Annotated in this window: 47 protein-coding genes (2 of these 47 only partly in view); 23 read left to right on the forward strand and 24 right to left on the reverse strand. The window is 47.4% G+C overall.

Going from position 1 to position 57671, the window contains the following annotated elements; translation table 11 throughout:
* The 11 genes from AAC052_RS12190 to AAC052_RS12240 form a co-directional block, all read right to left on the reverse strand.
* A protein-coding gene (locus tag AAC052_RS12190) for a M14 family zinc carboxypeptidase (protein WP_339813591.1) crosses the window boundary here: on the reverse strand, positions 1-593 show its 5' end (the start). Its footprint begins 1924 nt before the window's first position; 593 of the gene's 2517 nt are visible here — the first part of the coding sequence; its start codon is at positions 591-593; its stop codon lies off the left edge, out of view.
* Positions 594-680: 87 nt separating this feature from the next.
* Positions 681-1508 carry a ThuA domain-containing protein gene (locus AAC052_RS12195; RefSeq protein WP_339813593.1) on the reverse strand — a complete coding sequence of 276 codons (828 nt, stop codon included), beginning with the start codon at positions 1506-1508 and terminating at the stop codon, positions 681-683.
* A gap of 114 nt (positions 1509-1622) precedes the next feature.
* Positions 1623-3047 (reverse strand): DASH family cryptochrome, encoded by a 1425-nt coding sequence (locus AAC052_RS12200; RefSeq protein WP_317488920.1) that lies wholly within the window; start codon positions 3045-3047, stop codon positions 1623-1625.
* Between the two features lie 63 nt (positions 3048-3110).
* Complete coding sequence (locus tag AAC052_RS12205; RefSeq protein ID WP_339813596.1) at positions 3111-4544, reverse strand: amidohydrolase; 1434 nt, start codon at positions 4542-4544, stop codon at positions 3111-3113.
* A gap of 65 nt (positions 4545-4609) precedes the next feature.
* Positions 4610-6751 (reverse strand): chitobiase/beta-hexosaminidase C-terminal domain-containing protein, encoded by a 2142-nt coding sequence (locus AAC052_RS12210; protein ID WP_339813598.1) that lies wholly within the window; start codon positions 6749-6751, stop codon positions 4610-4612.
* Positions 6748-7785: a 6-bladed beta-propeller gene (locus AAC052_RS12215; protein WP_339813600.1), complete on the reverse strand. Its 1038-nt coding sequence runs from the start codon at positions 7783-7785 to the stop codon at positions 6748-6750. Before AAC052_RS12215 ends, AAC052_RS12210 begins: the two co-directional genes overlap by 4 nt.
* Before the next feature lie 16 nt (positions 7786-7801).
* Positions 7802-9256 (reverse strand): DUF1501 domain-containing protein, encoded by a 1455-nt coding sequence (locus tag AAC052_RS12220; protein WP_317488916.1) that lies wholly within the window; start codon positions 9254-9256, stop codon positions 7802-7804.
* A gap of 3 nt (positions 9257-9259) precedes the next feature.
* Positions 9260-11578, reverse strand: a complete 2319-nt coding sequence (locus AAC052_RS12225) for a PSD1 and planctomycete cytochrome C domain-containing protein (protein ID WP_317488915.1) — start codon at positions 11576-11578, stop codon at positions 9260-9262.
* A gap of 161 nt (positions 11579-11739) precedes the next feature.
* On the reverse strand, positions 11740-13296 hold the full coding sequence (locus AAC052_RS12230) for a SusD/RagB family nutrient-binding outer membrane lipoprotein (RefSeq protein ID WP_339813603.1): 1557 nt from the start codon (positions 13294-13296) through the stop codon (positions 11740-11742).
* Positions 13297-13315: 19 nt separating this feature from the next.
* Entirely contained in the window at positions 13316-16411 is a 3096-nt protein-coding gene (locus tag AAC052_RS12235; protein ID WP_317488913.1) for a SusC/RagA family TonB-linked outer membrane protein, read from the reverse strand.
* A 549-nt stretch (positions 16412-16960) separates the two neighbouring features.
* Positions 16961-19150 (reverse strand): S9 family peptidase, encoded by a 2190-nt coding sequence (locus tag AAC052_RS12240; protein WP_339813604.1) that lies wholly within the window; start codon positions 19148-19150, stop codon positions 16961-16963.
* A 139-nt stretch (positions 19151-19289) separates the two neighbouring features.
* Between AAC052_RS12240 and AAC052_RS12245 the strand changes: the two genes are divergently transcribed.
* Positions 19290-19694, forward strand: a complete 405-nt coding sequence (locus AAC052_RS12245; RefSeq protein WP_339813606.1) for a MaoC family dehydratase — start codon at positions 19290-19292, stop codon at positions 19692-19694.
* A gap of 3 nt (positions 19695-19697) precedes the next feature.
* On the opposite strand, the gene AAC052_RS12250 is transcribed toward AAC052_RS12245, so the two are convergent.
* Entirely contained in the window at positions 19698-20054 is a 357-nt protein-coding gene (locus tag AAC052_RS12250; protein ID WP_339813608.1) for a hypothetical protein, read from the reverse strand.
* A gap of 20 nt (positions 20055-20074) precedes the next feature.
* Complete coding sequence (locus AAC052_RS12255) at positions 20075-20530, reverse strand: TerB family tellurite resistance protein (protein WP_152001444.1); 456 nt, start codon at positions 20528-20530, stop codon at positions 20075-20077.
* Between the two features lie 198 nt (positions 20531-20728).
* Between AAC052_RS12255 and AAC052_RS12260 the strand changes: the two genes are divergently transcribed.
* The 5 genes from AAC052_RS12260 (at position 20729) to AAC052_RS12280 (ending at position 27851) form a co-directional block, all read left to right on the forward strand.
* Positions 20729-22276: a DUF4301 family protein gene (locus AAC052_RS12260; protein ID WP_339813610.1), complete on the forward strand. Its 1548-nt coding sequence runs from the start codon at positions 20729-20731 to the stop codon at positions 22274-22276.
* A 233-nt stretch (positions 22277-22509) separates the two neighbouring features.
* A complete protein-coding gene (locus tag AAC052_RS12265) occupies positions 22510-23058 on the forward strand; it encodes an RNA polymerase sigma factor (RefSeq protein WP_317488908.1) in 549 nt (182 codons plus the stop codon).
* The gene (locus AAC052_RS12270) at positions 23055-23771 is read left to right on the forward strand and encodes a TonB family protein (protein ID WP_339813613.1); all 717 of its coding nucleotides are present in this window, start codon (positions 23055-23057) and stop codon (positions 23769-23771) included. Before AAC052_RS12265 ends, AAC052_RS12270 begins: the two co-directional genes overlap by 4 nt.
* An 11-nt stretch (positions 23772-23782) precedes the next feature.
* Positions 23783-26302, forward strand: coding sequence for a gliding motility-associated C-terminal domain-containing protein (locus AAC052_RS12275; protein WP_339813615.1), 2520 nt, complete (start codon positions 23783-23785; stop codon positions 26300-26302).
* A 13-nt stretch (positions 26303-26315) separates the two neighbouring features.
* Positions 26316-27851 (forward strand): PorP/SprF family type IX secretion system membrane protein, encoded by a 1536-nt coding sequence (locus AAC052_RS12280; protein ID WP_339813680.1) that lies wholly within the window; start codon positions 26316-26318, stop codon positions 27849-27851.
* Between the two features lie 63 nt (positions 27852-27914).
* Here AAC052_RS12280 and AAC052_RS12285 read toward each other — a convergent pair whose 3' ends face one another.
* Positions 27915-30407, reverse strand: a complete 2493-nt coding sequence (locus AAC052_RS12285) for a zinc-dependent metalloprotease (protein ID WP_339813617.1) — start codon at positions 30405-30407, stop codon at positions 27915-27917.
* 69 nt (positions 30408-30476) lie between these two features.
* Between AAC052_RS12285 and AAC052_RS12290 the strand changes: the two genes are divergently transcribed.
* Positions 30477-31088: a 2'-5' RNA ligase family protein gene (locus tag AAC052_RS12290; RefSeq protein ID WP_339813619.1), complete on the forward strand. Its 612-nt coding sequence runs from the start codon at positions 30477-30479 to the stop codon at positions 31086-31088.
* On the opposite strand, the gene AAC052_RS12295 is transcribed toward AAC052_RS12290, so the two are convergent.
* Together AAC052_RS12295 and AAC052_RS12300 are read right to left on the reverse strand one after the other, a co-directional pair.
* Positions 31042-31860, reverse strand: a complete 819-nt coding sequence (locus AAC052_RS12295; protein WP_339813621.1) for a mechanosensitive ion channel domain-containing protein — start codon at positions 31858-31860, stop codon at positions 31042-31044. The two genes, AAC052_RS12290 and AAC052_RS12295, sit on opposite strands and share 47 nt — an antisense overlap.
* 41 nt (positions 31861-31901) lie before the next feature.
* Positions 31902-32390 (reverse strand): DUF6702 family protein, encoded by a 489-nt coding sequence (locus tag AAC052_RS12300; RefSeq protein WP_339813622.1) that lies wholly within the window; start codon positions 32388-32390, stop codon positions 31902-31904.
* A gap of 78 nt (positions 32391-32468) precedes the next feature.
* On the opposite strand from AAC052_RS12300, the gene AAC052_RS12305 reads away from it, so the two are divergent.
* The 3 genes from AAC052_RS12305 to AAC052_RS12315 all read left to right on the forward strand — a co-directional run bounded on the left by AAC052_RS12305 (position 32469) and on the right by AAC052_RS12315 (position 37636).
* A complete protein-coding gene (locus AAC052_RS12305) occupies positions 32469-33053 on the forward strand; it encodes a HupE/UreJ family protein (RefSeq protein ID WP_317488900.1) in 585 nt (194 codons plus the stop codon).
* Between the two features lie 14 nt (positions 33054-33067).
* Entirely contained in the window at positions 33068-35287 is a 2220-nt protein-coding gene (locus AAC052_RS12310) for a M1 family metallopeptidase (protein WP_339813623.1), read from the forward strand.
* A 117-nt stretch (positions 35288-35404) separates the two neighbouring features.
* Positions 35405-37636: a M1 family metallopeptidase gene (locus AAC052_RS12315; RefSeq protein ID WP_339813624.1), complete on the forward strand. Its 2232-nt coding sequence runs from the start codon at positions 35405-35407 to the stop codon at positions 37634-37636.
* A 188-nt stretch (positions 37637-37824) separates the two neighbouring features.
* On the opposite strand, the gene AAC052_RS12320 is transcribed toward AAC052_RS12315, so the two are convergent.
* On the reverse strand, positions 37825-38958 hold the full coding sequence (locus AAC052_RS12320) for a hypothetical protein (RefSeq protein WP_339813626.1): 1134 nt from the start codon (positions 38956-38958) through the stop codon (positions 37825-37827).
* Between the two features lie 160 nt (positions 38959-39118).
* Between AAC052_RS12320 and AAC052_RS12325 the strand changes: the two genes are divergently transcribed.
* The 3 genes from AAC052_RS12325 to AAC052_RS12335 all read left to right on the forward strand — a co-directional run bounded on the left by AAC052_RS12325 (position 39119) and on the right by AAC052_RS12335 (position 41499).
* Entirely contained in the window at positions 39119-40042 is a 924-nt protein-coding gene (locus tag AAC052_RS12325) for a M28 family peptidase (RefSeq protein WP_339813628.1), read from the forward strand.
* Positions 40039-40608: a DNA-3-methyladenine glycosylase I gene (locus AAC052_RS12330; protein WP_339813630.1), complete on the forward strand. Its 570-nt coding sequence runs from the start codon at positions 40039-40041 to the stop codon at positions 40606-40608. The genes AAC052_RS12325 and AAC052_RS12330 overlap by 4 nt, the downstream gene beginning before the upstream one ends.
* A gap of 174 nt (positions 40609-40782) precedes the next feature.
* Positions 40783-41499: a hypothetical protein gene (locus AAC052_RS12335; protein WP_339813632.1), complete on the forward strand. Its 717-nt coding sequence runs from the start codon at positions 40783-40785 to the stop codon at positions 41497-41499.
* Positions 41500-41534: 35 nt separating this feature from the next.
* Here the strand turns inward: AAC052_RS12335 and AAC052_RS12340 are convergent, their stop codons facing one another.
* The 5 genes from AAC052_RS12340 to AAC052_RS12360 form a co-directional block, all read right to left on the reverse strand.
* Entirely contained in the window at positions 41535-42839 is a 1305-nt protein-coding gene (locus AAC052_RS12340) for a M20/M25/M40 family metallo-hydrolase (RefSeq protein WP_339813635.1), read from the reverse strand.
* Between the two features lie 306 nt (positions 42840-43145).
* Complete coding sequence (locus AAC052_RS12345; RefSeq protein WP_339813638.1) at positions 43146-44111, reverse strand: Fic family protein; 966 nt, start codon at positions 44109-44111, stop codon at positions 43146-43148.
* Between the two features lie 170 nt (positions 44112-44281).
* A complete protein-coding gene (locus tag AAC052_RS12350) occupies positions 44282-45313 on the reverse strand; it encodes a macro domain-containing protein (RefSeq protein WP_339813641.1) in 1032 nt (343 codons plus the stop codon).
* An 8-nt stretch (positions 45314-45321) separates the two neighbouring features.
* Positions 45322-45975, reverse strand: a complete 654-nt coding sequence (locus tag AAC052_RS12355; RefSeq protein WP_339813644.1) for a DUF4433 domain-containing protein — start codon at positions 45973-45975, stop codon at positions 45322-45324.
* A 137-nt stretch (positions 45976-46112) separates the two neighbouring features.
* Positions 46113-46769 (reverse strand): DUF3365 domain-containing protein, encoded by a 657-nt coding sequence (locus AAC052_RS12360; protein WP_339813647.1) that lies wholly within the window; start codon positions 46767-46769, stop codon positions 46113-46115.
* Between the two features lie 90 nt (positions 46770-46859).
* Here AAC052_RS12360 and prfA point away from each other — a divergent pair, with 90 nt between their 5' ends.
* From prfA to AAC052_RS12405, 9 genes are all read left to right on the forward strand, one after another.
* On the forward strand, positions 46860-47927 hold the full coding sequence (prfA, locus tag AAC052_RS12365; protein ID WP_317488891.1) for a peptide chain release factor 1: 1068 nt from the start codon (positions 46860-46862) through the stop codon (positions 47925-47927).
* Positions 47928-47957: 30 nt separating this feature from the next.
* A complete protein-coding gene (locus tag AAC052_RS12370) occupies positions 47958-49355 on the forward strand; it encodes a right-handed parallel beta-helix repeat-containing protein (RefSeq protein ID WP_339813649.1) in 1398 nt (465 codons plus the stop codon).
* 127 nt (positions 49356-49482) lie between these two features.
* Positions 49483-49851, forward strand: a complete 369-nt coding sequence (locus tag AAC052_RS12375) for a secondary thiamine-phosphate synthase enzyme YjbQ (RefSeq protein WP_339813682.1) — start codon at positions 49483-49485, stop codon at positions 49849-49851.
* A 76-nt stretch (positions 49852-49927) separates the two neighbouring features.
* Positions 49928-50710 carry a thioredoxin gene (gene trxA, locus AAC052_RS12380; protein ID WP_339813651.1) on the forward strand — a complete coding sequence of 261 codons (783 nt, stop codon included), beginning with the start codon at positions 49928-49930 and terminating at the stop codon, positions 50708-50710.
* A gap of 109 nt (positions 50711-50819) precedes the next feature.
* Positions 50820-51497: a DUF4956 domain-containing protein gene (locus AAC052_RS12385; RefSeq protein WP_317488888.1), complete on the forward strand. Its 678-nt coding sequence runs from the start codon at positions 50820-50822 to the stop codon at positions 51495-51497.
* Entirely contained in the window at positions 51498-52490 is a 993-nt protein-coding gene (locus tag AAC052_RS12390) for a hypothetical protein (RefSeq protein WP_339813654.1), read from the forward strand. It abuts the gene before it with no gap.
* Positions 52487-53722, forward strand: a complete 1236-nt coding sequence (locus AAC052_RS12395) for a hypothetical protein (RefSeq protein WP_339813656.1) — start codon at positions 52487-52489, stop codon at positions 53720-53722. Before AAC052_RS12390 ends, AAC052_RS12395 begins: the two co-directional genes overlap by 4 nt.
* 14 nt (positions 53723-53736) lie before the next feature.
* Positions 53737-55404, forward strand: a complete 1668-nt coding sequence (locus tag AAC052_RS12400; RefSeq protein WP_339813658.1) for a CotH kinase family protein — start codon at positions 53737-53739, stop codon at positions 55402-55404.
* 254 nt (positions 55405-55658) lie between these two features.
* A complete protein-coding gene (locus tag AAC052_RS12405) occupies positions 55659-56420 on the forward strand; it encodes an SDR family oxidoreductase (RefSeq protein WP_339813661.1) in 762 nt (253 codons plus the stop codon).
* Here AAC052_RS12405 and AAC052_RS12410 read toward each other — a convergent pair.
* On the reverse strand, positions 56417-56905 hold the full coding sequence (locus AAC052_RS12410) for a DinB family protein (protein WP_339813663.1): 489 nt from the start codon (positions 56903-56905) through the stop codon (positions 56417-56419). The genes AAC052_RS12405 and AAC052_RS12410 overlap by 4 nt on opposite strands.
* Positions 56906-56908: 3 nt before the next feature.
* Positions 56909-57322, reverse strand: coding sequence for a VOC family protein (locus tag AAC052_RS12415; RefSeq protein ID WP_317488882.1), 414 nt, complete (start codon positions 57320-57322; stop codon positions 56909-56911).
* A gap of 68 nt (positions 57323-57390) precedes the next feature.
* On the opposite strand from AAC052_RS12415, the gene AAC052_RS12420 reads away from it, so the two are divergent.
* A protein-coding gene (locus tag AAC052_RS12420; RefSeq protein ID WP_339813666.1) for a patatin-like phospholipase family protein crosses the window boundary here: on the forward strand, positions 57391-57671 show its 5' portion. 613 nt of this gene lie beyond the right edge of the window; 281 of the gene's 894 nt are visible here — the first part of the coding sequence; the start codon lies at positions 57391-57393; the stop codon falls past the right edge of the window.

The following is a 57671-nucleotide window of genomic DNA, read 5'->3' on the forward strand; positions in this document are numbered from 1 at the left end:
CGGTTCAGGTCGAACAGGTAGTGGTTGGCTCTGCCGCCGGGCCACACTTCGTTGTGCTCTTTGCTTTGAGGGTCGGGATTGTAATCCTTGTTGCCATACTGATTGTAATAGTTGGCATAGCGATCTCTTCCGTCTGGGTTGATGCATGGATCCATGATCACTACACCCTCTTCGAGCCAGGAAGCTTTGTTGGTGACCAGCTCGTAAATAGTGGCCATGCTGGCTTCCATGGAAACGGACTCGTTGCCATGCACGTTGTAGCTGAGCCAGATGATAGGAATATTGGTAGATGGGCTACCACTTTGCAAACCGGCCCGTTTCAGGTTGTCGGTTCGGATAGTTTCAATGTTTTGATGGTTGGCCTCGCTGGTAGCGATGGCATAAACCAGTGGGCGATCTTCGAAGGTGCGCCCGTATTCCTTGAGGACAACCTTAGAAGAATTGGCTGCCACGTGCTGGTAATATTCCACCACCCGGTGGTGGCGGGTAAATCTTTCGCCAAGTTCGTAGCCGAGAAATTCTTTCGGGCTTTGCACTTGTGCCCATGTTTGGGTAAATGCCAGACAAAGTAGAAGTAGTAACAATTTTCTCATATCGATGCAATGCAGAGTTTGGGTTTTCAATTGGAGCCCAAGATAAGAGAAACTCGGCAATGCCAAATTGGGAATTACGCAGGTGGCTTACTTCCTATTACCCAGCCAAAGCAGGGCGTTGATCACAAGCTGATCCTGGAGCGGATTATGAAAAGTAGCCGAAAGTGTCTTGTTGGTGCCGCCCTCATAATCGATATCGTTGTGGCCAAAATTGAAATAGATCATGCGGTACCTGGTGTTGGTCCACACGATGGGGTAGTAGCCACTGTGCCAAATCTCGTGCTGCTTGGGTCCTGTGCCGAGCGGAAAGCTTGATGAGTCGACAGATAGCAAAATATCGATGTCAGGGTTTTTAGTCAGGTCATTTTCCCACCGGTACCATTCGCTTGGTGACGTTTTGAAAGTATCCGGCAAGTTTTTCAGAGCGGGATGGTCGGGTGCTTCGCTGCGAAGAACGGCCGAGGTTGGTCGCCAGGTATTGCTTCTGTATTGACCGGCACCCAAAAACTCTTCGTGGTACCAATCCCAGTCCTGATTAAAATCGGAAGGAGTAAGAGCAAACCCAGCAAAATGAAACCCCATCCATGCCCCGCCGTTTTTCATGTACTTTTCTAGCGCTGCCCTTTGCTCAGGCGCTTCCGGCCGGGTATCGAGGAAAATCACGAGGTCGTAGTTGGCCAGGAAGTCGTTGTTAAGATTGCTCCAGTTGCTGGTGGAGTCGTAAGAGAAACGGTGCTTAGCTGCCTGTTCTTTGAACCACGGATGGGCCTCACCCACAAAGCTGATATGGGCCTGGTCGTTTTTGGCGGTGAAGAAGGAGATGACTTTGAAAGAATCGTTTTGAGCACAGCCAGTAGCAGAGCTCAGAGACAAGATTGTTAAGACCAATTTGCCTGCCAAATACAGATGCTTCATTTTAGACGCCATGATAATTAGTGGACATACTGTTCTTTTTATTTGCAACTAAGATAACACCTGTACACATTGACGCAATAACTTCCTTTCCTCAGTTATGCTTCCAAATTCATATTATATCCACTTGCTGCTGTCGACTATAGGCAAAGGGTAGCTCTCAGGCAGTTGCACACCAGCTTCAAAAAGATCAGCTTTTCGAAGGGCGTCTGGCCGGTGTACTTTCCCACCCGGGATGCCGGATAGTTCGGGCAACCAGTGCCGTACATAGTCACCCTTTCCATCATACTTCATGGCTTGTGAGAGGATATTAAAGTACCTGTTCTCCCGGGGGTCGTTGCCGACTCCTGCAACATAATTCCAGTTACCCCAGTTACTGGAAACGTCATAGTCGATCAGTTGCGATTCAAACCATTGCGCTCCCCAAACCCAATCCACCTGAAGGTCTTTGATCAGAAAAGAGGCTACATTTTGTCTGCCCCGATTGGACATGAAGCCTGTTTGAAGGAGCTCTCTCATGTTGGCGTCAATGAAAGGCACACCAGTTTTTCCGGTTCGCCAAAGCTCGAAGATTACCATATCCTGAACGAAATAAATAGGCTGGCCACGGATACCCTTGGTTCGAAACATAGAAGACCCATACTTTTTCATCACAAACCTAAAGTAGTCTCGCCAGTACAGTTCAAAAATTAACCAGTAGGTGGAGTCGTTCTTCAGGACTTCTTGTTCAAATTTTTTCACCTCATAGTAAACATATCTTGGTGAAATGGTGCCCAGCGACAACCAGGCCGACAGCTTTGTTGAATAGTTTGATCCCAGCAATCCATTTCGGGTATTTTTATATTGTGTAATAGCCTTGGTATCCCAAAGGTAGGCCCTAAGCCGTTCTAGTGCAGCGTTCTCTCCGCCCGAAAAATGAATGGCTGCCCTTTCGTCGAGGCCGGGATGTTGAAGCCCAAAATCTCGTAAGTCTGGAAGCTGGCCTGCGTCCACTTTACCGAAGGCGGGAAGCTTAGCAGGGGCATCCTTTGCTGGTCGGATTGGTGTGGCATTCTCATTCTCTTTCCTAAATTGCGTAAACACTTCTGGCAGATTTTGAATAGGCCAGGGAATATCATCTTCGTGCCAAAGTGTACTCTGCCAAAATAGCTTTAGTAGAATTTTTTTTCGAAATAGTGTTGACTCAAGCGACTTCTCTATAGCCACTTCCTCCGTAGCCACCTCCTTGGATGCAAAAACCGCAGTTGCCTCCAGTTGTGTCGCCAATTCAGGAATGATATTTTCAGGCAGCCCAAACCTGACAATTAGATTGCTGCCTTTTTTCTGAAGGTTTGCTTTCAGATCAGTCAGCGACTCCAGAAGAAAATTTGTTCGAAGAGGCCCGCATCTAGGGAATCCAAGCGACTGTTCCTCGAACTGTCTCGGATCAAAAACAAAAACCGGATACAGATACTGACACTGCTTCATCGCACTTAGCAGAACCTCGTTGTCAAGTAAACGAAGGTCATTTCTAAACCAAATGATATGAATTCCTTTCTCCATTCAATATCAACAAACCGTGAACAGAAGTTGTTGACAAGAATTTGAAGGCATTCGTGATAGCGCCTATTTCACAGGCGGAGGCCCTTCAGGCAAAATGGCCTTGTAAACGTAGTCACCTTTTTTCTGAACAAACTCATCCCGCATCGCTTTTCTGATGGCCTCGTTTTCAAAAAGGTCAACCATTGTCAGCGCCAGACTTTTGGCGGCGAATACCATTCCCTTGTGTCCAATGGACATGCCGCCGCAGGCGACGACCGCCCACGAGTGCCAGGGTGTTCCGATGGGTGCGGTGGTAGCCACAAGCGAAATTTCCGGTGTGATCCAGCTGATGTCGGCCACGTCAGTCGAGCCGCCTGTGGGAAATTCAGCTGTGGGGTCAATGCCTCCAATGGTTCCATCCAGGCCTTTTTCCTCCATCTTAACTGATCGCTGAATGCCTTTCGCAAACGCTATTTCATCCGCTGTGTAGCTAATCGGCCCGACTAGTTGCATGTTTTTGTAAAGCACGTTGGCTCCGGCAATATTTGGCAATTGCTCGTGATAGCCAGAGGTGATCGTTAGCTTTGGTGTAACTCCAGCGATCAAGGCTGCCCCCTCTCCAATTTCCTGCACCCTTTTATACACTTCCATCATGCCATCTCTGGTGGCATCCCTTACATACAAGCCCACCCGGGCGTAGTCGGGCACAATGTTGGGAGCTTCACCGCCCTTTTCGATGATATAATGGATGCGAACGGATGGTTTTATGTGTTCCCGGAGCATGTTGAGGCCATTAACAAATGCCTCTACGGCATCCAGCGCACTCCGGCCATTCCAGGGATCAAACGCAGCATGGGCAGCTTGTCCGGTAAATTCAACTGTTACCTCAATCATTGCCTGACTACTTTGGGTGCTTGCTTTGTTTTCGGCGTCGGGGTGCCAGTCGAGGCAGGCATCCAGGTCGTTAAACAAACCAGCTCTGGCCATATAGATTTTCCCACCAATGGCTTCTTCGGCTGGTGTTCCATAGAACCGAACCGTTCCCTTCAGCTTACCCTGCTCGATCAGCTCCTTGATGGCCACGGCTGCTCCCAGGCTGCCAGGGCCAAATAGATTATGTCCACAGCCATGCCCGCCGGCACCGTCTATTAGGGGAGATTTTTCCGGTACTGCTTTCTGTGACAATCCGGGCAAAGCATCGTATTCACCCATGATGCCAATAATTGGCTTGCCGCTGCCATAGCTTGCGATAAAAGCCGTTGGCATTTCGGCAACGCCCCTTTCAACAGTGAAGCCCTGAGCTTCGGCGTAGTCGGCCAGGGCTTTGGCGGAAACATTTTCTTTTAAGGCGATTTCTGCTGCCTCCCAGATTTTGTCGCTGAGATCAACAAGCTCAGAAGTGTGCCTGTCCACCGACTCAAGAACGGTTTTTTTGTTGCCGGAGATTTTTTGAGCCTTCTGGCCAAAAGAGACAAAAGCGTTTACCAAAACAAGCAATAGGAGAAGACTCTTTTTCATGATAGGTCGGTTTTGAAACGAATATATGAAAAAGTACCCATCAACAGTGCTTCCTTGTTTTGTGTCTAGTTGAGTAGAACCTCATCGACAAATACCCATCCAGGGTTTCCCTTGGCATCGTGCCAGGCTGGGAGTTTGGTAACGGGCATGATATGAATCTTAAGCATCTTGTATTTTTCTTTAGGCAAATCGAAAGTGTAGAAAGCGGGGCCAACCGGCAAGTTTTTGGTTGGCTGATCCACTTTGTTTTTCTTCCAAAGCTTCAGATTTTTTTCATCGTCACCGTACCAGATGTCGATACTGGCGGGAGGCATGATCCAACCTCCTGTGTTATTGAGGCAGCTCACGGTGATTGACTTTTGAGGAATCTCTTCACCTAATATTATTTGCACATCCATGGGTTCGCCCTGGTAGCCCAGCCAGTTGCCATCGGTATGAATATTGGTGCCTTTGATGTGGTCAAAAAGCGTTTGTTCAAGCTTCCCTTTGTATTTCGGGTTCGGTTGAGTCAACAGACTAACATTGCCTGGTGTAATCGAACTTCTCAGAAATGATTTCGACACCATTTCGCTGCTGTACCATCCGTCTTTGAATGCTTTGACGTTAATGGTTGCATTGCCATCCAAAGGAATTCCATCTTCGTAGATTGGGGAACTGATACTGTCGGGTGCTGATCCATCCAGCGTATAACGCAACGTAACACCGTTGAGGTAATGCTTCAGCTTTACTGAAATAGGGTCGGTAAAGAAAGCTTCGTTGCCAACAATTACCGGAGCCGATAGCTGAATAACGGCGCCTTTGTCATCGAAGCCCGACTCAAAGGAGACATTGGGAAAAACTTCCTTTAACTCAGCAACCTGCCCTGCATCAATCCCTGTATTCCAGATAAATATTTTTTGAAGAGTGGAGAGAGGCCTCAGCTCAGAGACGCCCGCAGCAGTAACGGCCGTTCCCGATAGTGATAGTTCTCGCAGGTTCGAAAGTTTCGCCAATGAAGACAGTCCTTTGTCCGAAACATTAGTGAAGTTCAGATGAAGTTTTTCCAGGTTTTCAAAAGCCGCCAACAAAGCCAGGTCTTCATCTTTGACCGGAATTTTGTTGAGGCTCAGTTCTACAACCTGCGTGCGGATTTTGTCGAGTTCTTTTAGTTGCGCTGGTTCGAACGCTTCGCTCGAAAAAAAGCTGACAGTGAGTGCTGGTGAGTTGAGAGCAATAGGACTGATGATCCGGTAGTTGGAGTTCAGCGATTCAACCAGTGCGGGGTCGGCGGCCTCAAAATCATAGCTTTTGGTGGCGTTGAATTTTGCCTGTGCTATTTGGTAAAGGGGCTGATTCGGAGCAGTTTCGGCTGCCAAAGCCTCGAAAGGCGCACCAGCGGCAATCCAGGCTTCAAGTACTTCCTTCTCTTCATCTGTGAGCTGGTTTTTACCCTCGGGCGGCATATGTTCTTCTACCGATTCGGGCAAGTGAATGCGTTTGAGCAGTAGACTGGCTTCATAATTCAGAGAGTCCCATAGCAGTCCGTTTTTACCACCAGCCAAAATAGTTTCCGGACTTTCCATCACCAACTCACCTTTGGCTTTGCGGCTATTGTGGCAGCCCATGCACTTTTCCTTCAGAATAGGCTGTACCATATGATCGTAAATTACGGCCTCAGCGAAAGGAACATCTTCGAAACTTGCGTCAGGGGTGATGGGTGCCAGCACAAAATTTTCTCCGTGTGTAATGTTGGCTCCCTGGTGACCTGCAAAAGTGATCAGCACTAACATCCCTACCGGAACAACTTTCGAGAGCATAGGCTGAAGATTCCATGACTTTCTGAAAACGTACCATCCGTAAGAGCAAAAAGCGATTAACGCCCCACCCCACTTATGCCAGGTCAGGCTTCCCTCAGCATAGCCGCCCTCTTTTGAGAGCAATAATCCCATAAGGGCTGAAAGGGCCGCTGTAAAACTGCCGACGAGCAGCAGGTCGTCAGCCGTCAGTGACTCATCGGTTGCTGACTCATCCGGTTTTTTGTTGAAAAAAACTAATAGAGCATAAACTGCCAGCAAGGCTATGGGAAAATGCAGGAGTAAAGGGTGCATCCGCCCCAGCACCTGAAGCCAGGCGGGTGTAGTAAAACTGTTTTCGAATACGAAAAGAAACGCCAGCAAGCAGCAAACAAAGAAGTTGCCATTGGCGATCAAGCCCCGAAGCTTGCTCATGAAACAGGCATTAGTTTATATGGGTATACCTGGCCGGAATTCCACTGAGCTACGTAAAGATTTTCCTCGTCGTCGATACACACATCGTGGGGGTAAGCAAAAACGGCATCGGTTTGGAACAACTCCTTTAGCTGACCAGCCTCATATTCCGGGGCATTCGCAGCGATGTTGGAAACGACTTTGTCTTTCTTGTCGAGAATCGTTACAAACCCAGATTGCTTCCATGGTTGACTGGCGCTCATAAGCACGGCAGCATACAAATAGTCGCCCTTAATAACCGGCCTGCAAACCCAGGCGCCGGGTAGAGAAATGGTCGACAAGTATTTTCCTTCGAGCGTATAGCGCTTGAAAGCCATTTGCTGGCGGGAGCTAACCACAAGTGATGGATTGGCTGGATCACGGAAATCCATACAAACGCCGTGGGCATTCAGAAGGTGAGCATCGGTTTCTCCCCGGCCGCCAAAGTGGCGGATGTAGTTGCCCTTGCTGTCGTACTGCATAATGAAGTCTTTGCCATACCCATCCGCCACAAATATATCTCCATTGGGAGCAATGGCGGTTTCAGTAGGGACGTACTCCTCTGCTTTTGTGTATTCGCCCGTTTCTTTTGGATAGTCGAGCGTCAAAAGTACACGACCGTTCATGTCTGTTTTGATCACCTGATGCCGGTTGTTGTCGCAAATGAAGAGCACTTCGGTGCCATTTTCGTCAAATAAAGTCAACCCATGAGCCCCGGGGTACTCCGATCCCCACGTTGAAAGCAGCTTCCCTTTTTTGTCGTAGATAATGACATTGTTTTTGGTCTCGTTGGTGAGGAGCAGGATGCGGCCTTTGCTGTCCTGCACCATTTCGTGGCAGTCTTTCACCGGGTATTTGGTGATGTCGGCCTGGCTCCATTTGGTGTCGAGCTTGTAGCGCTTTTTTCCGTGGCCGAGGATGATGTCTTGCTTCGGATTTCTGGCTAACAGAGAAGGCCCAGCCATAACAGCCGAAGCGGCAAGGGCACTGTTTTTTACAAAAGTTCTTCTTTTCATTTTTCGGGTGTTCTTGCTAAGCAATAATTCCTTTCACTACCTTTCCGGCTACATCAGTCAACCGGTACCTTCTTCCCAAATGCTTGTAGATCAGCTTCTCATGATCAAGCCCCATTTGGTTGAGCACGGTCGCATGAAAATCGTTGACATGCACGGGGTTTTCGGTGATATTATAGCCAAACTCGTCAGTTTCCCCGTAGACCATTCCAGGCTTGATGCCCCCACCTGCCATCCATATAGTGAAGCACCGGGGATGGTGGTCACGGCCGTAGTTGTCGCCAGTGAGCTTGCCCTGGCAATAGTTGGTTCTGCCAAACTCACCGCCCCAAATTACGAGGGTTTCGTCGAGGAGGCCTCTTTGCTTCAAATCCATTACGAGTGCTGCCGACGATTGATCCACATCTTTGCACTGGCCAACAATTTGGCCAGGCAGGTTATCGTGGGCATCCCACCCCTGATGGTAGAGTTGCACAAACCGAACGCCACCTTCGCTGAGCTTGCGGGCCAGCAGGCAGTTGGCGGCATAGGTACCGGGCACCATGCATTCGGGGCCGTACATTTTCACAATTGACTCCGGCTCATTTTTTAAATTTGTAAGCTCTGGCACCGAAGTCTGCATTCGGTAAGCCAACTCGTATTGTTGAATTTTGGCAGCAATCTCAGGATCCCCGAACTCTTCGTAGTTTTCCTGATTCAACGCTGCCAGGTGATCGAGCATTTTTCTTCTTTCCGCCCTGTCCATTCCCTCGGGGTTGTTGAGGTAGAGCACAGGGTCGTCGCCACTGGAGAACTGGACACCCTGATGAACGGAGTCGAGGAAGCCGTTGGTCCAAAGCTTTGAGTAAACTCCCTGGCCATTACCTTTTCCTTTTGAAAGCAAAACGCAGAAAGCGGGGAGGTTTTTGTTTTCACTTCCCAGCCCGTAACTCAGCCATGCCCCCATGCTTGGGCGGTTGCCTACCTGGGCACCGGTCTGGAAAAAGGTGAGTGCCGGGTCGTGGTTGATGGCCTCGGTATAAATGCTTTTTACGAAGCAGAGTTCGTCAGCTATGCTGGCGGTGTGGGGCAGCAAGTCGCTGATCCAGGCACGAGACTGGCCGTATTGTTTAAAGTCGAAAATTGTTCCGGCCAGTGGAAATTTGGACTGCCCGGACGTCATGCCTGTCAATCGCTGACCCTGACGAATCGACTCTGGCAAGTCTTCCCCGTGCATTTTTTGCAGCATGGGTTTGTAGTCGAAAAGGTCAAGCTGAGAGGGGGCACCATTTTGGAAGAGGTAAATGATCCGTTTGGCCTTTGGCGCAAAATGGGGGAGCTGTGCAAAAAGCTCTTCTTCCGGACTAGAGCCTCCCTTGAATAAATCAGGAATCAGCAGCGAACCCAGTGCCGCACTACCAATGCCGAGACTTAACTTCGAAAGAAATTTTCGCCTGTTTTGGTTTAAGCCGTTTTCCAGTTGTTCTTTTTCCATGGCTTATGTCTTTGTAATGGATTCCTCCATGTTATAGATCAGTTGAATCACGTTGGCAAGCGCTGCCGCCTCACTTTTCTCTACTTCCAAATGAGGAAATTCACCCACATTTAGCACCTCCGAAGGGTCAATAGCCTGGCTTTGGTAAATGCCCAGTTGTTCTGAAAAATAACTGTTCAGCAAATCTTTCTCAGACTCCTTCGGCACCCGGCACACAATCAGCCTGAAGGCTTTTGTTATTTTGTCTTCTGTGCCCGTCTGCTCCTTGACCAGCTTTTCGGCCAGCACCCGTGAAGCTTCTAACATGGTTGGATCGTTCATCATGACAAGTGCTTGGAGAGGCGTGTTGGTCTGAGGTCGTTTTACCTCACATTGGTCTCTGTTGCTGCCATCGAAAATCATCAGAGAGGGAGGAGGCAGTGTGAGTTTGATGAAAGTGTACATACCCCGGCGGTACAAATCTTCCCCATGGTCTTGCTGGTAAGTTGCTAAAACACCTCTGCCCGAAGTGGCAGCCTCCCAAAGGCCGTCGGGTTGATAAGCCTTCACACTGGGGCCACCGATTTTGTTCACCAAAAGTCCACTGCTAGCCAGAATGAGGTCTTTTACGAACTCAGCCGGTAACCGGAAGCGAGGCCCATGGCTGAGGTAAATATTGTCGGGGTCGATGGCCAGCTTTTCTTTCGAAACGCTGCTGGATTGCCTGTACGTAGCCGATGTCACGATTTGCTTGACCAGGTATTTGATGTCCCAGTCATTTTCCATAAAGTCGACCGCCAGCCAGTCGAGCAGCTCAGGGTGTGAAGGTAGGTCGCCCTGCATACCAAAGTCGCCGGCGGTTTTTACAATTCCCTGGCCGAAGATCATTTGCCATACCTGATTCACAAATACCCTGGCTGTCAAAGGATTGTTTTTGTCGACGGTCCATTTGGCCAAGCCTAAGCGGTTTCTTGGGTAGGCAGTGGTATCAAAAACCATGACTTCTGACAGAGGTTGTGGTTTCACTTCATCTGTTGGCGAATCGTACTGCCCCCGGTTGAGCACGTAAGTTTTGCGCAGGGTGTCAAGCTCGTCCATCACTGACACCATCATGGTGTCTTTTTCCAGCTGTCTGATAAATGAAAGTACTCCATCAAGATCGGCCGTTGTAATTTCAAGCCTTGGTGCTTTAGCTGGTTTCGAAACGGATATGTCGCCCTCGTACCCGACTTCAGGTGTATTGTTAAAGAAGGCCAACATTTTATAGTAGTCCTTTTGCGAAATCGGATCGTATTTGTGATCGTGGCACTGGGCACATTCTACCGTAAGACCAATAATTCCTTTACTATATGTCTTGGTTTTGTCGAGGAGGTACTCGATTCTATACTCCTCTTCTATCACACCACCTTCCTCTGTGTATTTATGGTTTCTCAAAAAGCCGGTAGCAAGGATTTTCTCTTTATCGGCGTCGGGAAGCATGTCTCCAGCCAACTGCCAGGTGAGAAATTTGTCGTAAGGAAGGTTGTCGTTGAAGGCATGGATCACCCAATCCCGCCAGGGCCATTGCGTGCGGATATTATCGTCCTGATAGCCGTAGGAATCGGAATAGCGGCCGACGTCCAGCCAGTGAACGGCCATTCTTTCTCCATAAGCAGGGCTGTTCATCAATTCGTCCACAACCTTTTCATAAGCCTCATCGCTTTTGTCGGCCATAAAGCGATCCATGAGATCAAGCGACGGAGGCAGCCCGGTCAGATCGAGAGAAACCCTTTTCAGCAAGCGTTCTTTGTCCGCCTCTTCGTTGGGTTTCAGTCCTTTTTCCTCCATTTTTTTCACGACGAAAAGGTCAAGGTCGGTTTTAGGCCAGTCTTCGCCCTTCACTTTTGGAAGGACCGCTTTTTTGGGAGACGTGAAGGACCAAAGCTTTTCAAATTTTGCGCCCTGCCTGATCCATTTTTTAACAAGCGCTATTTCATTTTCAGTCAAAAGAGGCAGGTGCGACTCAGGCGACGGCATTTGGTAGGTAGGGTCGGTAGAAGAAATGCGCTTCACCAACTCCGACTCCTCTGGCTTTCCAGGGACGATGGCAAATTTCCCTTTATTCTCTTTCAATTCACCGAGAGCCAGCTCAGGAATATCAAGCCTTAGGCCGGCTTTCACTTTGTTTTTATCGGGACCATGGCAAGCGAAGCACCTGTCGCTCATCAAAGGGCGGATATGAAAATTGTAGCTGACGGTTTCGGGCAGGTCTCCTGAAGATGTTGAGTCTTTGCATCCAGGCAGGGAAATAATTAATCCCGCAAAGGCAATGGACAGAAGCCCGGTGATGAGCCTGGTATACATGTTCAAGTAGGGTTATGTAAAATCAAAATTTAAGAAGGTTTGGCAAGGATAACAATGCATAGTCCATTAATAAGTTGTGGCTGGGAAGAGTGGAAAAATAAAGGCACCCGAAGGTGCCCTTATCAATAGATGAGTATTTGAAATATCAATGGAAAGAGAATTTATTCAACATCCCACCACATTCTTGTGGTAAGAAGGTCTGGCCCCTGGGCCTGAACGGCGCTTTGGTAGTTGTCAGGGTTGCTGCCAGCTTCTGACTCATAGTACCTCAACCTTCTTGGCACAGTTCCGCCAGTGATGTTGTTCGGGTCGCTTGTAGGAGTGAAGGCAGGAAATCCTGTTCTTCTCCAGTTGTTCCATGCCTCAACGTGGTTCAGGTAAGTGGCGGCCCAGTATTGCTCGCCAATCAATTCCAGTTTAGCAGCGTCTGATGCTCCCGCAAAGTCAAGCCCGGCGATGTATGTGCTGATTTCCGAAGCACTTGCTGCATTTGAGATGCCAAATGCCTCCCATGACTGGATGGCTGCTGTAACTCCAGCCACAAAATGTGCTTCAGGATCAGATGACAACCAACCCTTCACCGCTGCCTCAGCTTTCATCAGTTCTACTTCAGCGTAGCTAAGGAATGGATAAGGATCATCCAGATCTAAAATCTCACGATTGATGAAAGAGTACTCATTTACGCTTTCAAAATCAGGATTGATGGCCGTTATGGTTTGCGAAGTGTAACCATTGGGCAAGCCTTGTTGACTATCGGGATCGGTGTTCCAGGTAGTGCTATTATACGGGTCACCGGTACCACCTACAATGATCATTGTACGTGGGTCATTGTTGTCCGTTAGCCAATTTACAAGGAATTCACTGACACGGCCATTGCTGGCATCGCCACCGCCACCGCCGGCATTGGAAAGCACAAGTGAAGTGCCGTTCTGGTTGGTATCACCAGCAGGACCGTTTTGTTGAGCCAAAAATGCGTTGTCATCATTTGATGTCATTGCACCGCCAGCTGCTTCAACAAACACAGCTTGCGCTTCTGTAGGATTCACTTTGCTCATACGAAGCGCTATTCTCATTAGTAATGAATTCGCAAACTTCACCCACTTCTCAGTATCTCCCTTAAACAGGATGTCCTGAGAGCCCAAATTGTTAATGCTTGGGTCAAATCCGTCTCTTGCTGCTTTAATATCGCTTATCAGGGCCGCATAGATTTCAGATTGAGCATCGTACTTTGGGAACCAGTTTTCGGCTCCGTCGAGCCCCCTTCCAGCCTGGAAGAAAGGAACGTTTCCATAAAGATCAGTCATTTTGTGAAGATCGAAAGAACGCATGATAGTGGCCGCACCATGCAGGTTAACCAACTCTGGCACGTCCGCTGTTTGATCCACTACATGAGTCAGTGTTTTGATGGCGTCGGTATAGTGACTTTCCATAAAAGCACCGCTGTATTGTGCGTTGTAGTAGTATTTATCGCCACTCCAGTAACCTTGCAACGAGGCGTTGTGTTGGATCATAGTAGAGCAATAAATCAAGTTCGTTCTCCAGTTTTCGTAGCGGGCACCAGCTACCCTCAACTGTCCATATGCCAGCAGATACGAAAGGTCTATTTCTTCGGAGGCATTTTTGTTTATGTTGAGCTCAATCAGGTTGTCTTCGTTACATGAACTCATGATGAAGACGAGCACCAATGCGGCGCTTAAATATTTCTTTATATTCTTCATATTTCTCTTCATTTAAAGTTTAGAATGACGCCGACAGGTTGAAACCAAAGTTTCTTGTTGTCGGCATGGCGAAGAAGTCAAGCCCCTGCGCATTTCCGCTATTGTTGTAAGCAGACTCAGGGTCAATATTTGGAACACTTGACCAAAGCAAAGCCAGGTTTCTACCAACTATTGAGAACCGAAGCGACTCAATTGGGGTCTTCGCCAATAGCGTAGAAGGCAGGCTATAACCCAAAGACAGCGACCTGAGTTTACCGAAAGACGCATTGTACACGAAATTGTCAGTGATTTGAGAATAGCGGCTGTAGTAGTTGTCTACATTTTCAGGAGCAATGTTCCAGGTCTGGGCTTGTCCTTCTTCATCCACTCCGGAAATGCTCAGCCCGTTTTCACGACCTGGGAGGGTTTCTTTGTGCAGGCCAAGGTTGTAGGCTACTACGTTTGTACTTGATGCCAGATAACCACCACTGCGGATATCGATCAGGAAGTCGAGCGTAAAGTTTTTATAGGTGAATGTATTGCTAATGCCGGCGCTGACAGGGTGACGTCCCGGTGCGATAAGGTCAAAGTCTCCTCTCACTGGATATCCGTCGGCGTCATATACTTTTTGGCCGTCGATTTCCATTTGCTTGTAACCTGCAATGGCTCCCAAAGGCTGGCCTACATAGTGACGAATTCTCTCCTGTTGTGTTCTCGCTTCGTCAAGGTTAAGGAACTCGATGGGCTCACCCAGTGCGTTCGTGCCAAGATTGATCACGTTGCTTATGTTGTGAGCGTAGTTGAAGGAAACATCCCACCTGAAGCCATTGGCAACTATTGGCGTTCCTTTTAACAGCAGTTCCACACCCTTGTTGCTCAGCTCACCGACGTTGATCGTAGTGGAGCCAAAGCCAGATGTCCCCGAAATAGTTGTATTCAAGATGTCGTCTGTTGTGGTCCTGTCATAGTAGGCAAGGTCAATACCAATCCTGTTGTCCAGCAATCTTACATCAAACCCAACTTCAATTTCGCTGGAAATATATGGTTGAAGGGCAGCGTTAGGAATGGAACCGTTGCTGATGGATCCTAAAACTGCTCCCTGGTGGCCTTGCCCTACAAGTCCGTAGGTCAGGTTAAGTGAATAGGGATCTGGTGCACCACCGCCCACCTGGGCCCACGACGCTCTCACCTTTCCAAAGGTGAAGAACTCAGGCATCGTAAACACGTCCGAGAAAACGAAGCTCAAACCGGCAGAAGGATAGAAAAGAGAGTTGTTTTCGTCCGCAAGGGTCGAAAACTTGTCCTGACGACCAGTCACGTTTAGGAACAGGTAATTTCTGAATCCGATGTTTGCTGATCCGAAGATGGAGTTGATACCGTATTCAGAAAAACTGTAGCTGTAAGCCTGATTTGTAACGTTGGTTACGCTGTGGAAAAAGGGAATGTTCAAGCCAGAGCCACCAGCGTTTAGCTGCTCAGCTGTTTTTCTCATTCGGTTTCCACCAACCAGACCGTCTACCGAAATGTCACCGAAAGTTTTGTTAACGCCAATGAACATATCGGCATTGTCTTCTCTAATGGTTCTCATGTTCTGGTTGAAGCTTCCGGTAGTAGCGTAGGCTGTGCCATAAGGCTCGTAGTTGTCAGAAGCTACGGACACAAAGTCGGTGCCGACACGGCCTTGCACATACAGCCACTCAAAGAAGTTGTACTTCAATGCGATGTTGCCCAGAACACGGTCCTTATTATCCTCTCTATTGAACTGATAAGCTGCCCAGTAAGGGTTCTGTATATAATTGCTTCCCTGATAACGGAATTCTGTTCCATCCTCTTTTGCTCCTAATTTATCAGGATCACCCTTCAACGTCTCGTAAGAAAGAGAAGCAGGCTTTGTAAGGATGGCATAGTTGGCGTTACCCGGAGAGTCCGACAATCTTGGTCGGTTGATGGCCTTTTCCTTAGAGTACTGGCCTGTCAGTTTTAGCTCAAGGTTTCCAAAAGCGCCATTCAAGCCTGTTGTGAAAAGCTTTCTGTCGAAGCTTGCATTCGGCATGATATCGTCATTATTCAAATCAGAAGCCGAAAAACGGAAGTTGCCTTTTTCGTTTCCACCGGAAAGAGCCAATGTATTAGTCCATGTTTTGCCAGTGCGATAGAAGTCCTTGATGGTTTCTCCCGTATCGGAGTAAGGTCTTGATACACCGTCAAACTGAACAACGCTTGATCCGTCAAGTTTGCCTCCCCAGGAGGAGTTGCCGTAATCGAGGGCAGCGGTTTCGTTGGCAGGCTTTTCGCCATCCACACCTATTCCATACTCTTTCTGAAAGTCGGTAAGATCAATCACGTTGTCCATGGTAAAGTTGGAGTTAAAGCTAACGCCGACACCTTTTCTTGACTTACCTGACTTTGTTGTAATCAAAATGACGCCATTGGCGGCACGGGCACCATATAGTGCTGCGGCCGTGTTTCCTTTCAATACCGAAAGGCTCTCGATGTCATCAGGGTTGATAGAAGAAAGACCATCTCCACCGTCATTTCCACCCCACATACCCGCAGAGCCAAGTGTAGAATTGTCCATTGGCACACCGTTTACCACATAAAGTGGCTGGTCCGATCCACCCAGGGAAGATCCCCCTCTGATAATCACACGGCTTGATCCCGCTGCTCCTGAAGCAGGCGTACTTACATTCACACCGGCTATTTTACCTGTCAGTGCATTTCCCAAGTTGGTAGTACGGGAGTCGGTAAACTGGTCACCACTTACCTGAGTAACGGAGTAACCAAGAGACTTTTTGTCTTTTTCCAAACCAAAGGAAGTAACTACTACCTCATCCAATTGGGTAAAGTCAGCTGTCATCGAAATGTCAATCACTGACCTTGAACCCACTTCTACCTCTTGTGTGGTGAAGCCAATAAAAGAGAAAACGAGGGTTGTACCGTCGGCAGACATAGTGATTTTATAATCACCTTCCACATCGGTAACTGTGCCGACGCTCGTGCCCTTGACAGAAATGTTAACACCAGGGAGTCCACCGCCTTCCTCGTCGGTGACCTTACCTGAAATCACTCGGTTTTGCGCATGGGCATAGAAGCCCAATAAGCAAAACACCAATAAATGGGTAAGCTTTTTCTTCATAGAAAATGTTTTAATAGATAATTGATTCGAACTAAAGGGTATAATCAACAGGGGGTGTTGAGGGGATAAATATATAAAATTTTTTATATACCAACGAAGAAACACCTGGCTTTATAGAGTAACGAAACGATAATGCTCTCATGAGCTGCTAGAAAGTGTGTCCGCACAAATTTTAAACTAGGGCATACGAACTTATACAGCGCATTGTATTTTCTACCCTCAGCAATCGTTTGCATCGATTAATTGCACACTTTTTATGAGACATAAAATATGAATATTCTTATATTTACAGCTGACCATTGAGAGACAGCAGGAAAAATATATGGCACATAACGGTCTATTTTATAGAGCGTTAACAAAATGTGCTTTTTGAGGAGAGCAACTGGTTGATTATAAACGTTGGTGACATTGCCGAATATTTGGGAAGAGTATCAATGCACAGAAAAAAAATAGCGCCGTAAGGCGCTATTAAAAGGTAGAAGATAGGTTCTCACCCCATAAGACTTTGACTTTAAGCACAAAATCAGGCCGAGGAAAATAGGTCTAGCTTTATTCTTCTCCCACAGTAGCTGCAGGAGCCTCCGGGTGCTTTACATACCTTTCAAAAAACTCGATAAATCTTCCCAATCTATCCATCATGCGCAGCGGATTGCCGCTTCTGCTTAGCTCATGCCCTTCGCCCGGATAGCGCACATATTCCACAGGCCTATCAAGTGCTTTCAGGCTCTTGTACATCATTTCCGACTGGATGGTGCCCGTTCTCAGGTCCTGATCGGAGTGCATGATGAGTAGAGGGGTCGTAATTTGGTCGATGAAGGTAATAGGTGAGTTGGCATCAAGGATTTCCTGCACGCCCTCTTCCCAAGGGTAGCCAAAATGCGTTGGTACCAGCCGCCAGGCATTTCCTTCTCCCATAAAGGTAGTGAGATCGTATACACCTCTTTGCGCATTGGCTGCTTTGAAGCGTTGGTCTTGTGTCACTAGCCAGGCCACCATGTAACCGGCATAGCTACCTCCTGTTACAAATAGCTGGTCGGTATCCACCCAGCTGTTTTTGGAAGTAGCATCATCCAAAGCTGCCAGAATGTCGTTGGCAGGCCCGTGGCCCCAGTCTCTATAATTACCTTTTTTGAACGCATCGCCGTAGCCGCCACTACCCCGTGGGTTACTGAAAACCACCCCATAACCCCAGCTGGAAAGCAACTGAAATTCATGCCACATACTGAGTCCCGACGGCCCCCACATGGCAGAAGGCCCACCATGGATTTCCAGTATGGTCGGATATTTGGTTCCTTGTTTGAAGCCAACGGGTTGCATCACCCAGTACTGTACTTTTACGCCGTCGGGTCGGGTGACCCAGTATTCCGAAACGGGAGTGACGATTTTGTCTTTCAGCCAATCCGAGTTGAAATGTGTTAACGCTGTCAAAGCCCCGCTCTTCACGTCCATGCTGTATACTTCCAGAGGGTTGTTGAAGTCGGTAATGGTCATGATGATTTTTTTGCCTGCAAGCGCAAAGTCATTGATGCCTTTGTCTCCTTCCAAAAGGGTAACGATTTCGCCTTTCTTCAGGTCGTAGCTGTACAAAGGAATGTCCCCTTCGGACGACGCAGTAAAATAGATTTTTTTGTTATCAGGAGAAAAGACCGGCCCACCAGCGTCTCTGTCAAACTCCGCTGTAATCATTTTTGCGCCGCTGCCCTCGGTGTTGACAAGCCCCAGGTCATTTTGCGTAGCATGCCTGTTTACATCATCTCGCATGTAAAACAGTATGGACTTTCCGTCGGGCGAGAACTGTGGATTGCCTAAGGAAAAACCCTCCATATGAAGGAAGGAGGTAGCAGAACCTGACGTGACGTCAATTTTCCAAAGGTCAGAGTAGCTTTGCTTGTCGGGCTCCACTTTGTAAGCCACAGAGGAGCAAACAATGGTTTTTCCATCCGGCGACCAATCGCCACCGGCAAAATCCTGGAACCCTTTGGTGAGTTGTCGGGCTTTCCCGCCATCAAGCGACTGAATGAATAAATGCCGATACTTCATCTCGGGGTTGAGTCCCTGTTCCGCCTGGAAATCCTGATTCACAAACACCCGTGGGTTTTTGTCGACAGCATTTTTGGCCAGCCATGCCCGAAGCTCTTCAAGGTCGCCATCGGGGGTAGATTTAATGTCTTTTTTCTCTTCTTCTTTCAGCGCTTTCCAGTTGGGCTCGTCTTTGAATGCTCTTCCTGGTCTTTCATAAGCCCAGGTTGGGGTGCCTTCAGTGTCCCAATCGGGGATGGACGACGAAAAGAGAATAGATTTTCCGTCAGGAGCCCAGCGGGGGCCAGAAGCACCGTGCTTGGCAGAAGTAAGTGGGTAGGCCTCGCCGCCGGTTAACGGCAGAATCCATATTTGCGACTTTCCGTCGTCGGATCGAACAAAGGCAATTTTTTCACCCTTAGGAGCCCAGGTAGGCTGTGAGTCGCTCTTTTTTCCGAACGTAAGCTGAATAGGTTCTCCACCTTTTTCAAGATCGAGCATGAAAAGGTTATGGCTATAAAAATAGTCATCCCCTTTTTGATCTCTTTTGGTGACGACCATCACCGCTTTCCTGGTATCGGGCGATACCTCCAGTTGTGAGGAGGTAACAATTTTCATTAGGTCAGAAGTGACGATGGGCTTTTTTCCGCTTTGCGCTTCTGCCCAATGAATGAGCATGATGAAGCCCAGCAGCAACAAGTAGTAGAGTCTTTTTTGCATGACTGATTGGTTTTCGGGTTAATGCGGGAAGAACAACATAAATGGTTTTTGATTCAAGCAATAATCCGTTGGTGGTGAAAATTTGTTGTGCGGAAGTAGTTGTAAAAAAGCCCTTATATTTAAGGCAAACAAAGCCACTATGCTGAAAGTCGGAGATACTTACGAAATGCCTTTTTCACTTACCCAGGAGCAGGTCAATGCCTTTGCCGAGCTAAGCGGAGACAAAAACCCGGTGCACATCGATGCGGCGTTTGCTGCCAACACCTCTTTTAAGAAACCAATCGTTCACGGAATTTTCAGCGCAGCCATATTCTCCAAGATATTGGGCACCATTTTTCCTGGCGATGGCACCATCTATCTTGGTCAGACGCTTCAATTCAAAAGGCCGGTGTACCCTGGGGAGGACTACCTGGCTAGAGTGGAGGTGGTAAGTCTTGACGGGAGAAATTCGGCCACCATTGCCACGGTGCTTACGCACGTTGCCACGGGAAAGGCCGTCATAGAAGGCGAAGCCAAGGTGATGCACAAAGAACTTATTCCTTAGAGTTCACTTAGGTTTTATTATTTCCCAGGTGATGGAGTAACGAGCGATTTGTTTCGGATCAGCTAACTGCATATCGGTGGTGTATGGCCCACCTGGCTTGTCGATGAGCATGGTGATTTTGCCCATATAGTCGTTGGGGCTGAGGTAGTCGTAGTCCCACACCTCCAAATCAACCTTTTCGTTCACTTTGAAGCCATCAATTACATGGTCAACTTCCAATGATTCGGCCTTCATGCGGTACCACTTTTCATCCACAGGCCACACTTTCTTTTTGTTAATCACCAGAAATACCTCATCACCGTCGTTTTCTTCATAGAAATAGCAATGGATGTTCAGGATTCTGACTGATAGCGTTTCCATAGGTTAGCTGGCTATTAAGTTTAAAGAATAGTTTGTCGGAGTTTGTCGGCCGCCCGTTCCATTTCAACAAGAGCCTCCATGGCCATTACTGTCTCCTTGTTCACTTTAAGAATTCGGGCACATTCATCTACGCTCTCACGTTCTTTGTCAGAAAAATCCCCATCGGCGTAAGACATCCTGATGGCGTCGTAGAGCATAAGCTTGCTGTAGTTTGCTATTTGATTGGGGTTCAGTCGTTGAAAAATTTCGCCAAGGTCAGCATTTTCCCAGTCGAACTCTTCCCAGGCAGCAATGAGGTCGGTACCTACTTTCAAAGACTGCCCAAGGTCTTCGGTAAGCCAGTCCATTTCGGGGTCTGACACATCCCCATCCGCCCCGGCAATAGTGAGCAGCGCAAAGCCATAGTCCTTCCAGTATTTCTTCGGCACGATGCTCATACCGTAGAAGGTAGGTGATATTGTCAAAAATTCGTTCATGATGGAGACATATGCTTTAGGTAGACAAATTACGAAGACTTTTGATTTTTACGAATTAACATTTTTAAAGCGTAAGACCCTATGGCGAATAACACAAAGGAGCTTATAGTAAGAATTCTTATCCATTTTAACCTTGGATTTATCGACCCCTTCACCTTAATTAGGTGAAGCTAATTGCCGACTTAAACGACTTACGAAATGTTTTCCAGCAGCGATATTGATTTCATAAAAAAGAGAGGCTCCTCAACTGACGTAGTGGAAGCTCAAATTCAAAACTTCATAGACGACTTTCCTCCTTTGAAGCTGGAAAAGGCAGCGACTATTGGAGACGGCCTTAGTAAGTTGTCGGAAAAGGACATTGATGCGAGGCTGAAAAGCTATGAAAGCGCAACTGCTTCGAAAGCCATTGTGAAGTTTGTGCCTGCCTCCGGAGCGGCCAGTCGTATGTTTAAGGATCTGTTCAGCTTTATGGAGGAGTACACAGGCTCAGAGGCCGACTATCAAAAGCTCACAGCCAATCAGAAGAGCGGCTCCATGTTTGATTTTTTCAAGCGGCTGGAGGATTTCGCTTTTTACGATGACTTGAAAAATGCTTATGCAAAGTCAGGCACGTCGCTGGAGGAAGCTCACTTAAAACGAAAGTATGTTTCTATTCTTGAATACCTGTTGCTCGACAGGGGACTTGGCTACGGCCAGTTGCCAAAGGGGCTTTTGAAGTTTCACAAAAAGAACGGTGTTGCCAGAACTCCTGCGGAGGAGCACTTTGTGGAAGGAGCCAACTATGCTAAATCGTCGGACGGTAGTGTAAAGTTGCATTTTACGGTAAGCCCTGAACACCGGGCCAAATTCAAAGAGCACGTGGCTGCCGTGCAGGCGGGCTATGAAAAACAGTACGGGGTAAAATTCGAAGTAAGCTTTTCCGAGCAGAAGGCATCTACTGACACCATAGCCGTGGACATGAGTAATCAACCCTTCAGGGAAAACGACGGCGGGCTACTTTTCAGGCCGGCCGGCCATGGGGCATTGCTATCCAACCTCAACGACCTTAATGCCGATGTTATTTTTGTTAAAAACATAGACAATGTGGTGCCCGACCGACTCAAGGAAGACACATTTGTCTATAAGAAGGTGATTGCCAGCCTCCTGCTGGAATACCAAAGTAAGATTTTTGGGTTTCTTGAAAAACTTGAAGCTGGTAGTGCAAGTGCGGCCGACCTTGACGCCATGTACGACTTTTTGGAAAAAGAGCTTTGTACCAGCAATCATACTACCGCCAGAACAGCGTCGGCTGCGGAAAGATCGGCTTTCCTCAAAGGCAAATTCAACCGACCCATCCGCATTTGCGGCATGGTGAAAAATGAAGGAGAGCCGGGAGGAGGGCCGTTTTGGTGCAAAAATCCTGACGGCACTGTGTCGCTACAGATTGTGGAAAGTGCGCAGGTTGATTTGAAGGATGCAGGGCAAAAGAAAATTTTCGAAGAAAGCACACACTTTAACCCGGTTGACTTGGTGTGTGGTACCAAAGACTATAGCGGGAAGAAGTTCGACCTGATGAAATTCACCGACCCCAAAACGGGCTTTGTTACCGAGAAATCGAAAGATGGCAAGGCCCTGAAGGCACAGGAGCTCCCCGGACTTTGGAACGGTTCGATGAGCAATTGGAACACCGTGTTTGTTGAAGTGCCAGTTTCAACATTTAACCCTGTCAAGAAAGTAACCGATCTGCTGAAGGATCAGCATCAGTAGAAAAACATATTCCTTTTGTTAAAAAGCCATTTGAATTAAGATCTGGTTCCTGGCGGGTATAATATGCGGCGCTGTGGCTGTCGTTGTACATCAAACTGCTTTCATCTGTAACCTCAGTGCCAACTAATCCCGGTTTCCAGGGAAAAATATTTTTTCATCTTCTGTATCTTTTCCATTCTTCTCCGTTACAGGGCCGAAAGTTTCAAAATTCTGACCAATCAAACAGCGCAAAAGTGGAGTTGGATGAACACGCACTTATAGAGCAAGCCAAGCAAGACCCCAAAAGGTTCGGCCCTATCTATGAGAAGTACCACGAACCCATTTTCCGATTTGTTTATGCTCGAATTGGCCAGCTTGAGGCTAGTAAGGATGTAACCTCTTCAGTGTTTTATAAGGCCCTGGCCAATTTGAAAAAATACCAGGTTCGGGGCCTTTCTTTTTCTTCCTGGCTGTATCGGATAGCGCTGAATGAATGCTACGACTTCTTCAGGTCAGGAAAGAAACACAGAACTGTAGCGCTCGATGACTACATGGGCGTCAACCTGCTGGAGGAACTCCAATTCGGCGATAGCGAGCAGGAAGTATGGATGAACTCATTGCCGGTGTTGCTTGAGTCTTTGGAGCCGAAAGATCTGGAGTTGATAGAAATGAGGTTTTTCGAAGGAAAGAGTTTTAAGGAGGCGGCAGATATTTTGGACATTACCGAAAACAATGCCAAAACACGTAGCTATCGCTTGCTGGAAAAAATGAGGAAAGAGGTCAAAAAACTTGTCGTGAAATGAAATACCAATTTGTAAAAAAGAGACAAGAGATCAGTACAGAACAAATCCACTCACTGAGGGATTTTGACTCCGTGCTGGCGGGGAGTAAGCAGGTTTCCGGCCTGGCGTATTCCGGGAAGCTGCTGTGGGGGCTGGCTGTTATTCCGGCTATCGGGATTATTTATTTACTCACGCTTGGCAGGCCCTCAGTCAGCGACAAACAACCAACTTTGGCAGAGGTGCCGGTGAAGGAAGAGGCCGTCTCGGCAAGCCCTCCAGTTGAAGCTGCACCGGCGACCAGGCTCGATGATCAAATGCAGACACCATCTCCAACACAAGAGCCGGTTACAAAACCAAAAACATCGACACCGGCTGAAAAGAAAAACGTGCAACCATCGGAGAATCAGGAAACTAACCAGGTACAAAAAGAAGATGTATACCTGAATGCCGAGCCAAAGGATGGGTTCGACCTTTTTTATGCTTTTATCGAGAGCGAGCTGACCTACCCGGAGCTGGCAAGAAAAGACAGCGTTCAGGGCTATGTCAAGCTAATGTTTTCTGTGGATGTTGACGGCACGCTCAAAGACATTTCCATAGTCGAGTCTTTAGGAGATCTTTTTGATAACGAGGCTATCCGTATTATCAAACGAAGCCCTGCATGGAAACCCGCCTCCTTCAACGGCTATCCTGTCAGCAGCAGGATGTCAATTAAACTCACCTTCAAAGTAGAATAATAAAAACGACCATGAATACACTAAAAGCACTTGGTTTTAGCATCCTCGGGTTGCTTTGTTTTAGTCACCTCCGGGCGCAAATATTTGAAGCAGTGGATACGCTCAGCGTAAGCGGTATCGAGAATGTATCGATGAAGTGGGTTGATTTGAATAACAACCTGCTTTACGATCTGATACTTTATGGCAACGATACCCTGGGCAATGGAGTACTTCAGGTGTACCTCAATGAAGGACAAGGGAAGTTTACCCTACAAAGCGCCTCCTTTCCGAATGTCCGGATTTCAGAGCTACAGCCAATCGATTATGACAGAGACAGAAAAATAGATCTCGCTTTTTCTGGTATAGTCAACGGCGCCGACACCGTTGTTTCAGTACTGCTGTCCAGGGAAAACTTCACTTTCGAATTGCTTCCAACACCAGTGTTGAGCGGGCCAGTAGAGGCTTTCCAGTTTTTAGACCTGAATTACGACACTGTAAATGACCTGCTCATCGCACGGCGAAGCGATGAAGATAGTATCGAACTTAAAGTATTGAAGGGCACCGCACCAGGCTTTGAGGACCTGATGATAGAGTTTCCTCTTTTTACCGAAGGGGGATTTTTTGCCCTGGATATTGATAGTGACGCCAGAAAAGATTTGTTGCTGTCAGGTTTCAGGCAAGGGCAGTCATTTACCAGGCTTTATAAAAACAACGGCAGCTTTGAGTTTGTTGATTCTGCCAATTTTGGCTTCGAGTACGAACAAATTGTGCAGGAATCGGATACGTCATTTTTTGTGGCCGTGGATCATCAGGTAGAGGCGATCGCCTTGGGTGAGTATGATGGCAATCGCAGGCCTGATGTTTTTGTGAGAGGAAAAAGCTCCATGGGGGAGGATTTAAATGTTCTTTACCGAAACAATGGGGGTCGGATAGTGGCAGATCAGGACAGTATGTTACGTAACTACAAAATTCAGGCCTCACATATGGCAGATTTCGACTCGGATGGCAAAACGGATCTTTGGCTAAGTGCTTCCCGAAACGACTCGACCTTTGTTTTTTGGTACAACAACTTAAATGCATTTGCGGAGGCTGAGCCTGTTTACCGGGACTCTCTCCTTCTTACTGAATTTGCCGATTGGGACCTGGATTTCAACCTGGATTTTGTAGAGTTGAGGCAGGCCCGTCAAGGCATGAGCTTGATCTTTTTTGAGAATCAAGCAGACTCTATTAATAAGGCTCCGTCGCTTCCGTTTCCTCAATCTGCCGTGCAAACAGCCGCCGGAGAAGTGAAAATAAGCTGGCAAGCAGCGCTCGATTCATTAACAGATAGCACTTCTCTTTCTTATGATTTCCTGCTAACAGATGCTGATACTGCAGCTTTATTTGACTCGAACATGAGCGCCAAAACCTTCAGCCTTCAGCAGCCCAACCACGGGAAAGCTTTGTATGCCGATCACCTTAACTTTAATGATTTGGCGCAGGGCAACTATCTCTTCCTCGTTATTGCGGTGGACAATGCCTACAATGCGCTCGGCACAGGAACCCTTCAACTATTCAACTTTGCGATTTGCGACGCCGAATTGGTTGCCAGTTCAGTAGAGCTGTGCCCTGGTACACCGGAGCTATTTGGTGAGCAGGGCATCAAAAGAAACTGGTATTCAGATTTGTATGGTGCTCTTGGCCAGACAGATTTGTTAGCTTATTCGCCCATTGGTGCCGATGTGCTTTATGGTACTGTTGCCGATGTAGCGGATTGCGGGAGCGGGCAGTTGGTTTATAACATAACCACCAAACCACTGGATTCCCTATCAGCGGATATTGACGACCTCGTTCAAGTATGTGAGGAATCGGAAATTACTTACGAGCTGCCCGACACATGGACAAACGTTATTTGGAGCTCGGCGGCTTTGGGCACTATTGGCGAAGGATCAAGCCTCACATTCGCTGTTACGCAGGCAGATACAATATCCGTAGTGGCAGCCAACGAGTTTGGCTGTTTTGACAGAGCCGAGAGCGTCATCGCTTTCTTCGATCCGCAAGTGTCAGATACTTTGATCACGATATCTCCCGGTGAATCAGCCGACATCACTGCCTTCGGTGGTCAGGCTTATGAATGGAGTCCTGCTAATGAATTTGACGACCCGTTTAATCAAAAGCAGACAGTTTCTCCCGACGAAACAACGGATTATCAAGTGCTGGTCAAAAATGACGCAGGTTGCGAACGCCTGTTCAACATCAGGGTGGAGGTTGGGCAGCTCGGCGGAGTAGCGAACCTTTTTTCTCCTAATGGCGACAACCGAAACGACCAGTTTTTCCTTCAGCTTTCTACCGTTCCGGCAACTATCGATTTTCGGGTATATGCCAGGTCGGGAGGACTGATCTACCAGGAGTTGGACGTCGCAAGGGCTGTCAGTGAAGGATGGGATGGCACACACAAAGGTGAAAAGATGCCTCCCGGAGTATACTACTGGCGTGTGGAAGGGACATATAGCGATGGCCGCCCGGTGCTGCTCAACGGAAAGAAATCTGGAAAAATTAACCTCGTAAGATAGATCACGGCTAATGATGAGGTGGAGGCTCCGGTTTTTAGTTTACTTTCTTTTGATGCTTTGCGGCCAAACAATGTTGGCCCAACAATTCAATTTTTCACAGTATGGCTTCACTGACCAGCGAGTCAATCCGGCGCTGGTGGGTATTGGGAATTACTGGAAGGTAGGCGGAGTGCACCGCCAGCAGAACACGGGGCCTCAATTCGATATAAAGAGTACCTCACTGTCCGCCAGCTACCCATTGGTTGCACCGGGGAGCGGCCGAACTTTGGGAGGTATTGGAGTAACTTTTTTGGACGACAAGGCTGGAGAAGGGAAGGCGTTTAAAACACAGGAAGTTGGGCTGAGCTATGCCATGCAAGTGCGCACAGCCAGAAACCAGCTGGCTCTTGGCGTGGGTCTTTTCGCCCAAACAAGAAAATTCAGCTACGACGATTTCTTCACGAGCCAACAATACATACCCAACCGGGGTTATGATCGCTCGATTGACAATGGCGAGAGCTTCGACGAGTTGCGCCGCTCTTTTGGTAGGTTGAGCATTGGTTTGCAGTGGGAAAAGCGAGACAAGAACAACTCCAGGCTTGCCCATTTTGGGTTGTCGAGTTTTGACATTAACCAGCCCAGGGAGGCATTTATCGACTCGGACTACCGAATCCGAACCTCATTCATGCTCAATGGTGGTTTCCAACTTTACCAATCGGGGTCGATGAGTCTTTACCCGGAGGTGCTTTATACCTACAACGGAAGAAACAATCAGCTCAACGCTGGCATCAACTGGCGGTATATGCTGGCCAGCAAAGGTTTCGTCGAGTTGAAAGGAGCCTATTTGTCTGGGGGGCTTTTTTTGGCCGGATTTCAATTTGGCCGGGACGAGTTTCGCATGGGGGTCAGTTACGATGTGCCGACGAATGGGAGTAATACCGCCAACCAGGGTGCCTTTGAATTTGGCTTCGAGTTGAAAGGGCTTGTGACCAGGGCCGCCAAATCAAAAACCAAAAGACAGAAAAAACAGAAAACAGCGAAGAGTAAGAGCAAGCGGCCTTCACCTACCAACGAGGCAAAGCGACCGGCTGTTCCGAAAGAAAAGGTGGAAGAAACCGCTGCGGCAGACACCGGCACTGCCGATGTGCCGACAGAGGAGGCTGATACCAACATTGCCGCCTCACCCGATGTAAAAACGGGCGTTGAGCAAGTAGAGTTTGAGAATTTTAAACCGGAAAAAATTACCGAAGAGTTAGGTTTCGAAACCAACAAAACAAGCATCAATGCCAACTTTAAACAAAAACTGGACGAGCTGGCTGACCGACTTGAAAGGGAACCGTGGCTGAAAGTTGATATTGTGGGCCATACGGATAATGTAGGAAGTGAGGCCGCCAATGAGGCACTTTCTGTTGCCCGAGCAGCGGCAGTGGAGGCCTATCTGCTGAGCAAAGGCATTGCCAGAGAGCGGCTCACAACAGAAGGCAAAGGAGAATTGGAGCCAGTTAGCTCAAACGACACGGCCGAGGGAAGAAGCCAGAACAGAAGAGTTGAATTGATTATTCACAGGTAGTTTAAGACAATCGGAGTAAAGGAAGTTCCGGGGTGCCACGCACCCCGGAACTTTTCTTTTTGCTCAAAATCCGCACGCCATTCCCTCGTCCATGCCAATAGGAGAGCCGTCAGGCGCTTTCGTTTCTTTGTAGTATTCTTTGACAACTTCTGGCTTCTCGAAAAACAGACCAAGCTGAGCAGAGGCCATGGTCAAATGCGCCTTTTGATCTGAATCACTTTCAGACTTCACCTTTGCATCGATCCAGCTTTTCAGGTCTTTCAATTGCAAGTAGGTAATAGCTCTTGCCTGATCGTTGGCGCCGGTATTGATACTGAGGTTCATCAGGTGGTACATCACCAGCTTGTCGACAGTGCGCATGATTTCTCCATGATAGCCGGCAGGATGTGCCTTCTTCCATGTACTGGCTGTCAACTTGTTGAGAAGTGCGCTGAAGTCTGGTTGCGCAGCGTTGCGGGCATGGTGCTCAACAAGTCTGGTCGCTCTTTCCGGGTGGATCAGGTAAGAAAGCGTAAGGTCGGCGGCAGTTTCAGCAGCCGACAATGGGTCAAACGCAACACCTGTTCGTGCCTCAAACGTTTCCCTCGTTCTCGGATAGCCGTAAGGCCTGGGAGGAATTTGCTGAATGAGCTTTTCGGGCAAGGCCAAAGCTTCTGGTGTCATCGTAGCCAACAGCGCATCGAATGCTTTCATCTGCATGGCAGGCTCCAGGTATTTGGTAGTGAATTGCCCGTCTCCTTTTATGGCGTAGTTGTAATTAAGCCCGCCAACCACTTTCGATGTGGCGTCTACCTGATAGCGATGGAACAAGTACATGGGTGCCAGCGCCTCTTCTATCAGTGCCATGGGGGCATCGGGGCGAATGGTCTTTTCGGAAAAATCATCAAGTATTTTTCTTCTCACCGCCATCATTCGATTCAGTTCGTCGGCAGCATCAGTGCCGTTGTCCCACAAGTGGGAGTAAGGATGGGCTCCACCGACGGGCCTTGAGTCCTGATCGGTAATATGCATCAATCCTTTGCTGAAAGTTTCTTTGATGATTTTATCAAGCGCCGCTGCTTCGTCGGTTCCGTCGGGAAAGTCAGAATAACCGTATTTAATTATTTGCTTATCCAGCTCGCCAATGCCAACAGCGTAGGCTTCGGAAAGATCGATGTTCCCGTTCGCATCCATTTTCACATACGGGTGTGGATAGTCCATCACCGATGCTCTGTTATTAACACTAGAGGCATAACTGTGAACAATGCCTAGCGTGTGCCCCACTTCGTGTGCTGAGAGCTGGCGGATACGGGCCAGCACCATTTTCATCATTTCATCGGAAACCGGCTTTCCGTCTTCATACGGAGACAAAAGCCCTTCTGCTATCAGAAAATCTTGGCGTGCTCTCAATGAGCCGAGGCTCACATGCCCTTTAATAATTTCGCCCGTTCTTGGGTCGGCAACAGATGCTCCGTACGACCACCCCCTGGTTGACCGGTGGATCCATTGAATCAGGTTGTATCTAACATCCATCGGGTCAGCGTCTTCAGGCAGCATTTTCACCTGGAAGGCATCTTTGTAACCTGCCGCTTCGAACGCCTGGTTCCACCAAGCTGCTCCTTCAAGCAGCGCTGAGCGAATAGGCTCTGGTGTGCCTGGGTCGAGGTAGTAGATGATAGGCTCAACCGCCTCACTCACTGCGGCATTGGGATCAACCTTTTCTAATCGGTGACGATTGATAGTCCTTTTCGTGATGGGTTCGTCAATCGGCGTGGCGTAGTCCATATAAGTGGTGCCGTAGTAGCCCGACCTTGGGTCAAATGCCCTTGTTTTGAACCTTGAGTCAGGTAATTGTACCATAGAATGGTGCATCCTGACTGTTACGGCTTCCGGAGAAGGAACCACGGATCTGATCCAAGCCCCAGCAGGTGTGCCGGTGAAGGTAATGGTGGCTTCAAACTCGCTGTTTTCAGGAAAGTTTTTGGTCATTTCGGTGTAAATCATTGACCTGCTTTTGTCCAGGCTATAATTGCCTTGTTTGGCTCTGCTTAGTCGCTGACTTACTCCATGCGAATCTCTGAGAAGAAAATCGGTAAAGTCTACCAGCGCTGACCAGTCTTCTTCGGCCAGCACATCAAAACCCCAGATAGCCGACTGTGCAAATGCTTGCTCCACCGACTTTCTTTCAAGTGCGTCGTTGCTGATGGCACGGTAGTCGTAGTTGGGCTGAATCATCAGTATTTTTGGTCCGCTTCTGACAAACTTCACAACTTTTTCACCACCAAGCTGTCCTCTGTCGAGCCCTATATCGTTGGAGCCAATTCCGGCAGGCAGGGAGCTGATGTATAAAAATTCAAAATTTAGTTTGTTTACTTCAAGGTATACTTTGCCTTTTTTGGAGTCCCAGTAAAAAGGAAAAAAGCCTTCATACTTTTCCATCCCTGATGTAAAACCAGCAATGTCCTTGGTAGCGGAGGCTACGCTCGCCCCTGAAGCAGGGGTAGTGGCCACGGGGGCCTGGGAGGCTGTGCACGATGCCAATACAAAGCCCAAAATAAAGAGGTAAATTTTTCTCATAATGAATGGTTTTCGAAAGATTTGCTAAAATATAGCTTAATCTCTAATTCAGTAATTATTAAGTGCTTAATGGTAAAAAACCTACTTCGGGATGAGAAATTGTACTTTGTGGCAGTGGTGCCGCCGGAGCCGTTGAGGGCGGAACTTCACCAACTGAAAGAGTACTTCAGGGATAAATATAATTCTTCCAAATCGCTTAATTCTCCACCGCACATTACGTTGCACATGCCCTTTAAATGGCGGGAGAGCAAGGAGAAAAAGCTTCTTAGTGCGCTGGAAGAATGCTGTTTGCCGCTGACCCCGTTTGAGGTGGCATTGAAGGGATTTGCAGCTTTTCCTCCGAGAGTGATCTATGCTGAGCCGGTTGAATCGCCTCAATTACACGATTTACAGAAAACAGTGGCTCGGTCTATGCGCTTATCGCTCAATTTGTTCAATGCCGACTATCAGGGCAGAGGTTTTCACCCGCACATCACACTCGCTTTCAGGGACTTAAAAAAGCCTCGCTTTCACGAGGCTTGGCAGGAATTTGAAAACAAGCCACTAAAGGCTTCATTTCTTGTTGACAATATTTGTTTACTGAAGCACAATGGCAGCACCTGGGATATTTTCCAGGAGCTACCCCTTGGCAAGTTTATTTCTGCTGAAAAAGGTGAACGTCCCGCTGAGGAAACGGAATAGAAATACCTTCTTTGTCGAACGTGCTTTTCACCCGTTCCTGCATATCAAATGTCATTGGCCAGTAGTCCTCTTTCTTCACCCATACCCTGAAAAGGAAATTTACAGAGCTGTCGGCCATTTCTTTAATGGCAATAAACGGTGCCGGATCTTTGATTACTCTTTCATCATCCATCGCCATTTGAGTAAGCAATTCTTTTACCTTTTTGATGTCATCTGAATAGCTCACGCCGAAAACGAGGTCAAGCCTTCTATTGTCTTCCACTGAATAATTGGTAATGGTGCCTCCCATTACGGCACTGTTGGGAATAACAATTGTTTTGTTGTCTGGTGACTTGAGCACTGTGTAGAGAATTTGGATAGCGTTCACGGTGCCTGCCTGCCCTTGCATTTCGACAAAATCGCCCACCCTGTAGGGGCGAAACATGATGATCAAAACACCACCGGCAAAGTTGGAAAGGCTGCCTTGCATGGCCAGGCCAATTGCCAAACCTGCGGCGCCTATAACGGCCACAAAGCTAGTCGTTTGAATACCCACCATGGAAGCCACCGAAATGAGCACCATGGCCTTCAGGACGATATTAAAAATATTGGAAAGGAAAGGAATGAGAGTTGGATCGACGTCCCTTTTCTTCATTAGCTTTTTTAGAGACCGGGTGAAAAAGCCAATGAGATAAAAGCCAATGATAAGAATGACGATGGCAGCCACTAGCTTGGGAGCGTAGTCAAATAATAGTTGAATGAGTCCTTCCTGGTATTGATCCAATTTGTCCATAATAGAATTTACGTGATTATTAATTCAGATTAGCGGGAGAACTAGTAGCTGATACTACCCTTTGCGTTATCCCTGTATAATTTTAGCGATCGTATTTTGCCTTCTTTTTTGACGTGGATCAAGTTGACCTGATCGGGAAAAGTGTCAATGAGCACACTATTTGCAACCCCTATCGTAGTCAAATTGTTCACGCCGGTCACTTCGAGGTAGCACCAGATAGCATCCGATTCCAGCTCATGGCCGAGATAGGAGAGCTTTACGGGTTTATTATTTATTTCTATTGAAAGATTTTCTATCACAAACTCTTTCATAAGCGCATCAAACCGCTTCTTATCTGAGGGGTTCACCACGTCCAGCGTCGTCCAGCCACTTTTCTTTCTCAAAGCTTCTTCCAGATCGTCAAGAAAAATGCGCTGGGAAATCTCCAGAGACTTCGTTTTTTCATTGAATTCCACATCACATACACTTACATGAAAAGGGTGAGCCAACCACGTAACGAATATGAGGAAGATATGTACAATCATTGCCATAGAAACAACATTTACTGCAAGTACAAAATTTAAGATGTATACTTACAACCTTTTTTGTGGCAGCAACTTAAGAAAACTATGTCGGAGTTTAGCCTCTTTTTTGGATTAGGAATGGAACACATTCTTGATATCAATGGTTACGACCACATATTGTTTGTTATTGCCCTGTGCGCCATTTATTCGGCCCAACAGTGGAAAAACGTCCTTGTTTTAGTGACCGCTTTCACTTTGGGTCATTCGTTAACATTGGCGCTTTCTACGCTGGACATTATCAAGGTGGACTCAGGGCTTGTGGAGTTTCTCATTCCGATTACAATATTTGTAACGGCAGCGGCCAATATTTACAAAAAAGACGCTGAAGTGAGCAACAAAAGTGTGAAACTCAACTATTGGTTTGCGGCGTTTTTCGGACTCATTCACGGCATGGGTTTTTCTAACTACCTAAAAAGCCTGCTGGGCAAAGACGAATCCATTGTCACACAGCTTCTCGCCTTCAATTTGGGCCTTGAGGTGGGTCAGATTGTGATCGTTTTGGCAGTGATGGTGGCAGCATTCCTTTTTATGTCTTTGGGAAGCGTAAAGAAAAGAGACTGGATTTTGGTGATTTCGTCGGCTGTGGCGGGCATATCACTAACAATGATTATAGAAAGTAAATTTTGGTAAAAAGTGAAACTGATATGAAGAAACTACTCATTGTAGCATTGACCCTTTGCACAAGTTATTTAGTAAAAGCCCAGGGAGAATGGGGCCAGAAATTTGAGCAGCTTGGCACAATGCTGCCCACTCCCAATAGCTACCGTACCGCCTCCGGCGCACCCGGAAAAGACTACTGGCAACAAAAAGCGGACTACGATATTTCAGTTGAGCTGAACGACAACAATCAGAGTATTACCGGCACCGAAACCATCACCTATCACAACTTGTCGCCTGATCGCCTTTCGTACCTGTGGGTGCAGTTGGACCAGAACATGAGGGCCAAATCGTCAAACACTCCCCTGGTTACTACCACGGCAATGTCTGATTCTGTTTCAGGGAAAGCATTGCAGACTATGATAAATGACGCTGACTACGATGGGGGCTTCAAGATTGCCTATGTAAAAGACATGTCGGACAAGGGCCTCAAATACACCATCAACCAAACCATGATGAGGGTGGATTTGCCCAAAGCCCTGGAACCGGGAGGAAAGGTTTCATTCAAAATCGCCTGGTCCTACAATATCAATGACCGGATGCTCGAAGGTCCCCGTTCAGGTTATGAGTACTTTCCGAAGGATGGAAACTACGTTTATACCGTCGCACAGTTTTACCCCAGAATGGCGGTATACGATGACGTGAATGGCTGGCAGAATAAGCAGTTTTTGGGTAGAGGCGAGTTTACGCTGCCTTTCGGAGACTTCACTTTTAGTGTAACTGTGCCTGCCGATCATATTCTGGGCGCAACAGGTACGCTGCAAAATGCCTCTCAGGTGCTCACGCCAGAGCAGCTTCAGCGCTTCGAAAAGGCGAAAACCACCTTCGATAAGCCAGTGATTATTGTTACTCAGAAGGAAGCAGAAAAGGCTGAGAAGACAAAGTCGAAAGAAAAGAAAACCTGGACATTCAAAGCTGAAAATGTGCGTGACGTAGCCTTTGCTACTTCCAGAAAGTTCATTTGGGATGCCATGGCGGTTGATATCAATGGAAAAACGCCACTTGCTATGAGCTACTACCCCAAAGAAGGCAACCCGCTATGGGAGAAGGAGTCGACAAGAGCTGTGGCTAACACGTTAATTACCTATTCAAAGCATACTATTGACTATCCTTATCCCAAAGCGATTTCCGTGCATGCGGCTTCCATCGGTATGGAATACCCAATGATCTGCTTCAACTTTGGCCGCCCTGATCCTGATGGCAGCTACACAGACCAGAAAAAGTGGGGCATGATCGGCGTGATTGTGCACGAGGTAGGGCACAACTTCTTCCCAATGATCATCAACTCCGACGAACGTCAGTGGACCTGGATGGACGAAGGCCTGAATACCTTTGTTCAGTCGCTTACGCAAAAAGAGCATTACCCTGACATGCCAATCCGCCGTGGTTGCGCTGCCTGCATTGTCGACTACATGAAAGGTGATAAAGAGGGCATTCGCCCGATCATGACCAACTCTGAGCAAATCCTCCAGTTTGGCAACAATGCCTACGCAAAGCCGGCCGCAGCGCTTAGCGTGTTGAGGGAAACCATTATGGGCCCCGAGCTCTTCGACTATGCTTTCAAGGAATATGCAGACAGGTGGGCTTTCAAGCACCCATCACCAGCCGACTTTTTCCGCAGCATGGAAGACGCATCGGCCATGGACCTTGACTGGTTTTGGAGAGGTTGGTTCTACTCAACCGATCATGTAGACGTGGCGGTTGACAATGTAAAATGGTACAAAATGGCCACCAACGAAAAAGGCTTCGAAAACCAGGTAACGGCTTCAGGCGAAGTGATGGGAGCCGATGGCAAGAAAGCGCCAGCCACGAACTTTCAGGAGGCTGCAGAGACTTTCGTGTTCAGCGGCACTTCCGACGACTCTTACAGAGAGTTTATGAACAAAGTGGATGATGAGGCGATTAAGCAAAAGCATATCAACACCAATTTTTATGAATTGACCCTGAAAAATGCTGGCGGCCTTGTAACTCCCGTTATTATTGAATGGACTTACGCCGACGGCACCAAAGAAAAGGAGTATATCCCTGCCGAAATCTGGAGACACAATGAGCACGAAGTGACCAAGGTGTTTGCCAAAAACAAGGAAGTGGTAAATATTCAGCTTGATCCGGACAAAGAAACAGCCGATGTGGAGCTGGACAATAATGTGTTCCCTCGCCAGGATGTAAAAACCCGCTTTGATCAGTTCAAGGAAAAGAAGAACTAAGAAAAATAGAAAAGTAAAACATACTGTAAGTGAGCCCGGGAAAGTGTTTTCCGGGCTTATTTGGTAGATAAATGAACGACAAAAACCCAAAGACTGATTATCAAATACTCAATGTTTATGAAAAGGATTCTTTTTAGTTGCCTGGCCATTACAGCGGGCATCATCACAGCAGAAAATGTTAACGCCCAGGGACAATGGGGCCAAAAGTTTGAGCAAATGGGCACCATGCTGCCCACGCCAAATACGTACCGAACTGCCTCAGGAGCTCCCGGACGGGAGTACTGGCAGCAAAAAGCCGACTACGATATTTCGGTAACACTGAACGACAACAACCAGTCGGTGACTGGTGAAGAAACAATCACTTATCACAACCAGTCACCTGACCAGCTCAAGTATCTTTGGTTGCAACTCGACCAGAACATGAGGGCAAAGGACTCCAACACTCCGCTGGTGTCTTCCAGCAGCATGCCTGACACCATTTCCGGCAAGTCGCTACAGCAGCGGATCACCAGAGATCAGGACTTCGATGGAGGCTTCAAAATCGCCTCTGTTAAGACGGTAGACGGCAAAGCCATTCCCTATACCATCAACAAAACCATGATGCGGGTAGATCTTCCGCAGCCGCTGAAGTCAGGTGGTGAAGTCTCTTTCAAAGTGGCCTGGTCATACACCATCAACGACCGTATGCAGTTGGGCGGGCGCTCCGGCTATGAATATTTCCCTAAGGATGGCAACTATTTGTACACGATTGCCCAGTGGTTTCCACGCATGGCGGTGTACGACGACGTGAATGGCTGGCAAAATAAGCAGTTCCTTGGGTCTGGTGAGTTTGCCCTTGCTTTTGGTGACTACACCGTGCGTATCACTACTGCGGCTGATCATGTGGTGGCTTCAACAGGCGTTTTGCAGAACCCAAAGGAAGTGCTTACCGCTACGCAATTGGAACGTTTTGAGAAGGCAAAGAAAAGCTTCGACAAACCGGTGATCATCATTACACAGGAGGAGGCTATTCAAAACGAAAAATCCCGGGCAAAAGGAACGAAGACGTGGGTTTATAAGGCGGAAAACGTGCGTGACTTTGCCTTTGTTTCTTCCCGCAAGTTTATCTGGGATGCTCAGGCTGTGAAGTTCGAAAACAATACACCGTTGGCAATGAGCTTTTATCCAAAAGAAGGAAATCCACTTTGGGAAAAAGAGTCAACTAAAGCAGTGGTAAACACATTGAAGACTTATTCGAAATACACCATCGACTATCCTTATCCTGTAGCTCAGTCGATTCATACAGCTTCCATTGGCATGGAGTACCCAATGATTTGCTTCAACTTTGGCCGTCCGAACCCCGATGGCACTTATTCGCAAAGGACACTTGAAGGCATGGTAGGCGTAATTGTGCATGAGGTTGGGCACAACTATTTCCCGATGATCATTAACAACGACGAACGCCAGTGGGCCTGGATGGATGAGGGTATCAACACTTTTCTTGAGCATCAAACAATCGTTGAAAACTATTCTTCCTTTGATACCACCTGGGGTACGCCTGCGGGAGTTGTAAATTATATGAAGGGAGACAAAAACAACCTTCGCCCCATCATGACCAACCCTGAAAACGGAAGATCCTTGGGCTACGAGGCGTACGGCAAGCCGTCAGCTGGTCTCGTACTATTGCGTGAAACAGTAATGGGCCCCGAGCTTTTCGATGCAGCCTTCAAAGAATATGCTCAGCGATGGGCATTTAAGCACCCTTCACCTGCCGACTTCTTCAGAACGATGGAAGACGCTTCGGCTGTGGATCTCGACTGGTTTTGGAAAGGCTGGTTTTATAGTGTGGATGCCTGCGACATAGCTGTGGATAAAGTGACCTGGTACAAGATGAACATTGACGCCAAAGGCTTCGAAAATCAGGTAAAAGTAAGTGGTGATGGCACACTCAGTGGAGGTGATGCTGCTGCTGAAAATGGTCTTGCAGCTCCGAAACCTTTTACGATGGCCAATACCAAAAGCACGGAATACGGTGAATTCAAAAACTCAGTTGACGACAAGGCCATTCAGAAAAGAAACGCTGAAAAGAACTTCTATGAAGTAACTTTCAAAAACGAAGGAGGGCTGATGATGCCTATCATCATCGAGTGGTCTTATGCCGACGGTACCAAAGAGGTGGAGAAGATTCCGGCAGAAATATGGAGACTCAACGAACAGCAGGTAACCAAGGTGTTTGCTAAAGACAAGCAGGTAATTGGCATCAAGCTGGACCCTAAAAACGAGATTCCTGACATTCAGCAAAGCAACAATGTGTATCCAAGGGTAGACAGTAAGAGCAGGTTTGACAAATTCAAAGACGGCTCGAAATAGTCGTGCCCACAGCGAAGGCGATAGCCAGGCTGGTGGCACGACAAAAATAGATTATAGATTGCCTAGCCCCAGTGTGCATTAAAAAAGGCCCTTACGCTCGACGTCAGGGCCTTTTTTCTTTTCCAGCCCAAGCTCTGAAGGGGCGATATTCACTTGCAATGGGTGCAGCCCATTGCAATCCTAAAAACCTACCTGATCTTCAGCTCATCTTTAAAATTCTGGATATAATTGCTCAGCGCCTCGTCCATTGTTTCATCAGCATCCCACTTCGTGCCCAGGTACACATCGCCCGTCACCAGGTGCTTCACATAAAATTTATACACCGGGGCATTCACAGGAATAGTTCTTAGAATTGCCTTCCCATTGCTGGTCTTCATGGTAATGTAGTCGGTTTCATTCTTGTCCACCTCATAGTTCAGCATCTCCCTGATGGTGTACCCGGTAGTGTTGAGGTTGAGCAGCACATACTGATAACCCGCATTGTACAGCTTCTTGTCGTCACCGTCATATTCCACCAACTCATACTTGAAGGGGTAATCCTGCATAGCACCTTTCAGCACATTATTGGAGCTCGCTACTTTAGCGTTGTACTTCTGTATTTCCTTTTCCACATTGTTGTTGACAATGCCTCCGGGCTTATCGGCTGGAATTTCCACCTTGGTATACATGGGTACCGCCAGCTTGTCAATTTTCAAGTCACCGGCAAAAGATGGGAACCGCCTTTTTGTGATAATATCCACGTCTGTAAAGAACTCGGGCTTCTCAGTGATGAGGAAGTTTTTGTTTTCCTGCTTCGATTTGTAAACCGCCTTGCCCAGGTTTTTCACCACCTTTTCAAGGTCTTTGTCCTGATCTTTCCAGGCCTGCTGACCGTTCGACATATAGGTTTTCGTGCCGTTGTAGGGAGTGATTACCACCACCACTCTTTCACTTTCTTTTCCAGCAATTTTAAGATTCACCTTGCTCAGGAGAATCAGGTTTTTGATCTCACGGGAGTTGAGGAAGTCCGAAAATGCTCCGGTTACATCTGTGCCAGCCATCACGTCGTCGATATTCAGGTAGGCAACAGCATCAATGCCCATTTTGCGAAACTCCTGGTGCATTTCGGTTGAAAAACCCCTCCAGTCGCCCCTCTCAGAAGTGCCTCTGCTTTTGGGTGGTACGCTCACCAGCACTGCAGAACGACTCGACAAAAGATCAGCAGGCAGGTCGTTGGTGTAGTCCAGAAACCGAAAACCTGCTATATTTATTTCTTCTTCCTGTGCCTGGGCAGTAAAACCAATCAGGCAAAGGGCAAATGTGAATTTTAACAAATGTTTCATGGGGATATTTCGGATTACTATCATATTCAACAGGGATAAGTTTCTATTATTGTAGGAACAATAGCTATTTATGGAAAAAACGGACAATAGATCGAAAGGAAGCCCGGCGATTCCTTCGGGATTCCCTCCGGCTTTGTAAAACAAGATATTTTCGGAAGAAATGCAAGTCAGAGCAAAAATCATAACACACCGCACAGGGTATGCTTTCATATGCCTGCTGCTTTTCTGTAGGTTCATGAGCCATGCTCAGGTCAGCGTTGACTCCACGAGACTGATGAATGCCTTAAAAGCGCTTTCGTCTCAGGAAATGGCCGGGCGGATGAGTGGCACCAACGGCATTAGCAGGGCCCGTATTTTTATTAAAAACAATTTTAACTACGCCGGACTTTACCCACTTGAGAGCAACTGGTTCATTCCGTTCGATATGAAGGCAAAGAACTACCCCTCTCAGGGAGTGAATGTAGTTGGATTTTTGAAGGGAGAAAGTGATTCGGCCGTTGTTGTTACCGCCCACTATGATCATCTCGGCGTCAAGAACAAAGAGATTTATTTTGGTGCGGACGACAATGCATCTGGGGTGAGCGTGCTGCTGGAGGCCGCCTGGCTTTTTGTCGCAAAGAAAACGACGCCAAAGTACACCATCATTTTTGCTGCGCTGGATGCGGAGGAAACCGGCTTGCTGGGAGGTTATGCCCTGGTTGAATACCTGCAAAAGGCCAATATCCCAGTAAAGCTGAATGTGAATATGGATATGGTGAGTAAAGGCTATAAGAACGAGCTGTATGTTTGTGGCACTTATCATTACCCGCAGCTGAAGCCATTGGTCGATTTAACTGGCAAACGTTACGCTAAGGTGGTGCTGAAACTTGGGCACGATATTCCTGGCAGCGGTCACGACGACTGGACGATGTCGTCCGACCATGGGCCTTTTCACAAGCAGAAAATCCCCTTTCTTTATTTTGGGGTAGAAGACCATAAGTACTACCATCAGCCGACGGATACTTTTGAAACAACACCGTTCAGCTTCTTCTATCATGCGGCGGAAACCATCACAGGCTTTTTAAACGATTACCTCTCCCAATGAATGACAACAAGAAACGCTGTGCCTGGTGCCTCGGCTTCGATGACTATGTGAAGTACCACGACGAGGAGTGGGGAGTGCCAGTGCATGACGACCGCAAGCATTTCGAATTTTTGATCCTCGAAGGAGCGCAGGCTGGGCTGAGCTGGAGCACCATTCTGAAAAAGCGGGCCGGCTACCGTGAGTCATTCGCCGGTTTCGACCCTGAGATAGTGGCGCAGTTTACGCCGCAGATTGTGGAAGAGCTGCTCCTTTTTCCGGGCATCATCCGCAACCGGCTTAAGGTGCAAAGTGCCGTAACCAACGCACAGCAGTTTCTTAAAGTGCAGCAGGAGTTCGGCAGCTTCGACAAGTACATTTGGCAGTTTGTAGACAACAAGCCTATAGTGAACCAATGGAAAGACTACAAAACAGCTCCACCGACAACCAAAGAGTCGGACGCCTTGAGCAAAGACCTGAAAAAGCGAGGCTTCAAGTTCGTCGGCAGCACCGTCATTTACGCCCACATGCAAGCCTGCGGCCTGGTGAACGACCACGTGGTGGATTGCTTTAGGTATGGGGAGGTGTAATAAAACTCAACATTCGATGACCCACAGACCAACGAACGCCAATGTTTCTGTCATGATTTTGAAAGAAATAGCAGCAATTTTAGAATATTTTTATAAATAAAATGGCAATTAAATTTTGTTGGGTTGTAATAAAGGACAATATTCAGTGATTTTTTATTTTTAACAGCCAACAAAATGAAAAAAACTATTTTTATCCTTCTTGTAATCATCTTTTGCTCTGAGGCACAAGCGCAGAAAAAAGTGGCTCTCGTTAATTTTTCAGTGAACAAAGAAATCGGGCCGGGCGACTTTGGCACCAACGCTGGTCTTGTTAGTGAGATCACCGTTTTGGCCGCCAATAACAACTTTGATCTTCAATCAGTATTCGATAGCTTCTACAAATCGTTTAACGACGACTTTGCCAAAGGATTTCCGTTTCAGCTGCTTCCGGAAAATGATGTGTTGAACAACGCTGAGTACCAGGCCTATGACCCTAAATATGACAAGGCAATGTATGTTTTGTCAAAGCAAGGGTATAAGAATCTCGCCAGGCCATTGCTGGGAATGGGTAAGGCCGACAAAGATGCGATGGCTTCTATTTTTAAGACTTCAGCTGACGGAGTTTTGATGGTGTTCATTGGCTTTGAGCTTGAGAAAATGGCAGTGATGGGGGTCGGGGTGGTCAAAATTAAGGCCTTCTACAACATGATTTGCTACGACAAGGAGGGGAAAAAAGTGTTCGACATCAACGAGAAAGGGATTTCCAAAAAGAGCCTTCCGCTAGTTGCGGGAATTCCTATCATGGACAAGGAAAAAGTGCAGCCTATGTGTGAGGATGCAGCTGACCAACTACTCAAGGAGCTTCAGGGTACTTTGAAGAAAGTGGTCTCTAAATCGGCGAAGAAGCTTTAAGCGCTATGCAAGAGTAGCCCCCGGGGGCTACTCTTTTAACGTCCTTTGTTATTCCCAGTCTCTTCTTTGCTAAGTCGGTATATCAGGATCGCCGCCCTTTTGATCTGGCTGTCGAGCGTGGTAAGATCCACATACTCTTCCGGAGAATGGGATCCCTTGCCCATGGCACCCAGGCCGTCAAGTCCGTCTATGTATTCGGCGATAAAGGAAATGTCGCCAGCACCTCTTTTTCCAGGGTCGTAGGGCTTTACTTCTCCCTGGCTCAAATCGAGACTTACCTGATTAAGCATTTTCAGCACACTCATGTTGCCTTCGGTGGGGGACATGGCAGGATATCCGTCTTCAAAGGTGATTTCAGCCGATGTGCCGGGCAGGTGATCTTCCACAATGGCGCTCATTTTTTTCCGGGTGTTCTCTTTTTGCTCTTCAGACAGAAATCGTAGGTCGCCCTTTATCAATACAGTGTTGGGTACAATATTGCTTTTGCCAGCCACCTGTTGCCCTGTACCAGTCATTTCTATCGTGGTACCACCAGCAATGGTGCCAGCGCTGTAAGTAAGGTTGGTTTCCTGTAGCTCCTCGTAAAATCTATGTAGGATGCGGGCACTTTCGTAGATAGCCCCGGCTCCTACTTCAGGCGTAAAAATTCGGGAAGAGTGTGCCTGGTTACCTGTCACGGTAAGTGCCCACCCGCTGGATCCACGGCGGGCTACTGTTGCATATTCGAAGCCGGTATTGCCTTCAAAAGACAGGGCTATGTCGCTTCTTTTGGCAGCATCGATAAGGTCGCCCCGGCTTACACTGATCGGTCGCCCAGCCGCTTCTTCGTCCCCGTGGTAGGCAACGATGATTTGTGACCCATCCAGTAATTTGGCTTCATGCAGTGCCTTTAGGGCAAACAATAGCACCATGTCGCCGCCTTTCATGTCGTAAGTGCCCGGTCCGAAAGCGATGGTGTCTTGACGGACAAAGCCAGTGGCGTCTCCAGCAGGCTCAAATACGGTATCCATGTGGCCCATGAGAAGAAGCTTTTTGCCCTTTTCTCCTTTCATTTCACCGAAGACATGACCAGCTCTTTTCATGTCGGCGGGCATCTCTATCCATTTTGTTTCAAAACCGAGTGCATCCAGCTCGCTTTTAAACACGTCGCCAACCTCCCTCACACCGGCTATATTGTAGGTGCCGCTGTTGATGTTGACTATTTTTTCGAGAAAGTCGAGGGCCTCTCTCATGTTGGCATCTACGATTGATACTACCTTCTTTTCGTCTTTGGTCAGCTTTTGGGCAAAAGCCAAATGAGAGAAAATCAGGAGAAAGGTTAAAATGGTTGGTCTTATCATGTCCTTTTGTTAAAGAGTATAGCTATTCCTCGGTTTAGGTGCTGGAGACTAAAAAGAATGACTGTTCGTGGCGTGGATTTGAAGATAGTCAATGGATGTTGGCGCGTCGTGAATTATGTCTCCAACGGTAGATTTTTTGTGTGCGTGTAATGGTATACGGGGGAAGTCTTCACTAAGCGAAATCTCGTTCGGGTAGGGTTCAATCGCCTAGTGGGACAGTCGTTTGTGCCCAGACACAAGTCTAGGCTTTGGTGAACGACCATGTGGTGGATTGCTTTAGGTATGGGGAGGTGTGAGTAAGCTGGGCTAGATTTTCTTTTCTATCACCTTGTAGGTTGTCAAGCGATTCATACCGAGGACGCTGAAATGCCCCAATTCAACTCCTTTTTTTAAGTCACGGCTGGCGGTGGCAGTTGAAAGTGTCTTGAAAACATTCATGTAACCTTTTCGGGTAAATGACTTAATCTTCAGAGACAGGAAATACTGGAGCCGATCAACTTGCGATTGACTCGCTCCTTTGGTTTGAAGTACGCTATCCAGCGCCAGGCTAATGACGCCAAGCATGTAGGCGATGAATGGAGTTGAATGTCCGGCCTTGTCGCTATCAGAAAGGGCTTTGTAATAGTCTGACTGATTGGCCGAAATGAGCGTTTCAAAAGGAAGAAACTGAAAGATGGGAAATTTGCTAATCAGGATCACAGTTTGCCAAAGTCTTCCCATTCTTCCATTGCCATCCATAAACGGGTGGATAAACTCTACCTCATAGTGAAAAACGCAACTTTTGATCAGAGGAATATCATTGTCCGTTTTGAGATACTTGAAGAGATCCTTCGTCAAAAAAGCAACATTTTCGGCTGGTGGGGCAAGGTGTTGGACTTTTGAGCCCTTCACAATGCCCACACCTTTTTTCCGGTAGGAGCCAGCATCCTTCTCAAGCGACTTCATAAGCATTTTTTGTGCAGCCAGGAACGACTTTTCGGAATCAAACCTGAAGCTCTCGATTTTATCGTAGACCTCAATGGCGTTCCGAACCTCCATAATATCTCTTTCAGGGCCAATCACCCGCTTGTTTTCAATCAGTGCTGTTATCTGATCTTCTGACAATGTATTACCCTCTATTTTCAAGGAAGAGTGAATTGTTTTGATCTGGTTTTGCTTCCGCAGAGTTGGGGACGGTTTGATCAGAAAGCTGGCGTTGACGGCCCCAATTTTCTCCGACACCTCAGTAAGCAGGCGAAGTATTTCCGAATTGATCTGATAGGGAGGCTTCATGATGCTATCATTTGATAGCATTAAAGGTAAGTCATTTGAGCAGATTTGGGAATAGTTGCGGCACTAAGTTCGGCGGCGGAAGTGCTGTTGTCTGCGCCCACGTATAGGGAAAGCTGAGCTAGATCTTCTTCTCTGTGATCTTACAGGTAGGTAGTCGTTTTGTTTTATTGCTAGGCGAATTTCACGTTACCTAGGTGCTTCAAAGAAATATCCAAGTATTTGGGGTTTGAGAACAGCGAACGTTTTCTATCACTCCACGTCTCAAGTTTGTTCGCCACAACGTCTCTATCTAGGTTCTTTTCCGTTTGCGAAATAAAATCAATCGATGAGAGTAGTTCAAGAGCAAAATCCGAATAGAAACCATCTAGGAACTCAATTGTTTTTTTTGCAATGTATTGTAGTTCGGGGTTTGCTTCAATATATCTTTTAACATCTTCGAAACCGTCTGCAACAAGAGTTAATGGCTCAAAAGGCTTTTTGTTCATATCACTGTAGCCTATTATATAGCTACCATTTAGGGTATTTAAGAGGAACCTGACCTTACCGGAATATGGCCCGTAGAAATTAGGTTCGTACGTTAATTTAAAGTATTTACCAGCTCCAAACCTTTGTAAAAAGTAGGCCACTTTTTCACTTGAAAACTCAGATACATATTCCCCATTCCCAACCAAGTCATACAACAAATATAAGAGCAACGCTCGTGCATCAGTGAGCTTTACCCTTTCCTTTTTAAGTTTTTCTTTGATGAGAGAATTTGGCTCATATACTAAAATTTCTGTATCCAAATTATCTAGATATTGTTTGATAAGACTCTTGACCTTTTCCCATTCCAGACCTCCATTTCCAGCACCTAATGGTGGAATCGCAATGCTTTTGATATTGAAATCACTAATAACACTAATTAAGTCCGCCAAACCCTTTTCGATGTATTCGTATTCGGATGGCTTTCTCCAGTCCGTCTTCGTTGGAAAATTGACAATAATCTTCTCGCCAGTGCTAACGTTTTCGTCCTTAACTACGAAAAGTTTACCTATTTCTAGTTGCTCGGTCTTGCAGGCTTGATGATAAGCTTTGTAATTGTTAGGGTACGCCTTTTTGAACTGTAATGCAATGCCTTTTCCCATGACACCAACAGTGTTAACCGTATTGACAAGAGCTTCTGCTTTACTGTCAAGAATATTTCCTGTTAGATATCTGATCATAATCGTTTTTAATAATACGCCTTCGGAATGACTTTAACTAATTTGTCTTCGACCCCAAAGCCAACCAGTCTTTGTTTTGAAATATCGTTGTAACAACCGTATCCAACAATGAAGTCTGACGGGATGTCACCTTGCACCAAAAACTCCGCCTGCTTTTTTCTTTTAATATTCAGGTTTTCTTGCCCTCCCCAATACGGGGTTTTTACAGCATTCCAATCTACAATTTGCGGTAGCTGCCTTATTTTATCCTTGTTATAGAAGGTAGTTAGAAAATCTGTTGCATGGCCATCTGAAAAATAATATGAGAGTTTAGATTTTACAATTGAATCAACAGAACACACTACATAAACTATGTCGTCGGGCTTACTGGCTTTGTCGACAAAGTTGCCTCCTTGCTGGACTACGTAAAGCATTGGCATTTTGACGCCAAAATAAAACGGAGTGAAGTCACCAAGAGTGATCACTTCGATCGTATTAAATGTGTTACCGTTGTCAACATTTACCTGCCGGGCATTTCGATTGTTAATAAGACTTAGGTCACCAATTCCAACAAAAGTAGGATTGGCCTTGAGTGACCGCTTATGGGTTAGGCCATTGGCGAGAACATGAGGAATGTTCTCAATATGGAGCATTCTGTAGATATTTACTTGTTCCAGATTCATGATTTAGATTAGCCATTTTCCCAGGCAGAAACAAGAAAATCGAAGAGGGGTTCTCACACCAGCGGTGCAAATCATGGTTGATAATTGAGAGCGAGCTCTTCCAAATCCTCATACCTTTCCAAAGATTGTAAAATAATCTACAACTCCAACACCAAATCCTTCTTCTCAAACACCACTTTCCATATCCCCCGCCACTCGCCCAACTCATAGCCGGTGGCTTTGTCCTCAGGGTAAAGGCCCTTGATTTTGTCTGCTACTTCCTGGGTAAGCTCTTTACCCGGTGTGCCATGGCATTGGAGGCACAGCGCAGCGCCCATCATGATGGGCCGGGTGTAAACTACTTGTGTGGAATTGTCTTCCATAAACACTTCTTCCCTAGGTGCTTGTCCCTGCTCCACGCTGTAGGTGTAAGCTTCCATAATGGCTATCTCGTCGGCGATAGGTGCATCTTTCGGGTTGCGCCATTTGTTGCTCACTCGCCTGATGGTAGCATGGTTGGCTTTGGACAGCGAGTCTACCAGCGGAAAAGCATTCAAATTGCAATACTCTACCGCTCCCAGTATGCCCTCCGACTCAATCTTTTTTATCAGGGTTTGAAGCAAAACCTTTTGTGCTGCGTCGGTAATGGCCAGTCCCCTTTCTTTGGCTTTGTCAGTAATTTGCGACGGAAGCACGTGCTTCACTTTTCGGTCTTCCATTTCTTTTTTTACTGCCTCGCTATTCCCTTTGTCCATAGGGCCACAGCCAACAGTAATCAGACACATGGACAGGCAAAGGATTATTGGCGTTCTCATAGGCGGGTTATCTAATGATCTGTTAAAATAACCACACTTAATCGAAAAAAGATCAGCGGTTTATTAATTTTGCAGCTTAATTTTTCAGGAATGCTCGATAAACTAGAGGCCATCAAAAAGCGCTTTGAGGAAGTAAGCGACCTTATTGTTCAGCCCGATGCCATGGCTGACATGGCACAATACACCAAACTGCACAAGGAATACAAGGAGCTTAGCCGCATTGTTGCTAAGCTGGAGGAATATAAGAAGGTAAAGAACGACCTGAAGGGAGCCAAAGAACTGCTCAACAAAGAGAAGGATCCGGAACTCCGGGAAATGGCCAAGATGGAGATTGAAGAGCTTGAGCCAAAAGAGGAGGAGCTGGAGGAAGAGCTCAAACAACTACTGATTCCCAGAGACCCTAATGACAGCAAAAACGTCATTTTGGAAATAAGAGGTGGTACCGGCGGCGACGAGGCAGCTATTTTTGCCGGTGATCTTTTCCGTATGTACCAGCGCTTTGCTGAGGAAAAAGGCTGGAAAATGAATGTGCTCGATCTGACCGAAGGCACGTCAGGTGGCTACAAAGAGATTATCGCCACCGTTTCAGGTGAAGACGTTTACGGCATGCTTAAGTTTGAGTCGGGCGTGCACAGGGTGCAAAGGGTGCCGGCCACCGAAACTCAGGGGAGGGTGCACACTTCCGCCGCTACTGTGGCCGTGCTGCCCGAAATGGAGGAAGTGGAGGTAAACATCGACATGAACGACGTTCGGAAGGACACTTTCTGTTCTTCAGGCCCTGGCGGCCAGTCGGTGAACACCACTTATTCGGCTATTCGCCTGACTCACATCCCCACTGGTATTGTCGTAAGCTGCCAGGACGAAAAGTCGCAGATCAAAAACTTCGAAAAAGCCCTGAAGGTATTGCGGTCAAGGATTTACGAAGTAGAGCTGAAAAAACACAACGATGAAGTAGGCGCCCAGCGCAAGTCGATGGTGGGTAGCGGCGACCGTTCTGATAAAATCCGCACCTACAACTATCCCCAAAGCCGGGTAACCGACCACAGGATAGGGTTAACGGTTTACAACCTACCCGCAGTTATGGATGGCGATGTGGGTGAGTTTATTGAGCAATTGCGGATTGCCGACCACTCGGAGAAGCTGAAGGATGGAGAATAATTCCACACTTCCATCGTTCAAAATGCACTTATGTTGACCCGTCGACTCGTATGGCTGCTCATTCTTCCCCTTTGGTGGGCATGCACACCCGACGAAGAGGTTTTTTCTGAGCTTTCTGATGAGTCTCTTTACTTTTCTACCGACACGCTGTACTTCGACACGCTGCTGACCACCCAGTTGAGCCCGTCGTACAGGCTGCTGCTTTACAACCCCAACAAGAATGGAGTTATAGTGCCTGGGATCAGACTCAAACAGCTGGAAGGCTCTCCATTTGAGTTGACCATCAATGGCTTGTCGGGAAAGGCATTCAACAACATCAAAATCCTGGGCAAGGATAGCCTGCTCGTGTTGGTCAATGGCAGGCTACCCGTTACGGGTGAGGTCGAAGCGAAGAGAGTGCTGGACTACCTGGAAGTGGTAGGCACCACCCGTACCAATGTGGTGCTGGATGCCTGGGCGCAGGATGCGTCATACTACAAGGGGCTCAGTATTATCGAAGAGGATCAAACCTGGGAAGCTGGTATGCCCTATGTTGTTTCAGACTCACTGGTTGTTGCCCCTGGTGTAACTTTAACTATTAAGGCGGGTGTTGAAGTGCTTATGCAACCGGGAGCTCATTTGTTTGTACTGGGCACGCTTATTACCGGGGGAACGCCAGACAAAAAAGTGATCTTTAGAAATACCCGTAACGACCGAGACTATCGGGAAGCTCCTGGCCAATGGGTTGGCATTTATTTCCTGGAGGGGAGTAAAGACAACTTCCTTAATCATACCGTGATCAAAAATGGGGAGGTAGGTTTGAGAATAGGTACGCCCGACGATGACGACATTCCTGATGTAGTGATTGCCAATAGTACCATTGGCAACATGTCGTCCGATGGCATTCTGGCCTTGACGAGTGATGTATACGCCTACAACACTGTCGTGTACAATGCGGCTCGTTATCTGGTAGCGAACGTGGCTGGCGGCAACTACCGCTACGAGCACTGCACTTTTTCCAATTACCCCTCCGACTTCTTTCGGGAAGACCCTTCGGTCATTTTCTCAGACAATATTTTGCTGGCAAATGAAGAGCTGCTTGCAGCACCGTTAGAGGCACGGGTATTCAACAGTGTGATTTGGGGTACGCAGAAGGAGGAGATCGAGTTCAATACCGGGGGAGGCGCCAGCTTCATTTACCAGGTCGGCAACAGCTTATTGAAAACGACCAACTCGCTACTGAACGCCAACAACAACCTGATCAACACGCCGCCAAAATTCTTCAACGAATTTTTGTACGACTATCGCCCTGATAGTTTATCGCCTCTTATCAACAAGGCAAAATACCTCAATATCGATCTCGATAACCTTGGGCACCAAAGAGACAGCCTTCCTGACATCGGGGCTTACGAATGGGTTCCTGGACAAAAGGAAAACGACGAGGGGTAATTAAGCAGCTTTAAATGCGTTTGCCCTTTGCACAGGTTGCAAATCAGGTACCCAATCGTTACTATTAGTCATGGAATTTTTTCAGAAAAAGATAACGCTAAAGCCCTAGCCAAGGGGGTTTCATCTTATTACCAGAGAGGTGTTGGAACAGTTTCCTGAGCTGCAAAAAATCAAGCAAGGTGTGCTACAGGTGTTTATTCAGCACACATCGGCCAGCCTCACGATCAATGAAAATGCCGACCCCACCGTTAGGGTCGACTTCGAAAGTCACTTCAACAAAATGGTACCTGAAAATGCACCTTACTATCGGCATACCATGGAAGGCCCCGACGACATGCCGGCACACATTAAAGTATCGTTGTTGGGAGCTTCTGTGCAGCTTCCGGTTACCAATGGCAGCCTCAACACTGGCACCTGGCAGGGCATTTACCTTTGCGAGCACAGGAACTACGGAGGAAGCCGCCACCTGGTGCTGAACGCCTGGGGAAATACGTAGAGCAGTCTTCAAAAGTGTTGTTTTTAGGAACTGCTAGCGCCCACCTTTTTGTTAAATGGCTGGAAATAATTAAACCATGGATTTTGATAAAGAAGTAATAGCAAAAAGTAAAAACGTGCCCGTTGTTGTCGACTTTTGGGCACCCTGGTGTGGCCCCTGTCAGTTTTTAGGGCCGATCATAGAAGAACTGGCCGGTGAGGCCAACGGTGCCTGGGAATTGGTGAAGGTGAACTCGGACGAAAACCAGCACTTGTCTGCAGCGTATGGCATCAAGGGCATTCCGGCAGTCAAAATGTTCCATAAGGGCGAGGTCGTTGCCGAATTTACAGGCGCACTTCCCAAACATGAAATTCAAAAATGGCTGGATCAATATTTGCCAAGCGAGGAAAAGGAGCTTTTGAGCCAAATAGAGCAAAAACTGATCGCTGGCGATGAGAACGCCCTGGGCGAACTGGAGAGCTTTATCATTGACTATCCGGCGAGCGATGAAGGGAGACTATTGATGGCCAGGGCTATTGTTATGCCGGATGCTGTCACGGCGAGAGACCTGTTGTCAAAGGTGGTCAATCGAAATAAGCTCTTCGAGGACATCCAGCGAATAGAAGAAATGGCGGATTTTCTGGAAGCAGACATTTCTGTTGACAGTGCAGTTGGAAAAAAACTCGGAGCGGCGCAGGAGGCTTTTAAAAACAATGACCCCGAAAGCGGCATTAGCTTGCTCATAGAAGCAGTTACGATCGACAAAGCGTTTATGGAGGAGCTGCCCAGAAGGGCGGCCGTCGCTTTCTTTCAGCTCATCGGTGCACAAAATGAGCTGACAAAAAAGTACCGGCGTAGGTTCGATATGGCACTTTATTGACGAAAAGAGTGGAAATTAATAGCGAGCGGCCCTACCAGGTCGCTTTTTTTTTACGTTAAGGATACATTACTTAGATGTTACGCTAGAGTAAATACGAACATTAGAATGTATGCTTGAATTTTTTCCGGTGGAGCTTCAGTCGGGGTTCCCCACTTTCATCACAGCTATTTACACCCTGATGTGGGGCCTTGTTTTGGCTTCGCTTATCGCCGTCACGCATAAAAAGACCTACACGGGTTTCGTGTATCCTGACCAATTTTTTATTTCGATGATCCTAGCCACGCTGGTGTCCACCGCCGTAATGATGTCGATAGGAGACAGCCTGGCACGTGGCTTGGGCATTTTTGGGGCACTGGCCATTATCCGGTTCAGAACCAGAATAGAGGAGCCCAAAAACCTGCTTTTTCTTTTTTCCACACTGGCATTGGGCATAGCACTGGGTGTTTACGGGTTCAGCATCGCTATTTCCAGCACCTTCATGTTTTGTCTGGTGGCCTGGCTACTTCATTTTTTTGTAGAGAGAAAGAACCAGAAAGAGCGTTTTACGCTCGTAGTGACCATAGAAACAATGGAGCTGGCGACACAAATTGAGCAAATTATAAAGCCGTTGAGCGTGAAAATTCGGTTGGTTAGTCAGCAAAAAGGAAAGGAAGCTACCTGGCAGCTCGAGTGGCAGGTGGTTCGGGTAGCCGGAGAGGCGGCAACGTCTTTTTTGCAGCAAATGAGTGAGATCGAAGGGGTTCTTCAGGTGAAATGGTCAAAATCAGGAAATTTGGTAAGAGTGTAAATGAGCATCCCAAAACAAAACTATTACGCATTCTATATAACAATTGTGCTTCTGGCTGGGGCTCTCCTCTATTTCAGCCTCGACTATCCTGTGCGCAAAGCCAATTTATATGGCGTTGTGGAAAGCCCCAAGGTGAGACTCAACCATCCACGCAAAGCAGTTATCCTTGAGGTGAACGTTACCCCCGGCCAAAAAGTAGAAAAGGGCGCTGTACTGATGCGGCTTGAGTCGCAGGCCATCCTCGATGACCTTCAAGACCTGGCCTATAAAGAAGCTAAGCTTGAAGCTACAAGCGAAAAGGAGCTTTTTGAGTTTGAAATCGAAAAAAATGAGCTGGCTCTGGAGCTAGAGCAGGAGCGCACGAAAAAAGAGCAGGCTATCGCCGAGATCAGGATGGCAGAGAACCGGGACGCCTCCTGGCTAAAGAATTTCACTACTGCCGAAGCAAAAGACACCACAAGCGCAGCAGCCTGGAAGCTGGCGATTGTTGAGCAAAATTTTGAGGCAAGTGTTTCCGAGAATAAACTCAAACAGTCGTTGTTACTAAAAAAGAGACAGCTACAAGTAAAGGCCATTGAAGCCAGCAGGGAAGAGCTGCTACATGAGAAACAGAGACTGGAGGCAGAAAAGGCATCGCTTGTGTTGTTGGCTCCCGCCAGCGGCATCGTCGACAATGTCTATTTTATGCAGGGTCAAACCGCCGATGGCTTTTCTGATTTGCTGTCGCTATTGCCTGACGAAAACAAATTTGTGAGGGCCTACATTACAGACCAAACCAATATTGTTGGCGAGCTCTCCCGGGTGGTGGTGCAGTCGGCACTGGAAACAGATAAGAAAACGACAGCAACCTATGTCGGGTCAGGCGGTGTTGAAGTGCTGCCCACTATGATGCAACAGCTGCCAGTTCAGCAATCCGGCAAAGAGATCTTCTTCAAACTCGACAACACAAAAGGCTGGCTTCAGGGAGAAAAGGTAATGATTCTGGTACCATGAGAAGTAGCAAGCTTTTAGTGACAGGCCTTTTCTTTCTCCCCTTTTTCGTGGAGGCCATGCAGCAGCCCCTGCCGTTGTTTGATCAAATCACCATAGGAATTGAGAACCGACCCGAAATAAAGGCAGCCAAACAGCAGGTAGAATGGTTTCAGCAAAACAGGTACGGCGTTGCTTATTTTGACGAGATTGATTTCAGAGTGGGAGGCATCACCAACGACAAAACTGAGTACGCCTTCCGCCTTCGTCCGTCCAACCCTTTCTATTATGCGGCAGGAAAAAGTATGGGCAAACTTTTGGAGACGGAGGCCCAGTTGAAGTTGAAGGAGGCAATGCAAACAGCTCTTTTCGATAAGATTGAAACCTGGCTGAAAATCAGCTATGTCGCATTGCAATTCCAGGAAACCGAAGCGTCTGTTGCCTGGCGGCAGAAGTGGTTGGAGAATATGGCTCAATACATTTCCGAAGGCGAATTTGATGCCGAAGAATTGCTTGATGTGGAGCTTGAAAGGATTGATCTGGCAGTGAACCGCATGGAATTGTCCGAGGAATTGGAGAATGAGCTTGCTGATTTCCTGGATGATCCGAACCCAGCTAAAGTAGAAACACTTGCCCAGTCATTGTTTGAAAGCGTGTTCCCCGATGTGGCGTTGGAAAAGTTGTTGAGGACAGTGGACGAGTTAATGCAGGTGCCATCAGCGGTGCGGCTTGCCACGGAGAAGGAGCAGTTGAATGTGCAGCTCGCAGAGAGTAAGGTGCTGCTGGAAAAACGTGATTGGGACATCGGCTTTGTGCAGCCCGAGTGGGATGTGGGGGGCAAAGAAAGGTTTGGCTTGCGGGTAGGCATTGGCATCCCAATTTTCAACACCAATCGCATGCAAACGCAGAACAGGCAGCTGTCTCTGATCAATGATAAATGGGCGGAGGTAAAGGCAAGAACCGAGTGGGATGTTCAACTAAATGGGGCCTATGAGAAAACACTGAGGATAGCGGAACGGCTCAAAGCCCTGCAAGAATTGGATGCTCAATTAGACGCATATCGACAGAAATTGTCTGCCATAGACCCTGGCGATGCGAGAGAAAGCCTCTTAAAGTGGCTAAAAGCGAAGGAAAAGCTAAGGGGTAGAGTAATTAAGGATCAGTTTTTGTTGCTGTCGGCCTACCTGGATTACCTTAAGCTTAAAGGCCTGCTGGTTGAGCCAACAGCCTTGAGCTATTTTGAAGACATTTGGTAAGTAAACCTACTTTTATGAAAACTACATTGCTAAGAGCTCTGCTTGCAGGAGCCATTTTTTGCACGCTGTCCGCTCAGTCACAGTCTGTTGATTTTGAGTCGTCCAACCTCCCCATTATTATCATCGACACCGAAGGGCGTACCATTGTTAACGAACCCAAGGTGAAAGCAAGAATGGGCATAATCAACAATCCGGAAGGGATTACTAACAATATCTCCGGTCCTTTTACTGACTACGACGGCTTCATCGGTATTGAATTCAGGGGCTCCTCTTCTCAAGCCCTGTTTCCAAAGAAGTCCTTCGGCATTGAGACCTGGGACGATCAAGGCCAGGATCTTGATACGGCCATTTTGGGTTTTCCGGCCGAGGAAGACTGGGTTTTGCACGGGCCTTACTCCGACAAAACGCTAATGCGGAACAAACTAACCTTCGATCTTTTCTCATTCACTGAACGCTATAGCTCAAGAACAAAATATGTTGAAGTGGTGCTCAATGGGCAATACCACGGCATCTACCTATTTATGGAAAAGGTGAAGAGGGACAAAAACAGGGTGGATATAGCCAACCTAAAGCCAGAGGATAACGAGGGAGAAGAGCTGACCGGAGGCTACATTTTGAAGCTCGATAAGTTTGACGGCAGCGGTGGTGGGGGCTTTGCGTCAGAGTACCGACCAAACAATTATAAAAACAGTGATCAGGTGGCCTTCTTTCAATACGATGAGCCAGCAGATGACGAAATCACCAGCGCTCAAAAGGCATATATACAAAGCTTTATGAAGAGCTTCGAAAGTGCTCTGAAGTCGAGTTCCTTTAGGGATCCGGTGTCGGGCTACCGCAAATATATAGAGCTGTCGAGCTTTGTTGACTTCTTCCTGATCATTGAGCTCAGCAGAAATGTTGATGGCTACAGGCTCAGCACCTTTATGTACAAGGACAAAGATGACAAGGGTGGGCTCCTGACTCTTGGGCCAATATGGGACTTTAACCTTGCGTTTGGCAACGCCGACTACTGCCAGGGAGGAAACACCCAGGGCTGGGCCTATAAGTTCAACGACATTTGTCCGAACGACTTCTGGCTGGTTCCCTTTTGGTGGGACAAGCTGATGACCGACCCTGTTTTCAGACAACAGGTGAAATTGCGGTGGATGACGCTGCGGAGTGGTGCCTGGTCCGACGAAGCAATAAGCACGATGATTGATGAATATACCGACGTCTTATCTGAGGCCAAAAATAGGAATTTTCAAAGATGGCCGGTAATTGGCCAGTACACGTGGCCCAACAATTTTGTCGGAGCAACTTACATGGCGGAGGTGGACTACCTAAGGAACTGGATCACTCAGCGCACCACTTGGCTGGATCAGCAGATAGAAAATTTTGAAGGGCCAATGGATGTAACCGGACTAAGCAACAGAGAAGTTGATCTGGTGACGTTTCCTAATCCTTTTGTTGATTTAATATACTTCCAAAATGAAGCCCCGGCTGGGGTTGAGTCAATAAAAATATTTTCATTCTCCGGGCGGCAGGTGAGAACCATTAATAACCGGGGAAAATTAGGCAGCAACCTGACCTGGGATGGCAGAAATTCAAACGGAGAGGAATTGCCGCCAGCTGTTTATCTCTATCAGGCATTTTCAGGTGACGGAAAAGTGACGGTTGGAAAGATCATCAAATCAGCACGTTAGATGAATTGTGGATAACTTAGCAAAAATTGTGGATAATCACACACAAAAACCATAACTTCTTATATATAAGATAGTTAACTTATTTTAGTTATCGACATTCTTAAACCAGATTCACCAATTTTCCTGGTCTCCCGCTTCGCTGAGGCTGCCTTACTATTGGTAAATTGGAAAATCATTCTAAGAGAGGATTGCTTATTGACTTTTAGTTTCAGCGCTAATCACTTATTTTTCGGCATATCGAATGATCCTTCACTATGTACATTAATTTATCTGGCCTGAATGTGCTCGTAACAGGAGCCAGCAGGGGCATAGGCAAAGCCATTGCGGCTAAGCTGGCAGAAGCCGGAGCCACCGTGGCAGTGCATTACCACAAGAGTGGCAGAGAGGCTGAAAACCTGGCCCATGTGCTGGGTAATGAGAGCAAAGCTTTTCAGGCAGATTTGGCTCAACCAGATCAGGTAGTGCAGCTGTTCGATAAGGTGGTGAGTGAATTTGGGTCTCTCGAACTTTTGGTCAACAATGCGGGTCTGGCCATAGCTTCCGACATGGGTTCAGCCGATAAGCAGTGGCTTGAAGAATTCAACAAAACCATGATGGTTAATCTTAACGCAACTGCCATTCTTTGCAAAAAGGCCATCGATCATTGGCTCAAAAGAAAGGCCACAGGAAGGATCATCAATATCTCGTCACGAGCGGCCTTTAGAGGTGACACTGCAGAGTACCTGGCCTATGCAGCGTCGAAAGGTGGCGTGGTATCGCTTACCCGTTCGATAGCGAGGGCTTACGGTAAGCAGGGTATCAAAGCGTTCAATATTGCGCCAGGTTTTGTGCGAACCGATATGGCCAAAGAATTTGTGGAGCGTTATGGCGAGCAGGTGGTGCTTGGTGATTTGGCACTTGAACGACTCACTGAGCCGAAGGACATCGCACCCATGGTGACCTTCTTATGCAGCGGCCTGGCCGACCATGCGACTGGCAGCACCATTGATATCAACGCAGGCAGCTACGTGCACTAGCTGGAGGGCAGGTAGGCGCCCACAACCTTCGCTGTGGTCACCATTTGGCCAGCATGGTAAATGTCGTGATGCACGATGCCCTCAATCAGGTGTTTAAAGTCGTAGGACTTTCCCGGTACTTGCTTCGCAAATGTATCCGTTGAAGTTTTTTGAATAAGATCCAAGAGCTTTGTCTGGTTGTCGTCGAAGGCCTGGAGCAAAGCGGGCCACTCCGCTGCGTTCGTTACTCCCGATTGACTCCAGTCTTTCTCAGAATCGATAGGTACGTTATATCCCTCATTGCCTTTTAGTTGTTCTACCACATAGGTGCGCCAGGTAAGCATGTGTTGTGCCAGCTGGAAGACCGAATGTGAAGAATCATCGGGGCGCACGCCTGCCTTTTCCGGCATAATTTCCCGCAAAATTGTTCTAACCGGCTTGCCATACCAGGGCGAACCTGAATAAACATCCTTCAACTGACTTACTACGATTTCGACCCAGCTCATATGTTAATGGGCAAAAACCTGCGACATGTCCTGAAACGACTTGAACTCCAACGCATTGCCACTCGGATCGAGAAAAAACATAGTAGCCTGTTCGCCAACTTCGCCTTTGAACCTCACATGGGGCTCAATAATGAACTCGATGCCTTGCTTGGTCAGCCTGTCGGCCAGCTCATGCCATTCTTCCCACTTGAGTATGGCTCCAAAATGCCTGACAGGCACCTTGTCGCCATCCACCTCATTTGTTTTTGCCTGTGCTACTTCGTCCGGCTTCAAATGGGCGCTGATCTGATGCCCAAAAAAGTCGAAGTCGATCCACTTCTCAGCTGAGCGGCCTACTTTGCAGCCAATCACTTCAGTGAAGAACTTTCGGGTAGCCTCAATATCGCTAACGGGGAAGGCGAGGTGGAATGGGGTCATTTTGTTGGTGTTTAGATTTAGCTCGAAAATTTACATATTAAAGTGTCTGTTAAAAACTATTTTTACATATGAGTAAAAAAGTAGCGTTGGTGCTTTCGAGTGGTGGGGCCAGAGGAGTCGCACATATTGGCGTAATCGAGGGGCTCATTGACCACGGCTTCGAGATCAGTTCAATCGCTGGTTCGTCTATGGGATCAGTGGTTGGTGCGTTTCATGCTTGTGGCAAGTTGCCGGAATTCAAGGATTGGATTAGCCATCTTGATAGAATTGAGGTTTTTAAACTCATCGATTTTACTTTCAGTTCGCAAGGCTTTATCAGGGGGGAAAAGGTTTTCAAGAACCTGGAGAA

It is taken from the genome of uncultured Imperialibacter sp., from assembly GCF_963974565.1.
Classification (GTDB): Bacteria; Bacteroidota; Bacteroidia; order Cytophagales; family Cyclobacteriaceae; genus Imperialibacter; species Imperialibacter roseus.

What these genes read in the sequence shown, in the direction of transcription:
- AAC052_RS12195 (WP_339813593.1), bottom strand. Translation starts at nt 1,508, where the DNA reads ATGAAGCATCTGTATTTGGCAGGCAAATTGGTCTTAACAATCTTGTCT.
- AAC052_RS12200 (WP_317488920.1), bottom strand. Translation starts at nt 3,047, where the DNA reads ATGGAGAAAGGAATTCATATCATTTGGTTTAGAAATGACCTTCGTTTA.
- AAC052_RS12205 (WP_339813596.1), bottom strand. Translation starts at nt 4,544, where the DNA reads ATGAAAAAGAGTCTTCTCCTATTGCTTGTTTTGGTAAACGCTTTTGTC.
- AAC052_RS12210 (WP_339813598.1), bottom strand. Translation starts at nt 6,751, where the DNA reads ATGAGCAAGCTTCGGGGCTTGATCGCCAATGGCAACTTCTTTGTTTGC.
- AAC052_RS12215 (WP_339813600.1), bottom strand. Translation starts at nt 7,785, where the DNA reads ATGAAAAGAAGAACTTTTGTAAAAAACAGTGCCCTTGCCGCTTCGGCT.
- AAC052_RS12220 (WP_317488916.1), bottom strand. Translation starts at nt 9,256, where the DNA reads ATGGAAAAAGAACAACTGGAAAACGGCTTAAACCAAAACAGGCGAAAA.
- AAC052_RS12225 (WP_317488915.1), bottom strand. Translation starts at nt 11,578, where the DNA reads ATGTATACCAGGCTCATCACCGGGCTTCTGTCCATTGCCTTTGCGGGA.
- AAC052_RS12230 (WP_339813603.1), bottom strand. Translation starts at nt 13,296, where the DNA reads ATGAAGAATATAAAGAAATATTTAAGCGCCGCATTGGTGCTCGTCTTC.
- AAC052_RS12235 (WP_317488913.1), bottom strand. Translation starts at nt 16,411, where the DNA reads ATGAAGAAAAAGCTTACCCATTTATTGGTGTTTTGCTTATTGGGCTTC.
- AAC052_RS12240 (WP_339813604.1), bottom strand. Translation starts at nt 19,150, where the DNA reads ATGCAAAAAAGACTCTACTACTTGTTGCTGCTGGGCTTCATCATGCTC.
- AAC052_RS12245 (WP_339813606.1), top strand. Translation starts at nt 19,290, where the DNA reads ATGCTGAAAGTCGGAGATACTTACGAAATGCCTTTTTCACTTACCCAG.
- AAC052_RS12250 (WP_339813608.1), bottom strand. Translation starts at nt 20,054, where the DNA reads ATGGAAACGCTATCAGTCAGAATCCTGAACATCCATTGCTATTTCTAT.
- AAC052_RS12255 (WP_152001444.1), bottom strand. Translation starts at nt 20,530, where the DNA reads ATGAACGAATTTTTGACAATATCACCTACCTTCTACGGTATGAGCATC.
- AAC052_RS12260 (WP_339813610.1), top strand. Translation starts at nt 20,729, where the DNA reads ATGTTTTCCAGCAGCGATATTGATTTCATAAAAAAGAGAGGCTCCTCA.
- AAC052_RS12270 (WP_339813613.1), top strand. Translation starts at nt 23,055, where the DNA reads ATGAAATACCAATTTGTAAAAAAGAGACAAGAGATCAGTACAGAACAA.
- AAC052_RS12275 (WP_339813615.1), top strand. Translation starts at nt 23,783, where the DNA reads ATGAATACACTAAAAGCACTTGGTTTTAGCATCCTCGGGTTGCTTTGT.
- AAC052_RS12280 (WP_339813680.1), top strand. Translation starts at nt 26,316, where the DNA reads ATGAGGTGGAGGCTCCGGTTTTTAGTTTACTTTCTTTTGATGCTTTGC.
- AAC052_RS12285 (WP_339813617.1), bottom strand. Translation starts at nt 30,407, where the DNA reads ATGAGAAAAATTTACCTCTTTATTTTGGGCTTTGTATTGGCATCGTGC.
- AAC052_RS12290 (WP_339813619.1), top strand. Translation starts at nt 30,477, where the DNA reads ATGGTAAAAAACCTACTTCGGGATGAGAAATTGTACTTTGTGGCAGTG.
- AAC052_RS12295 (WP_339813621.1), bottom strand. Translation starts at nt 31,860, where the DNA reads ATGGACAAATTGGATCAATACCAGGAAGGACTCATTCAACTATTATTT.
- AAC052_RS12300 (WP_339813622.1), bottom strand. Translation starts at nt 32,390, where the DNA reads ATGGCAATGATTGTACATATCTTCCTCATATTCGTTACGTGGTTGGCT.
- AAC052_RS12305 (WP_317488900.1), top strand. Translation starts at nt 32,469, where the DNA reads ATGTCGGAGTTTAGCCTCTTTTTTGGATTAGGAATGGAACACATTCTT.
- AAC052_RS12310 (WP_339813623.1), top strand. Translation starts at nt 33,068, where the DNA reads ATGAAGAAACTACTCATTGTAGCATTGACCCTTTGCACAAGTTATTTA.
- AAC052_RS12315 (WP_339813624.1), top strand. Translation starts at nt 35,405, where the DNA reads ATGAAAAGGATTCTTTTTAGTTGCCTGGCCATTACAGCGGGCATCATC.
- AAC052_RS12320 (WP_339813626.1), bottom strand. Translation starts at nt 38,958, where the DNA reads ATGAAACATTTGTTAAAATTCACATTTGCCCTTTGCCTGATTGGTTTT.
- AAC052_RS12325 (WP_339813628.1), top strand. Translation starts at nt 39,119, where the DNA reads ATGCAAGTCAGAGCAAAAATCATAACACACCGCACAGGGTATGCTTTC.
- AAC052_RS12330 (WP_339813630.1), top strand. Translation starts at nt 40,039, where the DNA reads ATGAATGACAACAAGAAACGCTGTGCCTGGTGCCTCGGCTTCGATGAC.
- AAC052_RS12335 (WP_339813632.1), top strand. Translation starts at nt 40,783, where the DNA reads ATGAAAAAAACTATTTTTATCCTTCTTGTAATCATCTTTTGCTCTGAG.
- AAC052_RS12340 (WP_339813635.1), bottom strand. Translation starts at nt 42,839, where the DNA reads ATGATAAGACCAACCATTTTAACCTTTCTCCTGATTTTCTCTCATTTG.
- AAC052_RS12345 (WP_339813638.1), bottom strand. Translation starts at nt 44,111, where the DNA reads ATGAAGCCTCCCTATCAGATCAATTCGGAAATACTTCGCCTGCTTACT.
- AAC052_RS12350 (WP_339813641.1), bottom strand. Translation starts at nt 45,313, where the DNA reads ATGATCAGATATCTAACAGGAAATATTCTTGACAGTAAAGCAGAAGCT.
- AAC052_RS12355 (WP_339813644.1), bottom strand. Translation starts at nt 45,975, where the DNA reads ATGAATCTGGAACAAGTAAATATCTACAGAATGCTCCATATTGAGAAC.
- AAC052_RS12360 (WP_339813647.1), bottom strand. Translation starts at nt 46,769, where the DNA reads ATGAGAACGCCAATAATCCTTTGCCTGTCCATGTGTCTGATTACTGTT.
- prfA (WP_317488891.1), top strand. Translation starts at nt 46,860, where the DNA reads ATGCTCGATAAACTAGAGGCCATCAAAAAGCGCTTTGAGGAAGTAAGC.
- AAC052_RS12370 (WP_339813649.1), top strand. Translation starts at nt 47,958, where the DNA reads ATGTTGACCCGTCGACTCGTATGGCTGCTCATTCTTCCCCTTTGGTGG.
- trxA (WP_339813651.1), top strand. Translation starts at nt 49,928, where the DNA reads ATGGATTTTGATAAAGAAGTAATAGCAAAAAGTAAAAACGTGCCCGTT.
- AAC052_RS12385 (WP_317488888.1), top strand. Translation starts at nt 50,820, where the DNA reads ATGCTTGAATTTTTTCCGGTGGAGCTTCAGTCGGGGTTCCCCACTTTC.
- AAC052_RS12390 (WP_339813654.1), top strand. Translation starts at nt 51,498, where the DNA reads ATGAGCATCCCAAAACAAAACTATTACGCATTCTATATAACAATTGTG.
- AAC052_RS12395 (WP_339813656.1), top strand. Translation starts at nt 52,487, where the DNA reads ATGAGAAGTAGCAAGCTTTTAGTGACAGGCCTTTTCTTTCTCCCCTTT.
- AAC052_RS12400 (WP_339813658.1), top strand. Translation starts at nt 53,737, where the DNA reads ATGAAAACTACATTGCTAAGAGCTCTGCTTGCAGGAGCCATTTTTTGC.
- AAC052_RS12405 (WP_339813661.1), top strand. Translation starts at nt 55,659, where the DNA reads ATGTACATTAATTTATCTGGCCTGAATGTGCTCGTAACAGGAGCCAGC.
- AAC052_RS12410 (WP_339813663.1), bottom strand. Translation starts at nt 56,905, where the DNA reads ATGAGCTGGGTCGAAATCGTAGTAAGTCAGTTGAAGGATGTTTATTCA.
- AAC052_RS12415 (WP_317488882.1), bottom strand. Translation starts at nt 57,322, where the DNA reads ATGACCCCATTCCACCTCGCCTTCCCCGTTAGCGATATTGAGGCTACC.